The sequence below is a fragment of the Amycolatopsis halotolerans genome, from assembly GCF_042647905.1.
Lineage (GTDB): Bacteria > Actinomycetota > Actinomycetes > Mycobacteriales > Pseudonocardiaceae > Amycolatopsis > Amycolatopsis halotolerans.
In genome coordinates this window covers 1-57,478 of the sequence record NZ_JBHRWI010000003.1, presented here as the reverse complement: position 1 = coordinate 57,478, position 57,478 = coordinate 1, and the positions used below count along the sequence as shown (strand labels likewise).

The 57,478-nt window shown below is 68.9% G+C and carries 52 protein-coding genes (1 of these 52 cut by a window edge); 31 read left to right on the top strand and 21 right to left on the bottom strand.

The window, feature by feature from the left end; genetic code table 11:
* From ACFORO_RS01720 to ACFORO_RS01695, 6 genes are all read left to right on the top strand, one after another.
* A protein-coding gene (locus tag ACFORO_RS01720; RefSeq protein WP_377896481.1) for a DNRLRE domain-containing protein crosses the window boundary here: on the top strand, positions 1–91 show its 3' end. 9,185 nt of this gene lie to the left of the window's left edge; 91 of the gene's 9,276 nt are visible here — the last part of the coding sequence; the start codon falls outside the window, past its left edge; its stop codon occupies positions 89–91.
* Positions 91–465: a hypothetical protein gene (locus tag ACFORO_RS01715; RefSeq protein WP_377868932.1), complete on the top strand. Its 375-nt coding sequence runs from the start codon at positions 91–93 to the stop codon at positions 463–465. The genes ACFORO_RS01720 and ACFORO_RS01715 overlap by 1 nt, the downstream gene beginning before the upstream one ends.
* A 1,440-nt stretch (positions 466–1,905) precedes the next feature.
* Positions 1,906–2,658, top strand: a complete 753-nt coding sequence (locus ACFORO_RS01710; protein ID WP_377868982.1) for an SDR family oxidoreductase — start codon at positions 1,906–1,908, stop codon at positions 2,656–2,658.
* Positions 2,655–3,428, top strand: a complete 774-nt coding sequence (locus ACFORO_RS01705) for an SDR family oxidoreductase (RefSeq protein WP_377868933.1) — start codon at positions 2,655–2,657, stop codon at positions 3,426–3,428. Before ACFORO_RS01710 ends, ACFORO_RS01705 begins: the two co-directional genes overlap by 4 nt.
* 165 nt (positions 3,429–3,593) lie before the next feature.
* On the top strand, positions 3,594–4,802 hold the full coding sequence (locus tag ACFORO_RS01700; protein ID WP_446681584.1) for an MFS transporter: 1,209 nt from the start codon (positions 3,594–3,596) through the stop codon (positions 4,800–4,802).
* A gap of 199 nt (positions 4,803–5,001) precedes the next feature.
* The gene (locus ACFORO_RS01695; RefSeq protein ID WP_377868934.1) at positions 5,002–5,982 is read left to right on the top strand and encodes a chitinase; all 981 of its coding nucleotides are present in this window, start codon (positions 5,002–5,004) and stop codon (positions 5,980–5,982) included.
* A gap of 200 nt (positions 5,983–6,182) precedes the next feature.
* Here the strand turns inward: ACFORO_RS01695 and ACFORO_RS01690 are convergent, their stop codons facing one another.
* The 12 genes from ACFORO_RS01690 to ACFORO_RS01635 form a co-directional block, all read right to left on the bottom strand.
* On the bottom strand, positions 6,183–6,830 hold the full coding sequence (locus tag ACFORO_RS01690; protein WP_377868935.1) for a hypothetical protein: 648 nt from the start codon (positions 6,828–6,830) through the stop codon (positions 6,183–6,185).
* A gap of 213 nt (positions 6,831–7,043) precedes the next feature.
* Positions 7,044–7,589, bottom strand: a complete 546-nt coding sequence (locus ACFORO_RS01685; RefSeq protein WP_377868936.1) for a GrpB family protein — start codon at positions 7,587–7,589, stop codon at positions 7,044–7,046.
* A gap of 36 nt (positions 7,590–7,625) precedes the next feature.
* Positions 7,626–8,720 carry an acyl-CoA dehydrogenase family protein gene (locus ACFORO_RS01680; RefSeq protein WP_377868937.1) on the bottom strand — a complete coding sequence of 365 codons (1,095 nt, stop codon included), beginning with the start codon at positions 8,718–8,720 and terminating at the stop codon, positions 7,626–7,628.
* The gene (locus ACFORO_RS01675; protein WP_377868938.1) at positions 8,717–9,895 is read right to left on the bottom strand and encodes an acyl-CoA dehydrogenase family protein; all 1,179 of its coding nucleotides are present in this window, start codon (positions 9,893–9,895) and stop codon (positions 8,717–8,719) included. Before ACFORO_RS01675 ends, ACFORO_RS01680 begins: the two co-directional genes overlap by 4 nt.
* Positions 9,892–11,115: an acyl-CoA dehydrogenase family protein gene (locus ACFORO_RS01670; RefSeq protein ID WP_377868939.1), complete on the bottom strand. Its 1,224-nt coding sequence runs from the start codon at positions 11,113–11,115 to the stop codon at positions 9,892–9,894. The genes ACFORO_RS01675 and ACFORO_RS01670 overlap by 4 nt, the downstream gene beginning before the upstream one ends.
* Positions 11,115–12,140: a phosphotransferase family protein gene (locus ACFORO_RS01665; protein ID WP_377868940.1), complete on the bottom strand. Its 1,026-nt coding sequence runs from the start codon at positions 12,138–12,140 to the stop codon at positions 11,115–11,117. The genes ACFORO_RS01670 and ACFORO_RS01665 overlap by 1 nt, the downstream gene beginning before the upstream one ends.
* A gap of 127 nt (positions 12,141–12,267) precedes the next feature.
* A complete protein-coding gene (locus tag ACFORO_RS01660; RefSeq protein ID WP_116203019.1) occupies positions 12,268–12,720 on the bottom strand; it encodes a MaoC family dehydratase in 453 nt (150 codons plus the stop codon).
* Between the two features lie 5 nt (positions 12,721–12,725).
* Positions 12,726–13,481, bottom strand: coding sequence for a 3-oxoacyl-ACP reductase FabG (gene fabG, locus ACFORO_RS01655; protein ID WP_377868941.1), 756 nt, complete (start codon positions 13,479–13,481; stop codon positions 12,726–12,728).
* A gap of 164 nt (positions 13,482–13,645) precedes the next feature.
* Complete coding sequence (locus tag ACFORO_RS01650; protein ID WP_377868942.1) at positions 13,646–14,293, bottom strand: DUF998 domain-containing protein; 648 nt, start codon at positions 14,291–14,293, stop codon at positions 13,646–13,648.
* 39 nt (positions 14,294–14,332) lie between these two features.
* Positions 14,333–15,412 carry a J domain-containing protein gene (locus tag ACFORO_RS01645; protein ID WP_377868943.1) on the bottom strand — a complete coding sequence of 360 codons (1,080 nt, stop codon included), beginning with the start codon at positions 15,410–15,412 and terminating at the stop codon, positions 14,333–14,335.
* Positions 15,413–15,514: 102 nt separating this feature from the next.
* A complete protein-coding gene (locus tag ACFORO_RS01640) occupies positions 15,515–16,054 on the bottom strand; it encodes a GNAT family N-acetyltransferase (RefSeq protein ID WP_377868944.1) in 540 nt (179 codons plus the stop codon).
* Complete coding sequence (locus ACFORO_RS01635) at positions 16,054–16,596, bottom strand: GNAT family N-acetyltransferase (protein ID WP_377868945.1); 543 nt, start codon at positions 16,594–16,596, stop codon at positions 16,054–16,056. The genes ACFORO_RS01640 and ACFORO_RS01635 overlap by 1 nt, the downstream gene beginning before the upstream one ends.
* A gap of 310 nt (positions 16,597–16,906) precedes the next feature.
* Here ACFORO_RS01635 and ACFORO_RS01630 point away from each other — a divergent pair, with 310 nt between their 5' ends.
* From ACFORO_RS01630 to ACFORO_RS01605, 6 genes are all read left to right on the top strand, one after another.
* The gene (locus ACFORO_RS01630) at positions 16,907–18,343 is read left to right on the top strand and encodes an APC family permease (RefSeq protein ID WP_377868946.1); all 1,437 of its coding nucleotides are present in this window, start codon (positions 16,907–16,909) and stop codon (positions 18,341–18,343) included.
* Complete coding sequence (locus ACFORO_RS01625) at positions 18,340–21,204, top strand: glycosyl hydrolase 2 galactose-binding domain-containing protein (protein ID WP_377868947.1); 2,865 nt, start codon at positions 18,340–18,342, stop codon at positions 21,202–21,204. The genes ACFORO_RS01630 and ACFORO_RS01625 overlap by 4 nt, the downstream gene beginning before the upstream one ends.
* Positions 21,201–22,091, top strand: coding sequence for an ROK family protein (locus ACFORO_RS01620; RefSeq protein ID WP_377868948.1), 891 nt, complete (start codon positions 21,201–21,203; stop codon positions 22,089–22,091). Before ACFORO_RS01625 ends, ACFORO_RS01620 begins: the two co-directional genes overlap by 4 nt.
* A gap of 361 nt (positions 22,092–22,452) precedes the next feature.
* Positions 22,453–23,022 (top strand): NADPH-dependent FMN reductase, encoded by a 570-nt coding sequence (locus tag ACFORO_RS01615; RefSeq protein WP_354748970.1) that lies wholly within the window; start codon positions 22,453–22,455, stop codon positions 23,020–23,022.
* 23 nt (positions 23,023–23,045) lie between these two features.
* Entirely contained in the window at positions 23,046–24,029 is a 984-nt protein-coding gene (locus ACFORO_RS01610; RefSeq protein WP_377868949.1) for an ATP-binding cassette domain-containing protein, read from the top strand.
* On the top strand, positions 24,026–24,871 hold the full coding sequence (locus tag ACFORO_RS01605) for an ABC transporter permease (protein ID WP_354748966.1): 846 nt from the start codon (positions 24,026–24,028) through the stop codon (positions 24,869–24,871). The genes ACFORO_RS01610 and ACFORO_RS01605 overlap by 4 nt, the downstream gene beginning before the upstream one ends.
* 134 nt (positions 24,872–25,005) lie before the next feature.
* Here ACFORO_RS01605 and ACFORO_RS01600 read toward each other — a convergent pair whose 3' ends face one another.
* Positions 25,006–27,726, bottom strand: coding sequence for a P-loop NTPase fold protein (locus ACFORO_RS01600; protein ID WP_377868951.1), 2,721 nt, complete (start codon positions 27,724–27,726; stop codon positions 25,006–25,008).
* A gap of 241 nt (positions 27,727–27,967) precedes the next feature.
* Complete coding sequence (locus tag ACFORO_RS01595) at positions 27,968–31,054, bottom strand: ATP-binding protein (protein ID WP_377868952.1); 3,087 nt, start codon at positions 31,052–31,054, stop codon at positions 27,968–27,970.
* 251 nt (positions 31,055–31,305) lie between these two features.
* On the opposite strand from ACFORO_RS01595, the gene ACFORO_RS01590 reads away from it, so the two are divergent.
* Positions 31,306–32,583 (top strand): cytochrome P450, encoded by a 1,278-nt coding sequence (locus tag ACFORO_RS01590; protein ID WP_354748961.1) that lies wholly within the window; start codon positions 31,306–31,308, stop codon positions 32,581–32,583.
* Positions 32,584–33,247: 664 nt separating this feature from the next.
* On the opposite strand, the gene ACFORO_RS01585 is transcribed toward ACFORO_RS01590, so the two are convergent.
* Complete coding sequence (locus tag ACFORO_RS01585; RefSeq protein ID WP_370938527.1) at positions 33,248–33,874, bottom strand: alpha-ketoglutarate-dependent dioxygenase AlkB; 627 nt, start codon at positions 33,872–33,874, stop codon at positions 33,248–33,250.
* Positions 33,875–33,915: 41 nt separating this feature from the next.
* Positions 33,916–34,494 carry a helix-turn-helix domain-containing protein gene (locus tag ACFORO_RS01580; RefSeq protein ID WP_377868953.1) on the bottom strand — a complete coding sequence of 193 codons (579 nt, stop codon included), beginning with the start codon at positions 34,492–34,494 and terminating at the stop codon, positions 33,916–33,918.
* Between the two features lie 188 nt (positions 34,495–34,682).
* Here ACFORO_RS01580 and ACFORO_RS01575 point away from each other — a divergent pair, with 188 nt between their 5' ends.
* Together ACFORO_RS01575 and ACFORO_RS01570 are read left to right on the top strand one after the other, a co-directional pair.
* Positions 34,683–35,237: a hypothetical protein gene (locus tag ACFORO_RS01575; protein WP_446681585.1), complete on the top strand. Its 555-nt coding sequence runs from the start codon at positions 34,683–34,685 to the stop codon at positions 35,235–35,237.
* 110 nt (positions 35,238–35,347) lie between these two features.
* A complete protein-coding gene (locus ACFORO_RS01570) occupies positions 35,348–36,121 on the top strand; it encodes a class I SAM-dependent methyltransferase (protein ID WP_377868955.1) in 774 nt (257 codons plus the stop codon).
* Here the strand turns inward: ACFORO_RS01570 and ACFORO_RS01565 are convergent.
* Positions 36,114–37,043, bottom strand: a complete 930-nt coding sequence (locus ACFORO_RS01565) for an RluA family pseudouridine synthase (RefSeq protein WP_377868956.1) — start codon at positions 37,041–37,043, stop codon at positions 36,114–36,116. The genes ACFORO_RS01570 and ACFORO_RS01565 overlap by 8 nt on opposite strands.
* Before the next feature lie 12 nt (positions 37,044–37,055).
* Positions 37,056–37,451: a DUF5313 domain-containing protein gene (locus ACFORO_RS01560; protein WP_377868957.1), complete on the bottom strand. Its 396-nt coding sequence runs from the start codon at positions 37,449–37,451 to the stop codon at positions 37,056–37,058.
* A gap of 104 nt (positions 37,452–37,555) precedes the next feature.
* On the opposite strand from ACFORO_RS01560, the gene ACFORO_RS01555 reads away from it, so the two are divergent.
* A complete protein-coding gene (locus ACFORO_RS01555; RefSeq protein WP_354748947.1) occupies positions 37,556–37,999 on the top strand; it encodes a MarR family winged helix-turn-helix transcriptional regulator in 444 nt (147 codons plus the stop codon).
* Positions 38,000–38,063: 64 nt separating this feature from the next.
* A complete protein-coding gene (locus ACFORO_RS01550; protein WP_377868958.1) occupies positions 38,064–38,948 on the top strand; it encodes a TIGR03854 family LLM class F420-dependent oxidoreductase in 885 nt (294 codons plus the stop codon).
* On the opposite strand, the gene ACFORO_RS01545 is transcribed toward ACFORO_RS01550, so the two are convergent.
* Positions 38,945–40,471, bottom strand: coding sequence for an MDR family MFS transporter (locus ACFORO_RS01545; RefSeq protein ID WP_377868959.1), 1,527 nt, complete (start codon positions 40,469–40,471; stop codon positions 38,945–38,947). The genes ACFORO_RS01550 and ACFORO_RS01545 overlap by 4 nt on opposite strands.
* A gap of 87 nt (positions 40,472–40,558) precedes the next feature.
* On the opposite strand from ACFORO_RS01545, the gene ACFORO_RS01540 reads away from it, so the two are divergent.
* The 3 genes from ACFORO_RS01540 to ligD all read left to right on the top strand — a co-directional run bounded on the left by ACFORO_RS01540 (position 40,559) and on the right by ligD (position 43,916).
* Positions 40,559–41,713, top strand: coding sequence for a DUF1015 family protein (locus ACFORO_RS01540; protein WP_377868960.1), 1,155 nt, complete (start codon positions 40,559–40,561; stop codon positions 41,711–41,713).
* 113 nt (positions 41,714–41,826) lie between these two features.
* On the top strand, positions 41,827–42,903 hold the full coding sequence (locus ACFORO_RS01535) for an ATP-dependent DNA ligase (RefSeq protein WP_377868961.1): 1,077 nt from the start codon (positions 41,827–41,829) through the stop codon (positions 42,901–42,903).
* Positions 42,900–43,916: a non-homologous end-joining DNA ligase gene (gene ligD, locus ACFORO_RS01530; protein ID WP_377868962.1), complete on the top strand. Its 1,017-nt coding sequence runs from the start codon at positions 42,900–42,902 to the stop codon at positions 43,914–43,916. The genes ACFORO_RS01535 and ligD overlap by 4 nt, the downstream gene beginning before the upstream one ends.
* 356 nt (positions 43,917–44,272) lie before the next feature.
* On the opposite strand, the gene ACFORO_RS01520 is transcribed toward ligD, so the two are convergent.
* Positions 44,273–45,313 carry a CobW family GTP-binding protein gene (locus ACFORO_RS01520; protein ID WP_377868963.1) on the bottom strand — a complete coding sequence of 347 codons (1,041 nt, stop codon included), beginning with the start codon at positions 45,311–45,313 and terminating at the stop codon, positions 44,273–44,275.
* A 117-nt stretch (positions 45,314–45,430) separates the two neighbouring features.
* Between ACFORO_RS01520 and ACFORO_RS01515 the strand changes: the two genes are divergently transcribed.
* Positions 45,431–46,411: a nucleoside-diphosphate kinase gene (locus ACFORO_RS01515; protein ID WP_377868964.1), complete on the top strand. Its 981-nt coding sequence runs from the start codon at positions 45,431–45,433 to the stop codon at positions 46,409–46,411.
* 9 nt (positions 46,412–46,420) lie between these two features.
* Here ACFORO_RS01515 and ACFORO_RS01510 read toward each other — a convergent pair whose 3' ends face one another.
* Entirely contained in the window at positions 46,421–47,374 is a 954-nt protein-coding gene (locus tag ACFORO_RS01510) for a nucleoside-diphosphate kinase (protein ID WP_377868965.1), read from the bottom strand.
* A gap of 997 nt (positions 47,375–48,371) precedes the next feature.
* Between ACFORO_RS01510 and ACFORO_RS01505 the strand changes: the two genes are divergently transcribed.
* From ACFORO_RS01505 to ACFORO_RS01460, 10 genes are all read left to right on the top strand, one after another.
* The gene (locus tag ACFORO_RS01505; RefSeq protein WP_377868966.1) at positions 48,372–49,163 is read left to right on the top strand and encodes a YqcI/YcgG family protein; all 792 of its coding nucleotides are present in this window, start codon (positions 48,372–48,374) and stop codon (positions 49,161–49,163) included.
* A 13-nt stretch (positions 49,164–49,176) separates the two neighbouring features.
* On the top strand, positions 49,177–49,995 hold the full coding sequence (locus ACFORO_RS01500) for an arginase family protein (protein WP_377868967.1): 819 nt from the start codon (positions 49,177–49,179) through the stop codon (positions 49,993–49,995).
* 34 nt (positions 49,996–50,029) lie between these two features.
* On the top strand, positions 50,030–50,890 hold the full coding sequence (dapF, locus tag ACFORO_RS01495) for a diaminopimelate epimerase (protein ID WP_377868968.1): 861 nt from the start codon (positions 50,030–50,032) through the stop codon (positions 50,888–50,890).
* A complete protein-coding gene (gene cysK / locus ACFORO_RS01490; protein WP_377868969.1) occupies positions 50,865–51,827 on the top strand; it encodes a cysteine synthase A in 963 nt (320 codons plus the stop codon). The genes dapF and cysK overlap by 26 nt, the downstream gene beginning before the upstream one ends.
* A 33-nt stretch (positions 51,828–51,860) precedes the next feature.
* On the top strand, positions 51,861–52,964 hold the full coding sequence (gene metX / locus ACFORO_RS01485) for a homoserine O-acetyltransferase MetX (RefSeq protein ID WP_377868970.1): 1,104 nt from the start codon (positions 51,861–51,863) through the stop codon (positions 52,962–52,964).
* Positions 52,965–52,995: 31 nt separating this feature from the next.
* Positions 52,996–53,733 (top strand): SDR family oxidoreductase, encoded by a 738-nt coding sequence (locus tag ACFORO_RS01480; RefSeq protein WP_377868971.1) that lies wholly within the window; start codon positions 52,996–52,998, stop codon positions 53,731–53,733.
* Positions 53,734–53,750: 17 nt separating this feature from the next.
* Positions 53,751–54,632 (top strand): ATP-grasp domain-containing protein, encoded by an 882-nt coding sequence (locus tag ACFORO_RS01475; protein ID WP_377868972.1) that lies wholly within the window; start codon positions 53,751–53,753, stop codon positions 54,630–54,632.
* Between the two features lie 189 nt (positions 54,633–54,821).
* Positions 54,822–55,670, top strand: coding sequence for an aminodeoxychorismate lyase (locus ACFORO_RS01470; RefSeq protein ID WP_377868983.1), 849 nt, complete (start codon positions 54,822–54,824; stop codon positions 55,668–55,670).
* 233 nt (positions 55,671–55,903) lie between these two features.
* Entirely contained in the window at positions 55,904–56,029 is a 126-nt protein-coding gene (locus ACFORO_RS01465; RefSeq protein WP_377868973.1) for a hypothetical protein, read from the top strand.
* Positions 56,026–57,225: a CynX/NimT family MFS transporter gene (locus tag ACFORO_RS01460; RefSeq protein WP_377868974.1), complete on the top strand. Its 1,200-nt coding sequence runs from the start codon at positions 56,026–56,028 to the stop codon at positions 57,223–57,225. Before ACFORO_RS01465 ends, ACFORO_RS01460 begins: the two co-directional genes overlap by 4 nt.
* The last annotated feature ends 253 nt before the right edge of the window (positions 57,226–57,478 follow it).

Sequence of the window (57,478 nt, the reverse complement as noted above, 5' to 3'; positions counted from 1 at the left end):
CATCCCGTGGGGAGACTACATGAGAAGAATGAGATCCCTTAACGACGGCTTGCGGTGGGGAAGGCCGGGATTTGCGGGTCCGTTCTCGTGATGGACGCGACGTCTGTGCGCGAAGCGCTTTCGGTTTGCGGCGCGATTGCTTGGTCGCGGATTTCCGTCGGCGTTGACCCGGTAGACGGGTTGGTTCGGATACCCTTTGTGGTCTGGCGTTACGATGATCCGCCTAGTGGTCTGAGCGATCGATTCAATGTGATTGTGGAAGAGTTTCCCGGGGCATTTGATTGGCGCTTCGAGAGTTTGAGCAGAAATTGGACCCTTACTTCGAGCTTGGGGCGACGAAGCGTGCTCCCTGCCGCTCATCACAATGCCGAGGAAATGAATCGAATCAAGAGAACATCCCAGCAATCCTGTATCGATGCGACCAGGGAGTTGGAGATTATTATGGATAAGTTTGCTGACCGCTGATAAGGGCGGGCGGCAGTGCGAAAATCGTCGAACGACGAGTATGGCGGAGTGATAGGCTGGCACCGACGCTGACTTCGCGCTGAATGTCGCCAACCGGGCCCGTGGCACCGGTGCCAGCCAGCTCGATGCCGCCAAGGCAGCGGCCAGTACGCCGCCGAACGGGCTCGCGAGCGAATAGGCGGGCCGTGCCACCACATCCGCATTGCCCACTTGCCTAAGGGGCCGCGCGCATTGAGCTGGGCTACAAGCGCCGCGAGAATTCGCTCGATTTCAGAAGGCATTGAGGGAATGCGAGACAGGGCCTCGCGTTCCACCTTGCGGGGCACTGTGCAGCAAGGTTGTGGTCTAGCGCTGTATACATGCCAGCTGTTTTCCTGGTCCGTCTCGAGCAACACCGGAGACAGCAGCATGAATGACTACTCGAAGTGTGCTGTGTAGCGACTGAACCGCACGCAACGACCCATGCCGCATGCGGGATGTGTTCGAACGGCTGGAGCTAGCCTGTGCGAAAGACGAAAGCGCCGCTCAGTGCATGGCGGTGACCGGCCAGGCCGTCCGCGTGGATCACGAAGGCTGGGCGTTCACGGCGACTGCACGAAGAAGCCCTTGAGCGACAAGCAGGCCTGCCTCAAGCAGACGGTCACCTGCCAGGCCACGGACATCTGAATCGGATTCCTGATAGCGCTGCGCCACAAGACGTTCGGCCCCACCGGGCCGCCGCCGCACCTGAGCCCGCTCATCGGGCACACGGTGTTCGACGTTCTCGCCGACCCGGTCCCGTGACACATTGTCACCGTGGCCGTTCCCGGCAGCCGGGCCAAACCATCGGAGATGAAGTAGCGCTGGGTTCCCGCCCGCCGCCTCGCGGGCCAGTGATGTCGGACGTCGCTGTCGCTGGTCTGTTCGAGGGGTGCTCGTCTGTTTCTCGTCATCTACCGGTCCGCGTGCGGTTTCGGTTCCGGTTCGGCGGAAGGAACTGCGGTGGGCGCGTTGACTGGTGCGGGATTCGGTGAGGCGATGGCTGCTCGACGGGGTGCGGCGCGTGTGTCTGGCCAGGTGCCGGGAGTCGTGCGGTTCGCGTTTTACGGGCGGATGTCGACTTCCGAGTCCCAGGATCCGCGGACGTCGCGTGCGTGGCAGTGCGCGGTGGCGGACGAGCTGGTCGTCGTCGGCGTGGCGGGCCAGCGCGGTCAGGCAGGTGTCCTCGTCGAGCTGGGCGGCGGCGTAGTTGCGGTGCTCGATTGGGGAGACGGCCCGGTCGAGTCTGCCGGGCCGTCCTGGCGAGGTTTGGCGGATACGCACGGTCGGCCCGCCGTTGACTCGCTGTGTTGTGACCGTCGATGTCGCCTCCCGAGGTTGCATCCGAGGGCTGCGCCGTTATCCTGCGACTAAGCGGCCGCTTAGCGGTGGCTGTCCAGCGGCGGACAAGGAGACGGTGTGGTGGAGTCGTTCAAGGATCGCGTTGCCCTGGTCACCGGGGCCAGCCGGGGGATCGGGCTGGCCATCGCGAAGGGGCTTGTCGAGCGCGGGGCCAAGGTGGTCATCACGGCGCGCAAGCCGGAGCCGCTCGCCGAGGCCGTCGAGTTGCTCGGCGGGCCGGACGTCGCGGTCGCGGTGCCCGGCAAGGCCGACGACGCCGCGCACCAGCAGGAGGCGGTCGCCGCCGCGGTCGAGAGGTTCGGCAGTCTCGACATGCTGGTCAACAACACCGGCATCAACCCGGTTTATGGCCCGATGGTGGACATCGACCCGGCCGCGGCGGCCAAGATCTTCGCGGTGAACGTGGTCGCGCCGCTGTCGTGGATCCGCGTCGCGCGGGACGCGTGGATGGGCGAGCACGGCGGGTCGGTGGTCAACGTCGCCTCGATCGCGGGCATCCGCACCTCGCCGGGCATCGGCATGTACGGCGTCAGCAAGGCCGCGCTGATCCGGCTCACTCAGGAGCTCGGCGGCGAACTCGGCCCGAAGATCCGGGTGAACGCGGTGGCTCCGGCGGTGGTCAAGACGCAGTTCGCGACCGCGCTTTACGAGGGGCGCGAGGAAGAGGTCGCGGCGTCGTATCCGCTGAAGCGGCTCGGCGTGCCGGAGGACATCGCGGGTGCGGTGGCGTTCCTGCTGTCCAGCGAAGCGGGCTGGATGACCGGGCAGACGGTCGTTCTCGACGGTGGCGTGACGCTCGGCGGCGGCCTGTGAGCGCCGGGGTCGTCATCACCGGCGGTGGTGGCGGGATCGGAGCGGCGCTGGCACGTCGGTTCGCCGCGGACGGTGCCCGCATTGTCGTCGCGGACCTCGACGGCGACCGCGCGGCCGAGGTCGCGGCGGAGGTCGGCGGCACGGCGTTCGCCGGGGACGTGGCAAGCGAATCCGGCGTGGCGGACCTGATCACGGCCGCCCGCGAAACGCTGGGCGAGATCGACGTTTTCTGTGCCAACGCCGGGGTAGCGCCGTTCGGCGACGCCAACGCGGACGAGGATGCGTGGTCGCTGGCGTGGGACGTCAACGTGATGGCGCACGTCCGCGCGGCCCGGTTGCTGCTGCCGGCGTGGCTGGAGCGCGGCGAGGGCCGGTTCGTCGCGACGGTGTCCGCGGCGGGCGTGCTCACCAGCCTCGGCTCGGCGCCGTATTCGGTGACCAAGCACGGTGCGCTGGCGTTCGCGGAATGGCTGTCGGCCACGTACCGGCACCGCGGGATCAGCGTGCAGGCGATCTGCCCGCAGGGCGTGCGCACCGCGATGCTGGAGGAGACCGGCGAACGCGGCAAACTGCTGATGGGCGCGTCCGCGATCGACCCGCCGCAGGTGGCCGACGCGCTGTTCGCCGCCATCGCCGAGAACCGGTTCCTGGTGCTGCCGCACGCCGAGGTCGCCGAGTTCTATGCCTTGCGCGCCACCCAAACCGACCGCTGGCTCGGCGGGATGAACAAGCTGCAGCGGAAAATGGAGGAACTGCCCGGCGACGCGTGACCCCGATATTCTCCTCGCGGCGGCACGGAGCCGCAGGGGAGAACAGGGAGCCGGAATGACCGCACCCGCGCGGGCCGACGTGTCGCGCATCGCCACCGCCAGTTTCATCGGCACCGCCACCCGAGTTCTACGATTTCTACATTTACGAAAACCGCGGCGGCGCTGGTGTTCGGGAAGGTGTTCTTCCCGACGTTCTCCTCGACCGCCGGGGTGCTGGCCTCGCTCGGCACCTTCGCGGTCGGGTTCGTCGCGCGCCCGGTCGGCGCGGTCCTTTTCGGACACTGGGGCGACCGGATCGGCCGCAAGTCCATGCTGGTCACGTCCCTGCTGGTGATGGGACTGTCCACAGTGGCCGTCGGACTGGTCCCGGGATACGGCACCCTCGGCCTCTGGTCGCCGATCCTGCTGGTGGTACTGCGTTTCGTGCAAGGCATCGGCCTCGGCGGCGAATGGGGCGGCGCGGTGCTGATGTCGACCGAGTACGCGCCGCCGGGCAAACGCGGGCTGTACTCCGCGTTCCCGCAGCTCGGCCCGGCCATCGGATTCGTGCTGGGCAACCTGCTGTTCCTGGTGCTGGACGCGGTGCTCCCTCCCGCTGAGTTCTTGTCCTGGGGCTGGCGGCTGCCGTTCTTGTTCTCCGCGGTGTTGCTGGCAGTCGGCTTCTACATCCGGATCAAGATCGCCGAGACGCCGGTTTTCCAAGCTGCTTTGGACAAGGCCGAACAGGCGAAAGTCCCGTTGTTCGAACTGCTTCGGAAACAGCCGCGAGTTCTGGTGCTGTCGACGCTGTCGTTCGTGCTCGCGCACGCGCTTTTCTATACGGTGACGACTTTCTGCCTTTCACTGGCGACGACGACTCTCGGCATCCCGCGCAAGACTGTCCTGATCGGCCTGCTCATCGCGGCCACGGTGATGGGCGTGGCGACGCTGGTGTTCGCGATGAAGTCCGACCAGTGGGGCCGCCGACGGCTGAGCGCGGCGGCCGCGGTTTCCGTTGTGGCGTGGGCGTTTCCGCTGTTCGCTCTGCTGCAGACGGGAAACCCGGTGTTGCTGACGCTCGGCTTTGTCGGCGGCTTGGCGTGTTTCGCGATGCTGTACGGGCCGATGGGCGCGTTCCTGCCGGAGCTGTTCCGGGTGCGGTACCGGTATTCCGGTGCGTCCATCGCGTACAGCGTGGCGGGGGTGATCGGCGGCGGGGTGGTGCCGTTGATCTCGACGAACCTGTGGGCGTCGACCGGTTCGACGGTGCCGGTTTCGCTGGTGCTGGTGGCGCTCGGGGTGCTGAGCTTCGCGTGCGTGCTGAGCCTGCCGGAAACCCGGGACCACGACTTCTCCGACGGGCTCGGCGAGGGGACCGCCGCCGGCCGGTCCTGACTTTCGGACCCACCCGGGCGGGGGATAAACCCGGCGCGACGCACCGTTTCCCGCTCGGTGCGCCGTTCGGGCTGCGGCTCTTGACACGCCGATTTGGTCTAGTCCAGTGTGTGACGGCACCCTTCCGGGTGCACTCCTCCCGGGTTGATCCCGCCGCCTCAAACCGGAGGTGTTCCGTGGCGCCCGTGGGAGGAACACGATGAAATCAGTGCGTCGGCTGGCCGCGCTCGCGGCGGCGGCAGGGGCGGCTCTCGCGACCGCGGCCGGGGTGGCCACGGCCGCACCCGCGTCCGCCCCGCAGCTCGCGGCGGCTCCGGACCCGGTTCTCGCTTCGCCGTACCTGTACCAGTGGGCGGGGCAGACCAGCGCGTCGGCGGCGATGTCCGCGACCGGGATCAAGACGTTCACGCTCGCGTTCATGCTGTCGGACGGCTCGTGCAACCCGAAGTGGGACGGCGACCGCTCGCTGACCGGCTCGGACAAAACCCTGATCAAGAGCATCCGCGACGCGGGCGGCGACGTCATCCCGTCCTTCGGCGGCTGGTCCGGCACGAAACTGGGCGCGAAATGCTCGTCGGCCAGCGCGCTCGCGGGGGCGTACCAGAAGGTGATCGACGCGTACGGGCTCAAGGCGATCGACCTCGACATCGAGAACACCGACGAGTTCGAGAACGCGACGGTGCAGGATCGGATCCTGAACGCGGTCAAGATCACGAAGCAGAAGAACCCGGGCGTGCGCGTCGTGATCACCATCGGGACCGAGACGTCCGGCCCGAACGACTGGGGCAAGCGGCTGATCAAGCAGGCGAAGGCGATCGGCGCGCCGGTGGACGTGTGGTCGGTGATGCCGTTCGACTTCTCCAGCGGCGGCGACATGGCGGGCAAGACGAAGTCCGCGGTGGACGGTCTCGCGGGACAGCTGAAGTCGACGTTCGGCTGGGACAGCGCCACGGCGTACCGGCACGCGGGCCTGTCGTCGATGAACGGCAAGACGGACAACGCCGGCGAGGTCGTCTCGGTGGCCGACTTCACCGCGATCCGCGACTACGCGACCAGCCACCACTTGGGCCGGTTCACCTTCTGGGCGACCAACCGGGACTGCTCGGGCGGCGGGGAGTGCAGCGGAATCTCGCAGCCGAAGTACGCGTTCACGAAGATCGTGGCCGGATACCACGGCTGACCGGGTCCGGCCTGAGCCCGGGCTGCACTTGGCTTGGCCGGTGTGAGCCTGGGTTCGAGTCCGAGCTTGGCGACGAGGCCGCCGTTCCGAGGGGCGCGGCCTCGTCGCCAGCTGCTGTGCGTCCGGTGCCGCGGCAGGGGAAAGCTGGCAGCGGCGGGTTCCGGCACGGTCGCTTCGTGACCGGGCGGAGCCGGTCTTGGTCAGGCAGGGTGGCGGGTGGGCGGCGTTCCGCGCGGTCGCCTAGCCCGGTTGCCCGCGACGGCTGCCTGCTTCCGCCGAGCGGCCACAGCTTCATGACGGCGCGCGTGGACTTGATCGCGGTTGTCTTCGACATGCGCGGCGCGGTCGATCGCGTGCCGCAGTCCCTGGGCGGCGGTCCAGGCCCGCCAATTGGCCTGCGTCGGCGGGGTTTCGGGATGGTCGAGGACGTTGAGCATCCAGGCCGCCCGCACGCGGGTTTCCGCTGACTCGCTCAGCGCGGCCTCGGCCAGAGCGGACCGCAGCCAAGGGCAGTCCAAGCGAAGTGCGAGCCGCGAGTAGTAACGGTCATATGCCTCCTGGCGGCGGTGGACCGCACCGGCGACCAGGTCGGCGAGTTCGTCCTCGAACGGGGCGAGCGACGGTGCGTCGCACAGGCCCCGCAGCAAGAATTTTTTGATGTTCCATACGGAATTGCGCGGCAGCCCCGGCGGCAAGAACACCGCTTTGGCGTGGTGGTTCTCCCACCGCGGCCAGGCGATCTGCTCTCTGCTGACCCGGCACGCATCGCGGCGAAGGGCGATCAGGTGCACCACCCGCCGGATCTCGGCGGCACTGGGCGCACGGCCGGTCCGGCGACGGTTTCGCACTGGCTCAGCATGGCACGCCGAGAGCGGCGCCGGACCGATGCGGACGTTCCCGTCGGCTGCCTGCTCGTCGGGGCGGAGTCGTGGGAGCGTCTCCGGAAGTCACGGTCTGGAGCGCTCAGGTTCGCCGGTTAGGTGTTCACGGGCTGAGACTGCGGCCACCAACATCAATTCCGGCGTCCGGCACTTGCGCCCTGGAAGCCCTGCCAGCTGTTCTCACTTAGCACTCAGCACCCGCCGCACGAAGTCCGTCTTCCGAGCCGTGTACTCCTCCCGATCAGGCACCTCCTCAGCCAGCCGCCGCTTCACCGAGGCGTACTCCGCCGCCAACCCAGGATCCGCCCGCAGCGCGTCCCGGAACTCCAGCTGCGCCTGCCACCTCGGATGTCCCTCCGGCAGCAGATGCAGATGCGCCACCCGATGCCGCCCCTCCGCATCGGGCAGCACGAAAAACCGTCGCCAAGGCGCCGCGACATCCAGTTCCGGCGGCACGAAACACCACCCGTCAGCGGAAAGCACCGGCACCACTGCCGAGACCGTCTCCGGTGACAGATCCCGCATCGAGGCCATCACATCGAGCACCGGTTTGGCCGCCAAACCGGGCACCGCCGTAGAGCCGACGTGCTCTGCCTTCCCCAGCGCGAGCCACGGCGCGAGCAGTCGCGCGAGCTCCGCGCACAATGCGGAGCCCCGCGACGCCCACGTCGGATCCGGGGGATGGATTTCCGGCCGCTCATAGGCCCAATCCGGGGTCTCGGACATACCGGCCACCGTGACCCCGGCCACCGACAAAAAACGTCAGGCAGGCAGATCCACCAGATCAGCCAGCCGAGCCCGATGCCGCCCCGGCGTGCCGAAAGCGATCTGATCGCTCTTGGCCCGTTTGAGATAAAGATGCGCCGGATGTTCCCACGTCATCCCGATCCCGCCGTGCAGCTGGACAGCCTCCTCGGCCGCGTGCACCGCGATCGGCGACACCCGCGCCTGCGCGACCGCCACCGCGATCGGCACGTCGTTCCCGGTCGCCAGCGCATCCGCCGCGTACCGAGCTGTCGCGCGTGCGTTCACCAGTTCCGTGTACAGGTTCGCCAACCGGTGCTTCAGCGACTGAAAACCCCCGACCGGGCGGCCGAACTGGTACCGCCCCTTCAGGTAAGTCACAGTCTCGGTCAACGCCCACTCAGCGATACCGGTCTGCTCCGAAGCCAGCAACCCAGCCGCGGTGGTCAACGCGGTCTCCAAAGCTTCCGCAGCAGCCGAGCCAGTGCAAATCACCTGTGCCGCAGCGGAATCCAGCGTCACGTCAGCAACCCGGCGCGTCAGGTCCAGCGACACAGCCTCAGTCACGGTCGCCGCCGAAGCGTCCACTGCGTAAAGCCCAGGGCCATCAGGACCGACAGCCGGAACCACCAGCAGATCCGCGACCGACGCATCGGCCACTGTGGACACTCGCCCGGTCAAGGTTCCGTCGAGAAAGGAAACCGTGGCGGGGAAAGCGGAACCCGGAGCAGCCGACAACGGCACCGCCAGCGCGCCGATCACCGAGCCGGAAGCGAGCTGGGGGAGCAGCTCCGAGCCCGCGGCCAGCAACGCGGCAGTCGCGAGCACGGCACTGCCCAGGTAAGGCACTGGCGCGACGCTCCGGCCCAGTTCCTCCATGACGACCGCGACCTCGCGCGTCGAAGCCCCGTGTCCGCCAAGGGATTCCGGCACCATGAGCCCGGCGGTCCCTAGGTCGGCGGCCAAGGTCTTCCACAGGGCGAGGTCGTACGGCGCGTCCGTCTCGACCCGCGCGAGCAGGGCGGCGGGCCCGGCGCGGTCGGTGAGCAGCGCCCTCACCGAGGACCGCAGGTCCTCTTCCACCTCCGAGTACAGCAGGTCCGGCGTGCTCATCGCGGCAGGTCCTTCCAGGCGACGTCCTTGTCCACCCGCGGCTCGGACGGCAGCCCCAGCACGCGTTCGGAGATGATGTTCCGCAGCACCTCCGAGGTACCGCCTTCGATCGAGTTCCCCTTGGCGCGCAAGTACCGGTACCCGGCGTCGCGGCCGAAGAAGTCGACCTGTTCCGGACGGCGCATCGTCCAGTCTTCGTAGCGCAGGCCCTCTTCGCCGAGCAGCTCCAGCTCCAGGCCGGACAGTTCCTGGTTCAGCTCGGCGAACGCCACCTTCATCGCCGAACCCTCCGGACCGGGCGCGCCGACGGCGAGCTGCTGCCGCTGCCGTTCTCCGGCCAGCCGCAGCGATTCGGCTTCGACCCAGTGCTGCACGAGCCGGTCGCGCAGTTCCGGCGTCCGCAGTTCGGGACGGTCCCGCCAGGTCTTCGCGACGAGCCCGATCATGCCGCCCTCGCGCGGCATCGCGGTGCCGCCGATCGCGACGCGCTCGTTCATCAGCGTCGTCTGCGCGACCTTCCAGCCCTCGCCGACCTCGCCGATCCGCTGCGCGTCCGGAATCCGCACCTCGGTCAGGAAGACCTCGTTGAACTCCGCCTCGCCGGTGATCTGCCGCAGCGGCCGGACCTCGACGCCGGGCGCGGTCATGTCGCACAGGAAGTACGTCATGCCCTGGTGCTTCGGCACGTCCGGGTCGGTGCGGGTGACGAGGATGGCCCACTGCGCGAGATGCGCGCTGGACGTCCACACCTTCTGCCCGGTCACGACCCAGTCGTCGCCGTCGCGGACCGCGCGCGTGGCCAGCGCGGCGAGGTCGGAGCCGGCGCCCGGTTCGCTGAACAGCTGGCACCACACCTCCTCGCCGGTCCACAGCGGACGGAGGTAGCGCTTCTTCTGCTCCTCGGTGCCGAACGCGAGGATCGTCGGCGCGGCCATGCCGAGCCCGATCAGGATCCGGCGCGGGTTGTTGTCCGGTGCGCCAGCGGCGGCGAAAGCGGCTTCGACCTCGCCCTGCAGCGCACGCGGAGCGCCCTGTCCGCCGAGGCCTTCGGGGAAGTGCACCCAGGCGAGCCCGGCGTCGAAGCGAGCCCGCAGGAAGTCCAAAGCGGACAGTTCAGCAGGGTCGTGCGCGGCGAGGAAAGCGGCGACCTGCGCCCGCAGTTCCTCGGCGGTCACTTGCCCGCCTCCGTCCGGTACTTCTTCAGCTCACGCCGCGCCAGCGAACGCTTGTGCACCTCGTCCGGACCGTCGGCGAGCCGCAGCGTGCGCACCCCGGCCCAGATCTCCGCCAGCGGGAAGTCCTGCGAAACGCCGCCCGCGCCGTGCGCCTGGATCGCCTTGTCCAGGATCCATTCGACGGCCAGCGGAGTGGAGATCTTGATCGCCTGGATCTCCGTGTGCGCGCCCTGGTTGCCGACGGTGTCCATCAGCCAGGCGGTCTTCAGCACCAGCAACCGCTGCTGCTCGATCCGCACGCGCGCCTCGGCGATCCAGTCCTGCACCACGCCCGAATCGGCGATCGGACGGCCGAAAGTCTCGCGCGACAGCGTGCGGCGGCACATCGCTTCCAGCGCCCGCTCCGCCATGCCGATCGCGCGCATGCAGTGGTGGATGCGGCCGGGGCCGAGGCGGGCCTGCGCGACGGCGAACCCGGAACCCTCGTCGGCGATCAGGTTCTCCGCGGGCACCCGCACGTCCTCGAACAGCACCTCGGCGTGCCCGCCGTGGTCGCCGTCGGTGTAGCCGAACACCTGCATGCCGCGCACGACGGTCAGGCCCGGAGTGTCGCGCGGGACCAGGATCATGCTCTGCTGCTTGTGCGCGGGCGCGTCCGGATCGGTCTTGCCCATGACGATGAAGATCTTGCAGTTCGGGTTCATCGCGCCGGTGATGTACCACTTGCGCCCGTTGATCACGTACTCGTCGCCCTCGCGGCGGATGCTCGTCGCGATGTTGCGCGCGTCCGACGACGCCACGTCGGGTTCGGTCATCGCGAACGCGGAGCGGATCTCCCCGGCCAGCAACGGTTCCAGCCACTGCTTCTTCTGCTGGTCGCTGCCGAACATGGTCAGCACTTCCATGTTCCCGGTGTCCGGCGCGGCGCAGTTCACCGCGGCGGGCGCGAGGTGCGGGCTGCGGCCGGTGATCTCGGCGAGCGGCGCGTACTGGAGGTTGGTCAGCCCCGCACCGTGATCTCCAGGAAGGAAGAAGTTCCACAGCCCGCGCTTGCGTGCTTCGGCCTTCAGCTCGTCGACGACCGGCGGCGGCGACCACGGGTCGGTGCGCGCGGCCAGCTGCTCGTGGAAGACAGCTTCGGCGGGGTAGACGTGCGAATCCATGAATTCGAGCAGCTGCCCGCGCAGTTCCTCGGTACGGGCGTCGAACGCGAAGTCCATCAGTTCTCCTTGGTGAGCGTCTTGCTGCCCTGCTCGATGAGGGGTGCGACGGCTGCGCCGATCTGGTCGAAGCCCTCGCCGACGGTTTTGCCTTGCTGGAAACGGAAGTAGATGCCCTCGAGGATCACCGCGAGCTTGAAGTACGCGAAGCTCACGTACCAGTTCAGCGCCGACAGATCTCGGCCGGAACGCTGCGCGTAGCGGGCGATCGTCTCGTCGGTGTCCGGGTAGCCCGGCGCGCTGCTGGCGTTGGACACCATCGGCAGCGAGAGCTGGTCCCGCTGCGCGTAGGTGATCATCAGGCCGAGGTCGGTGAGCGGGTCGCCGAGCGTGGACATCTCCCAGTCCAGCACCGCGGTGATCCGGTCCTCGCCGTCGACGAGCACGTTGTCCAGCCGGTAGTCGCCGTGCACGATGGCGGGCGGTCCGGACGCCGGGATCGCCGCGGCGAGCTGGTCGTGCAGCCGGTCCGCGCCGGGCAGGTCGCGGCTGCGCGAACCGTCGAGCTGCTTCTTCCACCGGCGCAGCTGGCGTTCCAGAAAGCCTTCCGGACGGCCGAAATCGCCGAGCCCGACCGCTTCCGGATCGACCGCGTGCAGGTCGACGAGCGTGTCCACCAGCGAATCGGCGATCGCCCTCGTCCGCTGCGGGCCGAGCTGCTCCAGCTCGTCGGCGGTCCGGTACGGCGTGCCCTCGACGAACTCCATCACGTAGAACTGCGCGCCGAGCACGTCCGCGTCCTCGCACAGCAGAACGGTTTCCGGCACCGGCACCGGAGTCCCGGCGAGCCCGCTCATCACGCGGAACTCGCGCCGCATGTCGTGCGCGGTCGGCAGCACGTGCCCGAGCGGCGGACGGCGCACGACGAAGCGCCGAGTGCCGTCGGTGACGAGATAGGTGAGGTTGGACCGCCCGCCCTGCACCACGTCCGCGGTGAGGGCGCCGGAGACGAGCCCGGGCCGCTCGCGGTCGAGATGGGCGCGCAGCCTCGCCAGATCGAGGCCGGGCGGGTCGGTTTCGGTCATCGGAAGGACTCCAGTTCGTGCGAGGTCGGCGATCGCCCCAATGCCACATTGGGTGCGTGGGACGCACCGAATGCCGCATTGGGTGCGTCAGATGCACCCAATGCCACATTGGGGCGCGGGCGGGCGGTCAAAGGATGAGCCGGGAAACCATCTCGGCGACGCAGGCGGGTTTGTCCTCGCCCTCGATCTCGACGGTCCAGCGCACGACGGCCTGCTTGCCGCCGGGCACGTCGGTCAGCTCGACCAGGTCGGCGGTCCCGCGCACCCGCGAGCCCACCTTCACCGGCTGCGGGAACCGCACCTTGTTGAGCCCGTAGTTGATGCCCATCTTCAGGCCGTCGACGCGGTAGATCTCCGGCAGGAACGCCGGGATCAGCGACAGCGTGAGGAACCCGTGCGCGATCGTCGTGCCGAACGGGCCCGCTGCGGCCTTTTCGGCGTCGAGATGGATCCACTGGTGGTCGCCCGTGGCGTCGGCGAACAGCTGCACCTGCTCCTGGCTGACGGTGTGCCATTCGCTCGTGCCCAAGGGCTTGCCGACTGCTTCGGCGAGTTCGGCGACGTCGGAGAACACGCGCATCGCGATCAGTCCTTCGGTCCGCCGGCGACGTAGATGACCTGGCCGGACACGAATCCCGCGCCCTCGCTGACCAGGAACGACGCGACGTTCGCGATGTCCTCGGGCGTGCCGACGCGCTGCACCGGGATCTGCGACGCGGCCGCGGCCTTGAAGTCCTCGAAGCTCATGCCGACGCGCTCGGCGGTCGCCGCGGTCATGTCGGTGGCGATGAACCCGGGCGCGATCGCGTTGGCGGTGACGCCGAACTTGCCCAGTTCGATCGCCAGCGTCTTGGTGAAGCCCTGCATGCCCGCCTTGGCCGCGGCGTAGTTGACCTGCCCGCGGTTGCCCAGCGCGGAGGTGCTGGACAGGTTGACGATCCGGCCCCACTTCTCCTGCGTCTGGTACTTCTGCACCTCGCGGGTCATCAGGAACGAACCGCGCAGGTGCACGTTCAGCACCGAGTCCCAGTCCTGTTCGGTCATCTTGAACAGCAGGTTGTCGCGGGTGATGCCGGCGTTGTTGATCAGCACGGTCGGCGCGCCGAGTTCCTCGGCCACGCGGGTCACCACGGCCTCGACCTGCCCGGCGTCGCTGACGTCCAGCGCGACGCCGACCGCCCGGCCGCCGTCGGCGACGATCGCCTCCGCCCCTTGCTTGACCCCGGCCTCGTCGAGGTCCAGCAGGCCGACGGCGAACCCGTCGGAAGCGAGGCGGCGGGCTACGGCGGCGCCGATGCCACGGCCGGCTCCGGTCACGATGGCCACACGGGAAGCGGTCACGGGGATCTCCTCATCGTCGGGGAAAGCCTGCTCGGCGCGTCCGGACAGGCTGGGGCACGCTCGGACTGCCTGCGCAGGATGCCACGGCGCGGCACCTGTCGCTGGCGGCTAAGCGTACGCTTATTACGCGGCGATCGCGAGCCCCTCGTCCGATCGGGGAGGAGTCAGCGGCGGCTTCGCGGCGGGGCGGCGAGCGCGGCCAGCGCGACGAGTTCAGTGAGGGCCATCCCGCGTTCGACGAGGCCCAGCGGGATCAGCAGCCACCAGCGTTGGTCAGTCAGCGCGGCGACCGCGACCGCGCCGAGGATCACCGCGAACCATGCCAGCGAGGCCACGGCGAGCGCGCGGGCGAGGAACCGGCGGCGCGGCGACTCCGGGAAGACCGTGCGCGCCGAGACGAGTACTGCGAGCGGAAGGCAGACGAAGGCGACGACGCTGGCGATCCGGTGCAGTGTGCCGCCTGCTCCGGAGGCTGCCGCGTTGGCCCAGTCGGTCTTCGGGAACGCGACGATCACCAGCAACCCGGCTGTCCAGAACGCTCCGAACACCGCGGCGAGGACCGGCAGGCGGCCTTGCAGACGCAGCACGGCGAACGCGACCGCCGAACCGGCCGCGACCAGCACGACAGCCAGGTCGAACACCCATTTGTGGTCCGACAGCCCGTATTCGCTGATGGTCCGCCAGGTCGCGCTGATCTCGTCGGTCGGCGGCACTACCTGCAACAACAGCATCAGCACGGCGCCGAGCGCGAGCGCGCCGATCCCGACCAGCGCGAGCAGGGCGGGACGGCGGTCGGCGGACACTGTTGTCATGTCCTCAGAGTGGCACGCGCCGGATATGTCCCCGGTGAGTCAGGCCGCCCGGCCGGACCCGGTGACCTGCGCGCGGACCGTGCGCAGCGCGTTGTGGTCCACAGTGGACGGTTCGGCGGACAGCCAGCCGCCGATCTCGTGCAGGAACTGCTCGGGCGTCATCGGCGGACCGGGTTCGCCGTCCGGTTCGGCGGTGGTGACCTCGCCGTCGCGGCTCGGGTAGACGATCATCGCGCCGCGCAGCGCGACGCCGGGCAACAGTTCGCGGTAGCGGTCGAGGCTTTCTTCCAGCTGGGTGCCGCCGCCCCGGAACGGGCGCCCGTTGCGCAGCAGCCGTCCGTCCTCGGCGGTTTCGTAGTGCCCGGGCAGCCACAGCTTCGACTCGACCAGCACCAGGCGTTTCCCGCACAGCACCGCGTGGTCGACGTCGGCGAACACCGAACCGGGCCACGCGAGACCGTGGAAGACGCGCGCGCCGGGCAGCCGGGTCAGATACCGCTCCAGCAGGTCGGCGGTGAGCCGTTCGGCCAGCTCGTCGGCTTCGGCGCCCGGGGAGCCGAAAACCGCACTGCCGCCGAATTCCTCGGCGAACTCGTGCCGGGCGCGACGCGCGGACAGATAGCCGCGAGCGAGCCGGTGCACGAGCAGCGCGGTGCCCGCGGTCAGCGCGAGCCAGACAATCAGCACCGGCGGAGTGAAGTCGATCCCGGCGAGCAGCGGCAACAGCACCAGCACCGTGCCGGCGACCGCCGCGACGACCGGCGTGTGCCCTGGCCCGCGCCGCCGCCCGTGCCGCATCCGCGGGTCGGCCGCGGCGAACGACCACCACTCCAGGCTTTCCGGGTCGATGTCCGGCGCTTCCGGGCGGTAGCCGGGCTGCTCGCCGAATCGCCGCCGGGGCCGGGGTTTGGGCACCGACGCGGCCGGGACGCCAGCGTCGTAACGAGCGCGTTCGTTGGGGTCGGCGAGGGTGTCGTAGGCCTCGCGCAAGAGCTGGAAGGTGCCGACCGTGCCGCCCGCGTCCGGGTGCAGCGTCTTGGCCAGCCGACGGTAGGCGGCCTTGATCTCCGTGGGGGACGCGGTTTTCCCCACGCCGAGTACCGCGTAGTAGTCGGGCACGGTTCGGGTTCCACCTCCGGACGGCTGCCCGCGCAACGATATGGGGTCGCCGGGGCGGGGTGCCAGCCGCCTCCGCGGCGCGCCGGAGTGAACGTGTTTCCGCTAGTTCCGGGCTAGCCACTCCTCGCGGCGAAGGGCGTACTCGACGGCGTGGCGGTCGTCGCCCGGCGCGAAGTAGTCGGGGTCGTCGGAGACGAAGTCGCGGATGTGCCGGAGCCCGATGGCGGCCATCGTCGCTTGGGAGGCTTTGTTGCCCACGGCCGTCCCGGCGAAGATGCGGTCGAGGCCGACGTCGCGGAATCCGTAACGGAGCAGTTCGAGCGAGCCTTCCTTGGCGAGACCTTTGCGCCAATGCCTGCGGAGCAGCCGGTATCCCAACTCGGCCTCTTTCGGCGCGTCGGCGGGGCGCAGGGCCCAGTAGCCGGCGAAATCGGCATCGAGGAAACCGGCCCAGCAACCCAGGCCCGGCGTGGTGTCCGCGAGCAGTTTCCGAAGCGCTTCAGCCGACTGCTCCCGGGTCCGCACGCCGCCGAGGTAACGCATCACCTCCGGGCCGGCGGAGAGTTCGATCTCGTGCTCGAGATGTCCGGCGGACAACGGGACCAGCCGGAGGCGCTCGGTGCGCAGTATCGGCGGGGACATCAGGCGAAGTTCCGGGCCAGCCAGTCTTCGCGGCCGACGGCGTACTCGACCGCGTGCAGGTCGGCGCCCGGTGCGAAGTGCTCGGGGTCGGCGACGAAGTCCCGCACGTGCCGGAGCCCGATCGAGGCCATCGTCGCCTGAGAGGCTTTGTTGCCCGCTGCGGTCCTGGCGTAGACGCGGTCGAGTCCTAGGTCGCGGAAACCGTGCCGGAGCATCTCGCCAGCACCCTCCTTGCCGAGTCCTTTGCGCCAAAACCCGGGAAGCATCCGGTATCCCAGCTCCGCCTCGTTCGGGGATTCGCCGGGGCGCAGGGACCAGAAACCGGCGAAAGCGCCGTCGACAAAACCGGCCCAGCAACCGAGGCCGCGACCGGCGTACGCGAGGGTTCGCCGAAGCTCGTCCGCTGACTGCTCCCGGGTCTGCACACCGGTCAGGTAGCGCATCACCTCCGGGTCGGCGGAGAGTTCGACCAGGTGCTCGAGATGTCCGGCGGACAACGGGGCCAGCCGGATGCGCTCGGTCTGCAAGATCGGTTGGGACATCAGGCGAACGCTCCCGGCCAAATGGACGACGAGAAGCAGTCTGGCAGCCGGGAGGGCCGCCCGTCAGCCGGTTTTCCGCCCGTCCGCGCAGGTTGCCGCGCCGCGCCGGGGTGCGGTGACTCCCGGTCAGCGGCGCCATCCGGCCGGAACGCCCGTTCCCGCCGTTGCGCGATCCTCGCGGCGGGCCCGCGCCCCACCGTCCCCTTCTCCCACTCCCGCACCGGTTTCGGCAACTTTCCGGACGCAGCCCTTCCGCACCCCGTTCATCTTATGTTAAGAAGCTTTACTAACTATTGGATGGAGGCACGACGTGAGCTCACCCACCCGCCCGGGGGACTCCGCGACCCTTCCGGGGAACGGTCTCGAACGCCGGATCGGGCCGCTGCAGGCGACCGCGATCAACATGACGCAGATGTGCGGGATCGGCCCGTTCGTCACCATCCCCGCGATGGTCGCGACCATGGGCGGCCCGCAGGCGATGTTCGGCTGGATCATCGGCGCGATCATCGCGCTCGCCGACGGGCTGGTGTGGGCCGAGCTGGGCGCGGCGCTGCCCGGGGCCGGCGGCACCTACATCTACCTGCGCGAAGCGTTCCAGTACCGCTCCGGGCGGCTGATGCCGTTCCTCTTCGCCTGGAGCGCGGTGCTGTTCATCCCGCTCATCATGTCCACCGGCATCATCGGGCTGGTCCAGTACCTGGGCTATCTGGTGCCGGGCGTGACCGACGCGGGCGGCGTCACCCCGCTGGGCAAGGTCATCGGCATCGGTCTCGTCGTGCTGATCGTGCTCGCGCTGTTCCGCCGGATCGGCCAGATCAGCAAGCTCACGACGGCGCTGTTCCTGATCATGCTGTTCGCCGTTCTCGCGGTGATCATCGCGGCCTTCACGCACTTCGACGCGCACCAGGCGTTCGACTTCACCCCGGGGGCGTTCGGCTCGGGCGGCGCGTTCTGGTCCGGTCTGGGCGCGGGCCTGGTCATCGCCGTTTACGACTACCTCGGCTACAACACGAGCGCGTACCTCGGCGGCGAGGTCCGGAACCCGGGCCGCACGCTCCCGCGCTCGATCATCTTCTCCATTCTCGGCATCATGACGCTCTACTTCCTGCTGCAGGTCGGCGTTCTCGGCTCGCAGCCGTTGGAGTCGATCAAGAACGCGACGTCGGTGGCGTCGTCGGTGCTGGAGCAGGCGTGGGGTTCGGTGACCGCCAAGATCATCACCGTCTTCATCGTGATCGCCGCGGTCGGTTCGGTGTTCGCCGGTCTGCTCGGCGGGTCGCGGGTGCCGTTCGAAGCCGCGCGCGACAAGGTGTTCCTGCCGGTGTTCGGCAAACTGCACCCGAAGCTGAACCTCCCGACCGCGGGCGTGCTCGCGATGGGCGCGATCACCGCGATCGGCTCGCTGTTCACCTTGACTGACGTGATCAACGCGGCGGTCACCGTGCTGGTGATCATCCAGTCGCTCGCGCAGGTCGCGGCGATCGTCGTGCTGCGCCGCCGGCAGCCGCACCTCAAGCGGCCGTACCGGCAGGTGCTGTACCCGGTGCCGACGATCATCGCGTGCATCGGCTGGGTCTACGTGTACATATCGGCGAGCTGGCTTTCGATCTGGCTGTCGATCGGCTGGATCGTTCTCGGGGTCATCGCCTTCCTGGTCTATGCATCGAAGGAAAAGGTGTGGCCGTTCGGTCCCAAGGAAATCCGCGAGGCGTTCGCGGCCCAGCCGATCTCGGGGGTGGAGTCGTGAAGAAACCGCTGATCGCGGGGATCGCCGCGCTGGTCCTCCTCCCCGGCATAGTCACGGCCACTGCTTCGGCGCAGCAACCGGAAGCGGCGGCATCCCGTCCGCAGGGCCCGTCGACGATCGGGCTCGGCGGCTGGCAGGTGCTGACGACCGCGCAGGTCAAGGACGACGGCACGGCGGTGTCGAAGCCCGGCTACCCGACGCACGGCTGGCTCAAGGTGAAGCCGGACGACGCGGGCGCGCCGGGCACCGAGATCAACGCGCTGGTGCAAAACGGCAAGTGCCCCAATGTTTTCTACTCCGACAACATGCGCACATGCTTCGGCTACCAGTCGAAGCGCGGGCCGGTCACCACGAAGCAGTTCAAGGACCCGTGGTGGTTCCGCACCGATTTCGACCCCGGTTTCCGGCCGGGCAAGAACGCGAAGCTGACCGTCCCGGGCGTCGTCGGCGAGGGCGACGTGTGGGTGAACGGCACGCTCGTCGCGGGCAAGGACGTGGTGAGCGGCGCGTACGCGGGCCACACCTTCGACGTCACGAAGTTCCTGCGGCCGGGCAAGAACACGCTCGCGGTCAAGATGTACCCGAACGACCCGAATTCGATGTACACGCTCGACCAGGCAGACTGGGCGCAGATCGTGCCGGACAACAACACCGGCCTGCAGTACCCGCCCACGCTGCAGCTGTCGGACGCGCTGAGCGGCGACAACGCGCACGTCGTGCAGGACAACGCGGCGGATCTGTCGACGTCCTCGCTGACCGCGAAGGTCGACGTCACCAATGACGCGGGCTCGCCGCAGACCGGCGAGGTCGCCGCGACGGTGACGCCGCCGGGCCGCGGCGCGCCGATCGTGGTGAAGCAGAACGTCACGATTCCCGCGCACGCCAAGCAAACCGTGACGTTCACGCCGGCGAAGTTCCCGCAGTTGAAGATCGTCAAGCCGCAAGTGTGGTGGCCGTACTCAATGGGTGCACAGCCGTTGTACACCTTGGGTACGACAGTTTCGCAGGGCGGCGTGGTGTCGACTTCGTCGTCGGACACGTTCGGCATCCGGACCGTGACGTCGAAGCTGATCGGCAAGTCCCCGGCACTGCCGGACGGCGCGCGGAAGTTCGCGGTCAACGGCCGCGACTTCGTGTTCCGCGGCGGCGGTTTCGCGCCGGACCTGTTCCTGCGTTACGACAAGGCCGACATCGCGCACCAGCTAGCGCTGATCAAGAACCTGGGGCTGTCCGGCGTCCGGCTCGAGGGCCACGACATGCCCGCGGACTTCTACGAGCAGGCCGACCGCGCCGGACTGCTGGTGCTCGGCGGATTCCTCTGCTGCGACGCCTGGCAGCCGGAGCATCCGGAGAAACTGACCGACCGCGACTACCGGATCATGCACGATTCCGCGTACTCGATCGCGCAGCGCGAACGCAGCCACCCCAGCGTGATCACCTACGGCTGGAGCGACAACGAGCCGATCCCGCGGCAGGAGACCGAGACGCTGAGCGCGTTCAAGGCAGCCGACTGGGACGTGCCGGTGATCGCGTCGGCGGAGTACAAGAGCACCAAGACGCTCGGCCCGTCAGGGGAGAAGGAAGGCCCCTACGACTGGGTCCCGCCGACCTATTGGTACGACTCGTCGACCTTCGACAAGACCGACCCGAGCCGCACGAACGCAGGCGGGGCCTGGGGTTTCGCGAGCGAGCAGAGCGCCGGGCACACCGTGCCGACGCTGGACTCGATCCGGCGGTTCCTGTCGCCGGAGGAGCAGGCGAAGCTGTGGCAGGACCCGGCGTACAACCAGTACCACGCGAACTACGAGTCCGGGCACGGCGGCTACAAGTTCGGCACGCTGTACACCTTGGACGAGTCGATCGCCCGCCGGTACGGGAAATGGGATTCGCTGGAGTCCTATGTGGAGTCCGCACAGATCGCGAACTACGAGAACACCCGTTCCCAGTTCGAGGCGTTCCTCGCGCACGCCAACGACAAGAAGAACCCGTCGACCGGCGTCGTGTACTGGCAGCTGAACAAGGGCTGGCCGACGCTGCTGTGGTCGCTGTACAACAACGACGGCGACCAGCCGGGCGCATACTTCGGCGCGCAGAAGGCGAATAAGCCGCTGCACGCGCTGTACACCTACGACACCGGCACTGTCGCGCTGTCCAACCTGGGCGCGCGGCAGAACGGGATTTCCGTGCAGGCCAAGGTGTACGACACCGCGGGCAAGGTACTCGACGACCAGACCGCTCCGGCGGTTTCGCTGGACAGCCAGGGCGTCGCGACCGGCTTGCTGAAGCCGAAGGTCCCGGCTGAGACGAAGGCGCCGGCGAAGGCGCAGGTGTACTTCGTGGAGTTGCAGGTGCGGCAGGCCGGGAAGGTTGTGGACCGGAACGTCTACTGGATGTCGACGCAGAAGGACGTCGTGGACTGGGCGAAGACGCTGCAGAACCCGCAGGCGACGATGAGCCAGTACGGCGATCTGACCGCACTTCGCGACCTGCCGAAGTCGCAGGTGAACGTGACTGCGTCGACGCGCCCCTCGCGTGGCCCGGACGGCACGGACACCGCGACGACGGTCACCGTCACCAATACGTCGAAGGCCTCCGCGGTCAGTTTCTTCCTGCGCGCGGACCTGCGCCGCTCTACCGACGGTTCTCAGCTGCCAGCTGCGACCTGGGACGACAACGACATCACGTTGTGGCCGGGCCAGTCGCAGACGCTGACCGTCCGCTACCGGGCCGCCGACCTCCACGGCGCCGGCCCGACCGTCAGCGTCGACGGGTTCAACACCGGCCGGGTCGTGGTGCCGGCCGGTCCGCACCGGGACAGCCAGGGCGCTGTCCCGCCGGTCATCGAGGGGACCCGCGAGTGACATCGGAAGACCTGATCCTGGGCATCGACTTCGGCGGCACGAAAGTGGCGCTGGGTCTGTCCGACCGGACCGGCACGCTGCGGGCGACCCGCCGCCTGGACACCGACGCCGAAGCGGGCGCCGAACAGGTGGTCGCCCGGGCGCTGGCCGCCGCTGTCGAGCTGGCTTCCGGTGCTCAGCCCGCCGCGATCGGCGTAGTGAGCCCGGGAATCGTGCTGCCGGACCGGATCCTGCTGGCCCCGAACGTGCCCGGCTGGGAAGAACTCCACCTGGCCGAACTGGTGTCAGCAGCCTTCCCCGCTGTTCCGGTCGCGGTTGGCACCGACGCGAAAGCCGCCGCCCTGGCCGAATGGACCTGGGGCACCCTGGCCGGCGCCGACCCCGCGGTATTCCTGTCGCTAGGCACCGGCATCGCCGCCGCAGTCCTGGTCGGCGGCCGCCTGCTGACCGGCGCCAACGGGGCGGCCGGGGAGATCGGGTACAACCTGCGCACCCCGCAAGACACTGACGGTTTCGCCGGCGGAGCGGCGCCGCTGGAGGAAGCCGTCGGAGGCCGGTGGCTGGGCACGCGGGCAACCGCGCTGCTCGGCCGCCCGGTCACGGCGGGGGAGTTGTTCGCGCTGGCGCGGGAAAACACCGAGGCCAAGGAGCTGGTCACTTCGGCTTTGGACGAGCTTTCGATGCACGTGGCGAACCTGGCGATCGCCTTCGATCCCTCGCGGATCGCCGTTGGTGGTGGGTTGGTTCGGTCGGCTGATGTGCTTTTGCCTGCCCTGAGGGAACGTTTGGCGGCTGCGGTGCCGTTCCCGCCGGAGTTAGTGCCTGCGCGGTTCGACCAGGACGCTGCGTTGCTGGGCGCGGTGGCGCTGGCGCTGCGCGCAGAGTGAGACTCCGTGACCGGCGGGGTTGTTGGGACGCTTCGCCGGTCACGGGTACCAAGTTTTGACGGGACCGCGGGTCCCGATCAGGCCGTCCGTGAGGGCCGCCCTGAGGGAATCTGATTCCGTCAGGGTTCCCCTCACGGACCTGAGTCCGGCAGGCTGCGGGTGCGCGTCTCCCTCCGCCGCCCTTCCTGCGCCATCTTTCCTGGCTCGCCCAGGCCTCTGACTTGCCAGATCTCTTCTCGCACCTCTCTCATCCGTCTCCCTCCGCACCCGCGGCCCCTTCCCCTCCGTCTCCCTGGCCAGCAAAAACACCCCGCTAGATCCAACCTGGCACCCTCGCGCACCGATCTGGCGCCCAAGAAGTGTGGACGAGGAGCTGCGGGTAGCCGTGCTCGTCGCCAGCACCCGGGAGGGCCGGGTCGGCGGCGAGATCGGCCGATGGTTCGTCGAGCGGGCCGCCGGGCACGGCGGGGTGGTGCTCGACGTGCTCGACCTCGCGACGTTCGCGATCCCGGCCCGGCTGCCGGCCGAGCCGACAGCTGTCATGGCCGGGTTCGCGAAACGGATCGCGGTGGCCGAGGCGTATGTCGTGGTCACGCCCGAGTACAACCGCAGCTTCCCGGCGTCGCTGAAGCAGGCGATCGACTGCGCGTACGAGGAATGGCGGGCCAAACCGGTCGGCTTCGTCTCCTACGGCTACCGCGCGGCCGGGCGCTACGCGGTGGAGCACCTTCGGGACGTCTTCACCGAACTGCACACGGCGACGGTGCGGGATTCGGTGTGCCTCGACTTGCTCGAGCACGAATGCGGCGACCCCGGCGCGGGTCCGCACGGGGAATCCGCAGGTCACGCGGTCTCTGCTCTACTGGACGAACTGATCTGGTGGGGACTGGCACTGCGCGAGGGCCGGCGCGCGCGGCCGTATCGCGGATGAGGAACTGAGGGGAAAGGACAGACATGAGCAACGCAGCCGGGGAACCGGCGATCGAGACTTCCGGGCTCGTCAAAGTGTTCGGCGAGACCCGGGCGGTGGACGGGGTCGACCTCGTGGTGCCCGCCGGGACCGTGTACGGCGTCCTCGGGCCCAACGGCGCGGGCAAAACCACCACCGTCCGCATGCTCGCCACGTTGTCCCGCCCGGACGGCGGCGAAGCGCGGGTGTTCGGCCACGACGTGGTGCGCGAAGCGGACGCCGTGCGCAGCCGGGTGAGCCTCACCGGCCAGTACGCGTCGGTCGACGAAGACCTGACCGGGCAAGAGAATCTGGTGCTGCTGGGCAGGCTTCTGGGGCACCGCAGCGCTGCCGCGCGCGATCGGGCGGCTCAGCTGCTCGCGGCGTTCGGGCTCACCGAAGCCGCGCGCCGCCAAGTCAAGAACTACTCCGGCGGCATGCGCAGGCGGCTCGACATCGCCGCGAGCATCCTCAACACGCCGGACCTGCTGTTCCTCGACGAGCCGACCACCGGCCTCGACCCGCGCAGCCGCAACCAGGTGTGGGACATCGTCCGCGCGATCGTCGCGCAGGGCACCACCGTCCTGCTCACCACGCAGTACCTCGACGAGGCCGACCAGCTGGCGTCGCGGATCGCGGTGATCGACCACGGCCGCGTCATCGCCGAGGGCACCAAGGGCGAGCTGAAGGCCTCGGTCGGGGTCGGCGCCGTCCACTTGCGACTGCGGGACGCCGACCAGCGCGCGGCCGCCGCCGAAGTGCTGGAACGCGCGCTTTCCGCCACCGTGCAACTGGATCACGACCCGGTCGCGATCACCGCCCGGCTGTCGTCGGACGCGCACGGGGCCGCCGCCGACCGTGCGTCGCGGGCTCTCGCGGAACTCGCGAAGGCCGGCGTCATCGTCGACACGTTCTCGCTCGGCCAGCCCAGCCTCGACGAGGTTTTCCTGGCCCTCACCGACCGCACAGCCACCGAGGAGGCGGCGTGACCACCGTCAAGGAACCCGATCTCGACCTCGCGGCCCCGAAGCCGGACGAGCTGGCCGCGGTCCTGCTCGCCACCGAACGGCCGCCGCGGCCGAGCGCGCTGTCCGCGTCGTTCTCCTTCGGCTGGCGGGCCGTGCTGAAGATCAAGCACGTGCCGGAGCAGCTGTTCGACGTCACCGCGTTCCCGATCATGATGACGTTGATGTTCACCTATCTGTTCGGCGGCGCGCTGGCCGGTTCGCCGACGCAGTACCTGCAGTTCTTCCTGCCGGGCATCCTCGCGTCGAGCGTCGTGATGATCACGATGTACACCGGCGTCGCGGTGAACACGGACATCGAGAAGGGCGTGTTCGACCGCTTCCGCACGCTCCCGATCTGGCGGCCCGCCCCGATGGTCGGCTACCTGCTCGGCGACGTGCTGCGGTACCTGATCGCGTCCGTGGTGATCATGGTCGTCGGCCTGATCCTGGGCTTCCGGCCGGACGGCGGGATCGGCGGAGTGGCCGTGGGAGTCCTGCTGCTGCTCGTGTTCTCGTTCGGGCTGTCGTGGGTGTGGACGATGTTCGGGCTGCTGCTGAGGTCCGAGAAATCGGTGATGGGCGTCAGCATGATGGTGATCATGCCGCTGACGTTCCTCAGCAACATCTACGTCGACCCGTCCACCATGCCCGGCTGGCTCCAGGCCGGCGTCTCGGCCAACCCGATCAGCCACCTGGTCACCGCGGTGCGCTCGACGATGTCCGGAGCCTGGGACGGCAGCGCCATCATGTGGACGCTGATCGCGGCGGCCGCGCTGACCGCGGTGTTCGGGACGCTGACCATGCGGCTGTACAACCGGAAATGACCTGGGCTCAGCGGGGAGGCACTCCGGTGTGCAGCGGGAGGCCGCGCACCGGAGGGCCTCGCTGGCCAAGTCGTGGCAGCGCCGCTCGTCGCGCCCGGCTTCGGGGCTGCCGACCTCGTCCCGGCGCCGTGGCTTCAGGTCGTGGGGGAGAGGACGTAGGAGAACCGGCGGACCGCCGGAACCCATTGCTGGAACCGGGAAAGAGTGTCGATGCGCAGCGCGGTCGACACGTGGGCGAGGCCGCGGTGCAGTTGCCGCCAGTCCCGCAGTTCCTTGTCGCAGAGCGTCCCGGCGACCGGGTTCTGCCAGACCTCGCCGTGCCGCCGCGGTGCGCAGTCGGCCACGAACCCGGCCCAGGTGTCGTCCGGCGAACGGTGGACGAGGCCGCCGGTGATCGACCGGTCCGGGTCCGGCGCGGTGTCCAATGCCTTTTCGAGCACGAGCCGCGGCGCGGTGAGCAGACCGAGCAGCGCCACCACCGCCTGGTAGTCGCCGGGTTCGAGGTTGTCGCCGAGAAAACGCGACGCCGCGGAAAGGTCCCGGGTCGCACGAAGCATCCGGTACAGGTTGAACAGCCGCTTCGCCTCGCGCGGGGTGCTGATCAGCACGTCCAGTTCGGACAGCAGGTCGATCTCCGCGGGCGTGAGCGGACGCGGCGGATCCGCGGCCCGCTCCGGACGGCTCTGACTGTCTACTTCGGACCCTTTCTCGATCTCGGGGGCGAAGTCCGGAAGCGTCCGGTCCGGGGACGGAATCCGCTGGGTTCGCGGCCGTTCCTCGCCCGCGGGCTCCAGCAGGCGGTCGTCGGTCAGCGACCGCAGCAGGCTGCGCAAGCTCCCCTCGGACATAGCGGGCAGCACGAACGGCAGGTTGATGATCTTCCCGAGATAGTCCTCCGGGGAAGCGAGCCTGCCGTCGTCGAGGGAATCGTCGAGCATCCCGTCGTAGTGGCTCCGCAACGACCGGGTCAGCCAGCGCGGGTCGACGCCGACCACCACCACGAACAGTTCCAGGGCGAGCAGCAGGTGCACCGCCTCCAGCACCTCGACCACCTGGCGCGAGCTGCACCGGTCGAGGTCGTCGATGTACAGCACGATCCGGTCGATCGGCGTGCCGCCCGAGCCGGGATTCGCCCGCCAGTCGGCCATGAGGTCGACCAGCTGCTCGAAATCCTTGCGGATGGTCGAGATCAGCCCGAGGTCGCGCCGGTAGGAATCGCCGTGCGCGCGATCGGCGAGGAACGCGTAAAGATTGCGGCCCGGAGTCAGCGCGGTCAGCTCCCGGCCGAGTTCGCCGACCCTCGCCACCACCTCTTCCAGCTGAGCCTCGGCGACCCGCTGATCAGTCTCCGCCCGGCGGATCTCCTCGAGCATCCGGACGACCTCAGGCGCGACTCTCCTCGTGCCCCGGTCGACGCCGCGGCGAAGGTCTTCGCTGAGCTCGCGCAACTCCCGGATTCCCGACCGGGCCCGGCTCAGCAGCACGACCCCGGCGCCCGCCACCGCGGCGAACCCGGCACCGACCCCGGCCAGCCACTCCCGCGCGACCGGAGTGGCCGCAGCGACGAGGAACCCGATGAACAGAATGACCGCGGACGCCATCAAGGCTGCCTTGCCCCAGCGCCCCTTCGGCGATCTGCGCAACGCCTCGGCTTCGGACAATGTGCCGCGCAACTGCTCGACCAGCAGCGCACCCTGCTCGGCCTCGTCCTGGATCCCGAGACGGCGCCATACTTCCCGGCTGCCGGTCAACGACCGGATCAACACCTTCGCGATGTCTTTCCGGCTCAGCGCGGCCTTGTCGACGTCCGCCTGAAGTTTCGCGGCGGTCGCCTGCGCCTGGCGCTTGGCGTCCTCGAGTTCGGTGACCTGATCGAGCCGTTTGGCGAGTTCCTCGCGCAACTGCTCGCGGCGCTGCCGCGCATTCGGGCCAGGACCGGCGAGCTGGCGGAAGATCTCGTCGCCGAGACTGGCCCACAGATTGCGGTCCGCGTAATGCCAGGCGTTGAACCCGATCTGGACGATCTCGCCGCAGTAAGCCGGATTGCCCGAGCCCGCGAGCCGGTCCACCTCGTCCCGCATCAGCCCCATGAAGTAGCTCTTGCCGGACCCCCATTCGCCGAACACCCCGACCGACAGCGGCGGCAGAGTGCTCCGGTCGGCGATCACCGTCGCCAGCATCGACACGTAGGGCGCGACCCCGAGCCGATCGCGGTCGAGCGGGATGCCGAGCGTCGGATCGACCAGATCGTTCGAAATGCCGCCGGCCAATTCGACGGCGGAAAATCTCATGACCGCCGTCATTTTCCAAGCCTCGAGGATCGCGTCTTCCGCCTCGTTGGAGTTGCACAGGAAAGCAAGGCTGCGCAGCCCGCTGGTTTCCCCGAGAGCCTTGACCGCCGCCCGGATCGTCACCTCGGCTACCTCGTCCTCGTTGAATCCGAGATCGCCGGTGCCCAGCAGAGGCAACCCGAACGCGTCCGAGTTCGCGCTTGCCGCGAGACGGATGCCGGCCTCAGTGGCCGTGGCGATGGCAGACAAGGTCGGCGGACCTGAACCGCCGCCTTCATGGGGCGTCATGAGCACGGCGAACCGCAGCGAGTGCCGGCCGGTTTCGCGGATTTCCAGTACGAACGGCCGTTCCGGGACGATCGCGTCGTAGTCGATCGAGTCCCAGCCCTCGTACAGAAACTGCTCGCGGACGGCGCGACCGAGGCTGCCGAGCATGCCGCCGACGGAGACCGCGATGGCGTCGATCCCGGACTCCCATGGACGGTGCGTGCGCAGGAGATAGCACGAGGTCTCGCCCACCGTGCCGAGATCAAGGACATCGCTGCCTTCTGGTATGCCTGCCATATCAGCCTGCGGCCTCCACGACCTCGACGTCGACGCGGACGGCCAGCCTAGCCAGACTGTGGCTTCGGCGCTCGGATAGCGGGGGTTCCGGGACGCGCAGCGGCACCCGTCAGCCCGCAGCTCGTCCTGCCAGGCGGCTTCGAGTCTCGCTGGACGGGCGCGACTCGTTCTTGCCGGTGGCCGGGTTTCGCTGGGCTCGTTTGCCCGGTCGGCTGGGTCGCCCGGGCACCCGGGCCGGTGGTTACAAGCGCCAGGTCATGGGCTTCTCCGGTTGGTAGCTGCAGGACGAGCCCGTCGTGATGGTGTCGCGGAGGTGGGCGGCCAGTTCCGGGTGGAGGTCGCCCAGTTTGCGGAGGGTGTCGCGGATTCGGGCGGTCACGGCTTTGCGTGCGCGTTCCGTGTCGTCGCCCAGACGGCGGGTTCGGCCGGACAGGCCGGTGGACGTTCGGAGTTCGTCGAGCAGGGCTGCGCGTTCGGTGTCTAATGCGGCGGCTTTGGCGTCGTCGCCGCGGAGGGTGGCGGTGTCGATCGCCTCGTCCAACTGATCGAGGCGGCGGCGGTAGGCGGCTTTCGCGGTGTCGTCCAGGATAGGGTCGCCGCTGAAAGTTCGGGCGGCTTCCGGTTCGGGGCCGCCCTCGGGGGAGAGCAATTGTGCGGCGGGGGTTTCGGTTCCTGGTCTGCTCAGCAGGAAATTCAGGTCTCGCAGGCCTTTCGCGTCCGGCATCCGTACTTCCCGGTTGGCGAAGCGCAGGGTCCACACCGCGTCGGTGCGGTGGAATTCGTTGGCGGGAAAAGACGGTGCTGGGCGGGGGCGGGTGGTGAGGTGCTGCATGCCCAGTTCGGCTGCTTCGGCGGTGACGGCATCGGCCAGGGTGGTTGCGCGGTCGGTCTCGCCCAGGTCTAGCAACGTGTTCGCGAGGTGGTTGCGGGCTTCGATTGCCCACGGGCGGGCGCGCAGGCGGTCTGCGGAGCGGGCGGCGGAGGTGAAGCGGGCGGCGGCTGTTTCGGCGTCGCCCAGGGTTTTGTGCAGCAGGCCTAGCCACAGGTCTACTGGGCCGCTCAGCTCGCAGCCGTATAGGGAGACCAGCCATTCTCCGGAGTGCGGGGAGAGTTCGCGCAGCAATCGTTCTGCTGCGGCGCGGTCTTTCAGCACTGCGGCCGCTTGGGCTTGGCAGCGCAGCCACAACGGAGTGAAGGCACGGGCGTACGGGCCGTCTGCGGCTGCTTCGGACAGTTCGTGCCGGGTGGTCGCGGCGTCGCCTGCGAGTGCGGCGGTCAAGGTGCGCAGCAGGGCGGGGTGGGGGAGACCGGCGTCGGCCATTTTTGAGGGGAGCTCGGCGGCTTCGGCGAAGCGGCCTTGTACGAGTAGTGCGCTCCAGCGCAATTGGTCGGGCAGGTAGCCGTAATCGTTGCTGCCGAACATTTCCGGGGCGGCCAGCGCTTCGGCGAGCGCCGCGTCGGCTTCGGCGAAGCGGCCGCGGAAAGTGCAGATGATGCTGCGGTCGATCGCTTCCGCCACCTTCGCGGCTGGCACGCCTTCGTCGGCGATTGCTTGGAATACCTGGAACTGGTCCAGGTAGCGCGGATCTCCCTGTTCGAGCATCGCGACCCATTTGAGCGAGGCGGCGAAGAATTCGTTCTCGCGGTCGTTGGTGCGTCTCGCGATGGCGGTTAGTTCATCGGTGAGCCGCTCGCGTTCGGCGCCGCTGCCCAGGCCCCAGATCGCGTCGTGTCGTGCCCACAAGGTGAACGCCAGCGCGTCGTCGTCCTCGTCGTCTCGGGCGAGGATCGCGGCGCGGGCGGTGAGTTCCAACCGGATGCGGTCCAGCGAGAGGGGTTCGGCCGCGTTGCCGCCGCACAGTTTTTCGTGTGCTTCGCGGAGAAGCTGAGCGGTGAACTCGCGTCGCGCGCCGCTGGTGCCGAATTTCGACAGGGTGAGGGCGGCACGGGCTAGGAGGTTCGCGTTGTCCAGTTGGCGGGCCAGTGCGGTGGCTTCCTCACAGAGGAGCCAGGCTTCGTCTTTCTCCTCTAGGCGCCACAGCGCGGTGCCTAGTTCCAGCGCGACGACTGCTTGGCTGCGTTCGTCCGCTGCGCGTTCGCGGGCTCGGCGCAGGTGTGCGATGGATTCCTCGAACGCCATCCGGGCACCGGCATCCTTGGCCGCGGCGAGTAGCAGGCGGACGACGTGTCTTGGTTCGAGGTCGGTATTGGCGAGATAGGCGTGCCGGGCTCGTTCGGCGACTCCGGTCAGGCTCGGGGTGTGTTCGCTGGCGCGTACGACCGCTGCGTGCTGGCGTTGTGCTTCGGCGGGGGTCAGTTCGGCATATCTCGATTCGCGCACCAGGTCGTGCGCGAAGGCGAAGCGGCCTTCGCCGAGTGCGAGGACGAGCCGGGCGGCTACGGCGCGTGTGAGCAGGTGGTCGACCTGTGCGACGGGTGCGCCGGCGGTGGCGGCGAGCAATTGGAGGGAGAACTCGCGGCCGAGCACCGCGGCATTGGTGAGCAGATCGGCAACAGGGCGGGGGAGCAGGGACAGCCGCCGCTGGAGTGCGTCGGCGACTCCGGGCGCGACCGCGGACACTGTGCTCCCGCTGCGCCACAGCCGCGCGGTCTGCTCCACGAAGAACGGGTTGCCGCCGGTGCGCCGGTGCACGTCGGCCGCCAGTTCGGCATCTGGATCAGCGCCCGCGGTGCGGCTCATCAGCTCGGCGACGCCGGTTTCGTCCAGGCCGGTGAGCGTGATCGTGGTTGCCTTCGCGAGCAGCGGCAGCATCAGCTGGTGCAGCGGATGGCTGGGCGCGTCCACTTCGACGTCGCGGTACGTGCCGATGAGCAGCAGCCGCTCGAACCACGTGTGCCTGGCCGCGAACTCGAGCAGCCGCAGCGACGCCGGATCGGCCCAATGCAGATCGTCGAGGATGACGACCACCGGGCGTTCCTGAGCCACCGTGACCAGCGCCCGGGTGACGGCGTCGGGCAGCTGGAACCCGTCGTCGGCTGGTGATTCGGGGGTTTCGCCGAGCAGCGCGGACAGCATCGGCGAGCTGGCGACGGCCCATTCGTGCGCCGCGGCTTCCCGGCGCAGCGAGCGCATGACCTGGACCCACGGCCAATAGCCCGGCGCGGCTCCGGACTCCCAGCAGGTGCCGCCGAGGACGAGCGCGCCTGCCTCGCGCGCGTCGTCGGCCAATGCGCTGACCAGCGTGGTCTTGCCGATTCCGGCCTCGCCGGTGACCAGGGTCAGGCCGCCGTGACTGGCCGTGGCGCGCGAGAGCTGCGCGCGCAGTGTCGAGGCGGGGTGGGCCCGCCCGATCAGCGCCGCAGTCATGTCCGGTTCCTCCCTTTTTCTGCGAGCCTCTCACGGACTCGCGGTGCCGTCTCGTGCTTTCACCGGCTGCGACCGGCTGGTCACGCAGGTCGATGCCGATGCGGCCATTCTGTCCGGGGGGTCTGACAATTTCCGGAGCCCCGTCACCTGGCCGGGTGACGGGAGTCCACTGTGGACCGGCGCTGGTCACAGGGTGACGGGCGTCTCCGCCGAGGACCGGCGCGAGGGGTGGTTGCGGTACTGTCGCCGGCATGGGGAGTCTCCGTTCGCGCGTCCTCGCTTGGGCCGGCCGCCGGTACATCGCCCGCCAGCAGAAGCGCGGTTTCGATCTCGAGAAGATGGCACTGCTGCCGGATTCGGCGCTGGAGCCGTTGCGCCGCCAGGGCCTCGACCCGGTGCCGGACCTCGGCAGGCTGCGCGGCGAGGCGCCGATCAGCAAGCTGGACCTGCCGTTCGGGATGAACGCCTGGCTGGTGACCGGGTACGAGGAGGCCAAGGCCGTCCTCGGGAAGGGCTCGGAGTTCAGCAACGACTTCACCAATCTTGTCGGCAACGCGGGCGTCACCGAGGACCAGAACCCGGGCGGGCTCGGATTCGCCGACCCGCCGGTGCACACGCGGCTGCGGAAGCTGCTGACGCCGGAGTTCACGATGCGCCGGCTGTCCCGGCTCACGCCGCGGATCGACGAGATCGTGGCGGGCCAGCTGGACGCGATGGCCGCCGCCGACGGGCCGGTCGACCTGTGGGAGCAGTTCGCGCTGCCGATCCCGTCGCTCACGATCTGCGAGCTGCTCGGCGTGCCCTATGAGGACCGGGCGGACTTCCAGCGGCTGAGCACCGCGCGGTTCGACCTGTTCAGCGGCGCGGGCGCGTCGCTGGGCGCGATCTCGGAGTCGCTGGGGTACCTGCTCGAGATCGTGCGCAAGCAGCGCGAACAGCCCGGCGACGGCCTGCTCGGCATGCTGATCAAGGAACACGGCGACGAGATCGACGACCGCGAACTCGCCGGTCTCGCGGACGGCATCCTCACCGGCGGCCTCGAGACCACCGCGAGCATGCTGGCACTGGGCGCGCTGGTGGTGCTGCGCGACCCGGCCGCGTTCGACGCGGTCCGCGGCGACGACGACTCGGTGCACCGGTTCGTCGAGGAGTTGCTGCGCTACCTGACGGTGGTGCAGATGGCGTTCCCGCGGTTCGCGAAGCAGGACCTGGACGTCGCCGGGGTGCACATCAGCGAGGGCGACATCGTGCTGGTGTCGCTGTCGGTCGCCGACCGCGACCCGGTGCTCGGCAAGGGCGACATGGACCGCTTCGACCCGACCCGCGAGCCGTCCTCGCACTTGGCGTTCGGCTACGGGATCCACCGGTGCATCGGCGCGGAACTGGGCCGCATGGAGCTGCGGGCGGCCTACCCGGCGCTGGTCCGGCGGTTCCCGAACCTGAGGCTGGCGGTGCAGCCGGAGGAGTTGGCGTTCCGGAAGGTGTCGATCGTGTACGGGCTCGACTCGCTGCCAGTGCTGGTGGACTGACGCTGCATCCCCGGGCGGCCCAGGGCGGCAATGCCAGAAACTTAAGATTGTGATGTGGACGCGCTGTTGGCGTGTTTCCGCGGCTCAGCTGGCTCGATCCGGTTGAGCGCACGTCTCTGCGGGCCGGGCGTCCGTGAGGGGAACCCTGAGGGACTCTGAGTCCCTCAGGGTTCCCCTCACGGACTTCGAGATTGGCCCAGGGCGGTCGCGCGGGGTCGGCCGGTGACTGGTTGGTCGGCGCGCAGGATTGAGCACGGCTGTGGCTGGGTTGACGGCTTCGCCCGCCGACCGCCTGAGGCGACGGGAATGCCCCAGCGGACGGCTTGGGCAGTGGCAACACCGACGACACGATCACCTGGACGGCGCGCTCGTGGCGTGCACGGTGGGCGTGGTCTGGCCGGTGGTGTCGCGCTCGTGGCGTGCACGGTGGGCGCAGTCGGGCCAGCGGTGTCGCACTGGTGGTGTGCGTTGTGGGCGTGGTCGGACCGGCGATGCCTCGCGCGTGGTGGGTGCGGTGGTGGTGCCGCGCTCGGAATCTGTCGCCGCAGTCCTAAGGCGCCTTCCTCGAGGCCCTCTCACCGCGCTTTCCTCGCAGCCTTCTCACGGCGCGTCCTCGCAGCCACCGCAGCCTTCCCGCGGTGCCTCCTTCGCCGCACCTCTCACCTCATCGCACTCCTCTCGGCCGGAACTGCACGCTGATCCGCGGCCCCACCGCGCGGGCCGTCTTCGGGATCGCGTGTTCCCATGTGCGCTGGCAGGACCCGCCCATCACGATCAAGTCACCGTGTCCCAACGGGTACCGCACCGAGTCCCCGCCGCCTCTCGGGCGCAGCGCCAGGTGCCGGGCCGCGCCGACGGACAGGATCGCCACCATGGTGTCCTCGGTCCGGCCGCGGCCGAGGTCGTCGCCGTGCCAGGCGACGCTGTCCTGGCCGTCTCGGTAGTAGCAGAGCCCGGCCGTGCGGAACGGTTCGCCCAGTTCAGCCGCGTAATGCGCGGACAGCGCCTCCCGCGCCTCGGTCAGGACGGGATGCGGCAGCGGCGCGTGTTCCCGGTAGAAGCACAGCAGCCGGGGGACGGCGACGACCCGGTCATACATCTGCCGACGCTCCGCGTACCACGGGACCTCGGCCGCGAGATGCTCGTACAGCTCGTCCGAGCCGTCGAGCCATCCCGGCAGCACGTCGATCCACGCGCCTTGCCCCAGTTCGGTGCGCTGCACGCCGGACAGCGGGCCCAGGGTGGCCGGCCCGCTCGCACCGAACAGCGAGCCCTGAAATGCCTGACTCATGCCCCCAAACTACACGACAATCGAACACCTGTTCGGATGAGCTACTCGGCGGGCTTGGGATGCGCGGTGACGACGAGCCGGTGCAGGCGCGCGTCGGGGGCGGATTCGTTGTGGTAGCGGGACACGAGGTCGGTCACGAGAGTGGTCAGTTCGTCGGTGAACGCCGAGCGGTCGCGAGCGGAGGCGAACGCGATTTCCGTGTCCAGGGTCAGTGTCGAGAGCGGTTTGCCCGCGCGGGCCGCGCGCCGGGCCAGGCCGGCGACCTCGCGCAGCGTCCGGCCCGCCACGGCGAGCAGGTAGCTCACCGAGAGGCGGTCCGGCTTGACGCGGGCGGCGCCGGCCGCGCCGAGTGCGGCGGGGGAGACCAGGTAGGCGCCGGCGGTGGCGGCGAAAAGCCGTTCGGTGAGGCCGCCCCACTGCCGGGTTCCGGCGGGTTCGACGAGGCCGTGCGATGCGAGCGCGCGCAGGTGGTAGTTGACCTTTTGCCTGGTCAGGCCCACTTTGGCGGCCAGCGCCGCGGCGGACGCCGGTTCGGTCAGCGCGGCCAGCAGGCGGGCGCGCACCGGGTCCAGCGCGGCCGCCGCGACGGCGGGGTCCTCGATCACTTCGACGTCCTGCATCCCCTGAGCCAAGCAGTGACAAACAAAGTCGTCAAGGGACGCGCCCTTGTCCGCGACCGGCCGGAGACCTACAGTGATCACCCAGTGGTCTGGACCTATACCGCTACCGCCGCCCTGAGTTCGACGGAGGTTGGCACGTGCGCACGAGAACCCGGATCGGCGGAGCACTGGCGGCGGCGGTGTGCGGGATGGCGATTCTCGCCCCGGTCGCGGACGCCCAGGTCGGCGGCGGCACCTGGAAACCCTGGTCGCCGGGGTACAAGGAACAGCAGAAGGGCTGCGGCCAGGTCAGCGGGCTCACCTTCAAGCTGACCTGCTCCGACGGCAGCGGCGAGCAGCGGGCCGAGCGCCGCTACGACACCTACACCGGCGGCACGCACCAGTTCGAGGGCTCCTTCAAGATCACCAGCATGGGCGGTTCGCGGATCAGCCTGAAACAGACGTTCCGCGACGGCTCCAATGCCGGACCGTATTTCCTCCTGGCGGTGGAGAAGGGCGGAAGGCTCTACACCGTGGAGAACGGCCAGACAGTGGCGACCGGTGCGACTGTCGGGACTTCGGTGCGAGTCAACACGATCAACGAGGTCGGCAGCTCCCACAAGGTATACATCAACGGTTCGCTGAAGCAGACGGACGACAGCCCATCGGGTAGTTATTACGACAAGTTCGGGTCGTACCGGACGGCCAGCGGCACCGGGCCGATTACCGTGCAGTGGAGCGGAATCAAGTTCTGGACCAGGTGATTCGCTTGCTCGCCGGACGGGTGCCATCCGCCGCCTGGCATCCGTCCGGCGAGCGGCCCCGGCCGAATTTCCGTTGCCGCGGCAGGGGAAATTCGGCCACTGTGGCGGGCATGACTTTGGTCGAGCATTACGACACTGAAACCACTGAGAACACGCGGCTTCTCCGGTCGCCGCACGGCAGGCTGGAATTCCGGCGCACGCAGGAGTTGGTGCGCAGAGCGATATCGGGGCCCGGCAAGAGAGTGCTCGACGTCGGCGGGGCGACCGGGGTGCACGCCCGATGGCTTGCCGCGGACGGACATTCGGTGCACGTAGTCGATCCGGTGGCCGGTCATGTCGCGGAGGCGGCGCACCTCGAAGGCGTCACCGCGGAAGTCGGGGATGCCCGAGCTTTGACCTGGCCGGACAGCAGTGCGGATGTCGTGCTGCTGATGGGCCCGCTCTATCACCTGACCGAATCCGGCGACCGCGCACAGGCGATCGCGGAAGCCCGGCGCGTGCTTCGGCCGGGAGGATTGCTATTCGCCGCCGCGATCGGCCGTTATCTCTCGGCCATGGAGACCGGAACAAACGGCCAGCTCGCCGACCATATAACACCGTCGGTGGAAGCTGTCCTCAATACTGGACGCTATGACGGCCACGTCGGTTTCGTCCCCGCGCATTTCCACACCGCGGACGAGCTTCGCGGCGAGCTGGAAACCGCTGGGCTGTCGGAGATTTCGGTGTACGGAGTGGAAGGCCCGGCCTGGCCAGCGCTGGACGTGGCCGGTATCGACGAGTTCGACGCACGCGTGGACGCGGCCCTTCGATGCGCCCGCTTGGTCGAACAGGATCCGCTCCTGATCAACGCCAGCGCGCATTTCCTCGCCGTGGCTGTCAACTAGCCCATTCGTCCGGCGAATCCCACGCGGTGAGCGTCCGGCGACTGGTGAACCGGCGAGGTTCGCCGCACAGCGGATCGTCGAATTCCAGCACTTTGGCCAGCAGCTGCAACGGTTTCGTGAAGTCGTCCAGCGGTTTCTCGTGCAGCTCCGGATAAAAGTCGTCGCCAAGGATAGGAGTTCCCAAAGAGCACATGTGGACCCGCAACTGGTGCGTGCGTCCAGTGGCAGGGGTGAGGCGGTAGCGGCCCAGCCCGTCCCGGTGCTCCAGAAGCTCCACTGTGGACTCCGAGTTCGGCGGCCCGGGAATCTCCTGCGCGGCCAGCACGCCGCGCTCCTTGATAATCCTGCTGCGCACGGTCCGGGGCAGCTCCAGGGAGGGATCGTACGGCGCGATCGCCTCGTATTCCTTGTGCACCAACCGATCGCGGAACATCGTCTGATACGCGCCCCGAGCGGACGGTGTGATCACGAACATCACCAGCCCCGCCGTCACGCGGTCGAGCCGGTGCGCGGGGGACAGCGCGGGCAGATCCAGCGAGCGACGCAGCCGCACCAAAGCGGTTTCCAGCACGTGCCGTCCACGCGGGATCGTCGCCAGGAAGTGGGGTTTGTCGACCACCAGCAGGTGCTCGTCGCGATGCAGGACGGTGACGTCGAAGGGCACCGGGACCTCGTCCGGCAGATCGCGGTGGAACCAGATGAACGACCCGGGGACGTACGCCGTGTCGATCCCCAGTGGACCGTCCTCGCCGTGGATCCGCTGCTCGCGCAGCATTTCCTCGATCCGTGCGGGAGCAACCCGGGGGAGGCGTTCGACCAGGTGCTCCAGCAGCGTCGTCCACGGGCCCTCGTCGGGCAGCCGCAGCCGGGCTGGGTCTAGGCCGTGCCGGGGCGGGATCGGGGCCGGGCGCTTGCGTCTCATCGGCTCCCGAGTCTAGTCGGCGGGGTGCTGCCGGTAGGCCGCGATGTAGCGGGCGGTCGCCTCGGCGTTGGCCTCGGCGGCCTTCTCGCGCCGGATCCGCTTGCCCGTTCCGGGCGGGAAACCGTTGCGGGCCAACCGGTGGTCGATGCTTTCCTCCATGTACGCGCACGAGTAGAAGTACGACACCAGCGCGGCCATCAGCACGATCGCCAGCCGCAGCCCGAGCGGGGCCGGCAGCAGCAGCCAGACCAGGCACAGCGGCGCGATGCCCACCGACGCGCGCAGGACGTGCCGCGCCTTCCAGTGCTTGGACGTCGCGTCGTGCAGCAGCCAGTCCTGGTAGCGCTCGGGCAGTCGTCCGCTGACGGCGTACCAGAACCAGCGGAGAACGCCGGGCCGTTCGGTCATCGTGCCTCCTCGGGGTCTGCGGCCAGAGTACACTAATGATTAGTACGCTAACTATTAGTGTGGTGCAGCCCGCGCTAGGGTGGGCTCGAGCACGAGGAGGACGAGTGGCCGAGATCGACCTTGGCGAGGACCCGCTGAAGCTCGACCGGCAGGTGTGCTTCGCGCTGTCGGTCGCCTCGCGCAGCGTGATCGCGATTTACCGGCCGCTGCTGGAGCCGCACGGGCTGACGCATCCGCAGTACCTGGTGATGCTGGCGCTGTGGGAGCAGTCGCCGCGGTCGGTCAAGGACCTCAGCACGGCGTTGCGGCACGAGCCCGCGACACTGTCGCCGCTGCTCAAACGGCTGGAAGCGGTCGGGTACGTGACGCGCGGCCGCAGCCGGGCCGACGAGCGCCAGTTGACCGTCGAGCTCACCGGGAAGGGGCGGAATCTGCGCGCCGAGGCGGAGAAAATCCCGTATCGCGTCGTGGAGCGGCTCGGCATGGAGGTTTCCGAACTGGAGGCGCTGCACGCCGCGCTGGGCCGGGTGATCGAAGCGACCGCATAGCGGGAAGAACCCGCGCCCGGATCCGGTTCTGCTCAAGGGAACGCGTCGACTGAACGGAGCGAACGTGGACAAGATCCGGGTGGGGGTGGCTCCGGGGCTCGGGACCGGGCCGGAAGAATTCTCCGGTTTGGCGGAGCTGACGGAGGCGGCGGGCGTCGACTCGCTGTGGCTGTCGGAAGTGGTCTATTCGCCGGACGTCGACCCGTTGATCGGCATGACGCACGCGCTGGCCCGCACCGAGCGGCTCAAACTCGGCACCGGTGTGGCGATTCTGCCCGGACGGAACCCGGTGCTGGTCGCGAAACAGCTGGTCACGCTCGCTGGATTAGCTCCGAAACGCGTGCTCCCGGTGTTCGGCCTGATGCCCGCGCAGCCAGGGGAACGCGCCCTGTTCCCGGTGCCGCAGCGGCGACGCGCGGCGGTGTTCGACGAGTCGCTCGCGTTGCTGCGCCTGGTGCTGGAACAGGACAACGTGTCCTTCGACGGCGAGTTTTTCCAGGTCGACGGCGTGACGATCGGGCCGCGTCCGGCGAAGCGGCTCGACGTCTGGGTCGGCGGGGCTGCCCCGGCGGCATTGCGTCGCGCGGGCCGGTTGTCCGACGGATGGCTCGGCAGTTTCCACACGCCGGACCAGTCCCGCGCGGCAAGGCTGGCGATTCAGGAAGCCGCCGCCGAAGCCGACCGGGAGATCGAATCGGACCACTTCGGCTTGAGCATGGTCCTGGCGCCGCACGGGATTCCGGAAGGGCTGCGGACGGTGGCGCAGCGGCGTAATCCAGGCCGTCCGGCCACCGAACTCGTGCCCACCAGCTGGGCCGGGGCGCGCCGGATGATCGAGCAGCACGTCGAGGCCGGACTCACGAAATTCGTGGTCCGGCCCGGATACTCCGGTGATTACCGGCAGTTCCTCGACGATTTCGTGCGCGAACTCGTGCCGTTGCAGAACTAGAACGTCAGCTGTTCGGTCTTGCGGGGCATGAGCAGCAGCGCGACGACGCTGAGCACCGACACGGCCACGATCGCGAGGAACACGTTGTGCGTGGCTCCGGCCAGCGATTCGCGGACGTACGCCGTGGCTGGTGAGTTATCGTGCGCGCCGCTGAGAATGCGGCTGGTGGCGTCGACGCTCGCCGGAAGGTGCCCGGCGACCTCCGCGGGCGGGTTCGAGAACCGGCCGGCGAGCGTGGCGTTGGCGATCGCGCCGAAGATTGCCGTGCCGACCGCGCTGCCCAGCGAACGGCTGAACATGTTGGTCGCGGTCACCACACCGCGGCGCTCCCAGCCGACGGTCGACTGCACGGCCACCACCGTCGGGCTCGACGAAAGCCCGAGCCCGATACCGACCACGAACACGGCCGCCGCGGCCATCCAAACCACCGAGTCGAGGCCGAGGAACGTCGCCATGACCGCCCCGACGAGCAGGAATCCGCTGCCGATCAGCGCGGTGTCACGGAATCCGATCCGCAGGTAGACCTTCCCGGACAGCGACGCGGCAATCGGCCAGCCGATCGTGAGCGCGGCCAGCGCGAAGCCCGCGGTGAGCGCGTCCGTGCCGAGCACGCCTTCCGCATAGGTGGGCAAGAACGAGCTGAAGCCCAGCAGCACCGCGCCGGTCACGAGGGCGACGAGGTTTCCGCCGATCAGCGTGCGCCGGGTGAACACCCACAGCGGCAGCACGGGTTCCTCCGCACGCCGTTCGACCAGCACGAACGTGACCAGCATCAGGACGGCGACGGCGAAGATCGCCAGGCTCGGCGCGGACGTCCAGCTCCACGCGACCCCGCCTTCCAGCAGGGCCAGGATCAGCAGCGCGCAGCCGAGCGTCAGCAGGGTCGCGCCGGCGTAGTCGACCTTGTGCCGCGTGCGTTTCACCTGCTCGGTGAACTTGCGGTAGAGCATCCACGCGGCGAGCGCGCCGAGCGGCAGGTTGACGAAGAAGATCCACCGCCAGCTGAGGTATTCCGCGAACACGCCGCCGAGCGTCGGCCCGATCACCGAGGCGACCGCCCACACTCCGGCGAGGTAGCCCTGCACCCGGGCGCGCTCCTCGACTGTGTACAGGTCGCCGACCATCGTCATGCTGATCGGCTGGACCGCGCCCGCGCCGATGCCCTGCACCGCGCGCGCGGCGATGAGCACCGGCATGCTCCACGCGAACCCGCACAGCACCGAGCCGAGCAGGAACGCGGCGATGCCGAAGAACATCACCGGGCGGCGGCCGAGGACGTCGGCGAACTTGCCGTACAGCGGCACGGTGACCGCCTGGGTCAGCAGGTAGATCGAGAACAGCCACGGGAACTGGGAAAACCCGCCCAGGTCGCGGACCACCGAGGGGACCGCGGTGGCGATGATGGTGCTGTCGAGGGCCACGAGGCCGGTGCTCAGCATGACGGCGGCGAGGACGGGTCCGCGCTCGGAACGAAGGCCTACGGCGGCGCGTTTCGCCGCGGGCGGACTGCTCGTGGTTCCCATGCCGGGAATAAACTCCTTCGCACCGGCAAGCATTCCCCAGCCGTTTGATCGGTGCCCGAGCGTCCGTCTGACCGCCATCATGGGGGGATGGACAGATGGGTGCGATCGATCGGCAGCGGCTGGGTCGTGCGGGGCGAGGTGCCCGGGCCGGACGTCGACGAGTTCGCCGAACCGGCGGCCGTCACGAGGGCACTTGCGGCGGTGGAGGGGGACACGTTGCTGGCCGCGCAGCATCCGGCGCGGACCCCGGCGGCGCTGGCGGCCGGGCTGGACGTCGAGGCCGCGCTGCCGCAGGCGCGCGAGACCCTCGATCGGCTGCTGGCCGGGCACTACCGCCCGGAAACCGGGTTCGTCGCGGCTTACCGGATCGGGGAGACCATCGCGGGCGTGCTGTGCCAGGTCGACGTCCGGGAACTGGCGCCGGGCGGGGCTCGCGTGCGGCACACCGAGGAGGTCTATCCGGAGGTGGTCGCCGAGCGCGCGGCCGTCCTGGACGGCCTCGGCTGCGCGACGAGCGCCGCGCTCCTCGTGCCGGTCGGCGACGGCGCGGACCTGACCGCGGCGGTCAAGGAAGCATCGAGCTCAGCGGATCCTGATGTGTCCACTGTGGACCGGGCAGGCCTGCCGCACGAGCTGTGGGTGGTGGGCCGCGGCGACATGCAGGAACGGCTGCTGGAGGCCGCGTCGGCGAGCGATCTGCTGGTGGCGGACGGAAACCACCGGGTCGCGGCCGCCGCCGGAAGCGGTCAGCTGCTGGCGCTGATCACGGCGGGCTCGCAGCTGGAGATCCGGGCGATCAACCGCGTGCTGCTCGGGACCGGGCACACCGCCGAGGCCCTGTGCACGGCTTGGCAGGCGGCTGGGCTCGACGTGACCTGGTCGAACGACGCGACCCCGCCCTCCTGCCCCGGCACCGCGGTCGTGCTGGCCGGCTCGCGAGTGCTGCGGGTGCGGCTGCCCGGGTCGGATCCGCTGGTGATCGACCACGAGGTAGCGGAACAGCTGCTCCTGGGCTCGGCGCTCGGCCTCGACCCGGACGGCCCGCACGTCCGCCCGCTCCTGCCGGGCAGCCCGGTCCCGCCGGACGCGGACGCCGTGGTCCAACTGGCCCCGGTGCCGTTCGAGACGGTGCAGGCAGTGCACGCGGCGGGACGGCGGATGCCGCGGAAAGCCACGTACTTCACGCCCAAGCCGAGGGGCGGGCTGGTGCTGGCGCGCTGGTACCGCGCCGATCGTTACTAATCCGACCACAGCCACGCGCAGCAACGGTTGCGTGCCGAGCGGGGGGCGGCCTGCTTTTGGCCGGATTAGTAAAAAGGTGCAGGTCAGCGTCTGTTCCGCTTAGGATCGCGCAGGTGGAGCTACCCCTGATGCCGCCGGTGCGGCCGATGCTCGCCAAAGCCGTGCACGAGGTGCCGCGCGACGGCGGGTTCTGGTACGAGCCGAAGTGGGACGGCTTCCGCTGCGTGGTGTTCCGCGACGGCGACGAGGTCGAACTCGGCTCGCGCAACGACCGTCCCCTCACCCGGTACTTCCCGGAGCTGGTCGACCTGCTGCGCGACGCACTGCCGGACAAATGCGTCGTCGACGGCGAGATCGTGCTGGTCACGCCGCGCGGTCTGGACTTCGGCGCGTTGCAGCTGCGGCTGCACCCGGCGGCCAGCCGGGTCCGGAAGCTCGCCGAGGAGACTCCCGCCAGCTTCGTCGCGTTCGACCTGCTCGCACTAGGGGAGCAGAACCTGACTGAGAAACCGTTCGCCGACCGGCGTCGCACGTTGGAGGGGATCTTCGCTCCGTCGAGCGGCTTGCAGCGGGTGCACTTGACCCCGCTCACCACCGACCCGGACACCGCGCAGGACTGGTTCACCCGGTTCGAGGGCGCGGGCTTCGACGGGGTCATGGCGAAACCCGCCGATCTGCCGTACGAGCAGGACAAGCGCGTGATGCTGAAGGTGAAGCACGAACGCACCGCGGACTGCGTCGTCGCCGGTTTCCGCTGGCACAAGGACGGCAAGGGCGTCGGCTCGCTGCTGCTCGGCCTGTACGACGACGAGGGTTCACTGCACCACGTAGGCGTCGCGAGCAGCTTCACCGCGGCGCGGCGCCGGGAGCTGGTCGAGGAGCTGGCTCCGTGGCGGGAGAACGCGCTCGAAGGCCATCCGTGGCGCAGCTGGGCGGAATGGCAAGCCGACGAGGTTCGCCGTCCGGGCGCGAACAGCCGATGGGCCCCCGACAAAGACCTGTCCTGGGAACCGCTGCGCCCGGAACAAGTCGCCGAAGTCCGCTACGAACACCTGCAAGGCGGCCGCTTCCGCCACGGCGGACGGCTAGTCCGCTTCCGTCCCGACCGGACTCCGGATTCGTGCACCTACGCACAACTCGACGAAGCCCCGCCAGCCGAGTTGGCGGATCTGTTCGGGGAGGCCCGATGAGCGGGGCAACACTGGAAATAGACGGTGTAGAACTGACAATCTCCAGCCCTGACAAGGTCTATTTCCCGGAACGAGGCGAAACCAAGCTAGCTCTCGTACGTTATTACCAGGCCGTCGCGGGCCCGTTGCTGGACCGGCTGGGCGGACGGCCGCTCCTTTTGGAACGCTATCCAGACGGGGCGGGCGGAAAATCCTGGTTCCAGAAACGCACGCCGAAGAACGCTCCTTCCTGGCTGACCACAGCCGTCGTCTCCACCCCGAACGGCACCACCAGCGACGCCCTGGTCGCCGCGAACCTGGCCCACGTCCTATGGGCGGTAAACCAAGGCTGCCTGGGCTTCCACGTATGGCCGAACCGCGCGGCGGCGCTGGATATCGCGGACGAACTGCGCATCGACCTGGACCCGTCACCCGGCATCGGCTTCCCGCAACTGCGCGAGGCAGCGATACTGGTGCGCGAATTCCTGGCCGAGCTGGGTATCGAGGTCTACGTAAAGACCTCCGGCTCGCGAGGCCTGCACCTGTATTCCATGCTGGAACCGCGATGGGACGGCTACGAGGTGCGGGCAGCCGCAGTAGCCTTGGCCCGAGCTTTGGAACGCCGTCACCCAACCCTCATCACCGCACAATGGTGGAAAGAAGAACGCGGCTCACGAGTATTCGTGGACTTCAACCAGAACGCGCCGCACAAAACGGTTTTCGGCGCTTGGTGCGTGCGGCCTAGGCTAGGCGGGCAAGTGTCGACGCCGATCACCTGGGACGAACTGGCAACGGTGGAGCCAGACACCCTGACGCTCTCGACCGTCCCGGCACTGGTCGCGGAACGAGGCGACCCATGGGCAGGCGCGAACGACCGGCCGCAATCGATCGAGGCGTTGCTGGAGATGTCTCGGGAAGATATGGCTGGCGGGCTGATGGATGCGCCTTGGCCACCGGTGTACCCGAAGATGCCGAACGAACCGCCTCGGGTCGCACCCAGCCGAGCCAAAAAGGCGACCGCCGCCGACGAGTAACGAGCGGAACCTCACCCCAACGAAAGATCAAACGCCAACTGCTCCTCCTCCGAAGCACCCACGGAACCCCCGGACAAGCTGGCCACACACCCAGGACAAGGCGTCACATGTCCAGTCCCGGGCTCAGTCAAATCCACCGGCGTCCAAGTCCGGGAGTCCCGCTCCCCGCACGCGGACCTCCGATACCGAAGATCGTCCGCGCGAGTCATCAGATGCGCGACCGGATCCTCCTCCGGCAACGCGCCGACCAAATACCACCGGGCCGCAATCGTCTTCGCCATAGGAACTCGTCCTCCAAAGAGGCTGCTTCGAGCTACCCGGCCATACTGCGACCCCCACCCCCGTAACCGGCGCGTTTAGCCATCTTCGGCGTGGCGCGACGACTCCTCGTCCGGCTCGTCCAAATACCGGAGAAACCGCAAAAGCCCCCGCTCATCAGCGCCAGCGTCCTTATCCACGCAAGCGCGAAGCTCCCGCTCAACGCGAGCCGAATCGATCCCGGCCCCGATCAACACCAGCTCGGTCCGACGTCCCCCACCAGGCCAAGACGACCGCTCGACCTGCACAAACGCCCCCACCGTATGCAGCCCGAACCGAGATCGACCCCCCTCTGCGCCAAGATCAACCTGCCCCTTGACCCGATACAACCCAGCAGGCCGACTCTCCAAAAAGGCCATGAACCGCCGAGGCGAAAGCGGTTGATCGGACGTGAACGCGACACTCTCATAACGCGCGTGCAAATGCTCGGAATGATCATGCTCGCGAAGATCGTCAAACGACAACTGCCCGTAACTATCCCGAGGTCGAGGGTCGAAAAACAACGCCGGATCAACCCGCCCGCGCTCAGTCAGCACCATCGGCACCCCCGGCGCGTACTCCTCGACCACACCCCGCACCTTGGCCACCGCATCCGCGTCAGCCCGATCGACCTTGTTGAGAACCACCAGGTCGGCAACCCGCAGGTGCTCGGCAAGCTCCGGATGCCGCTCCCGCGTCGCCTCGAACTCCACCGCGTCGACAACCTCGACCAGTCCGCCGTACCGAATATCCGGATTCTCGCTGGCGATCATCAACCGCAACAGATCACGCGGCTCGGCGATCCCGCTGGCCTCCACGACGATCACGTCGATACCGGCCTCAGGCCGCGACAGCTTGCCAAGCATGGCGTCCAGCCCGCTGGCGTCCACCGCACAGCACAGGCAGCCGTTGCCGAGCGACACCATCGTGTCGACCTGCCCGGCAACGGCGAGCGCGTCGATGTTCACCTGGCCGAAGTCGTTGACCACGACGCCGACCCTGGCGCCCTGGCGATTGGCGAGCAGGTGATTGAGCATTGTGGTCTTTCCCGCACCGAGAAAACCCGCGACGAGAACTACCGGAACCCGCTGCCTGGCCACGCTTCAACCCCTTCTGTCGTCCGGGCCGTCGACGATACCTGGCGCTGCCGCGACGACCGGCATTACCGCCTCCGCAAAGGGGACTGGCTGAGTGCGCCGTTGTGGCACGATGAACGGATGATCTGGACGCCGGGCAGGGAGGACCGGGTCGACGGCATGCCGACGGCCGAAGAGTGGCGGCAGTTGTCGGTCGTGCCGGAGAAACGGGAGGTCTACGGCTGCGACCTGTACTTCCGCGAGTGCTGGGCGGACGTGCTCTCGGTCTTCGGCGGCGACGCGACCGGCGTGCTCGACGGGCTGGCGATGCTCGTGGTCAAACCGGACGCGGTGGTCGGCCGCAGGCTCGGCCCCGTCATGGAGTACCTGGCGGACAACGGTTTCGTGCCGGTCGCCACCACGCGCTTGCGCTACACCCGGCATTCGATGCGCGAGGTGTGGCGCTACGACTGGCACATCTACACCGTCGACCGGCTGCAGTTATGCACTTTCTACTATCTCACCAACGATGTGCTGCTGTTCCTGGCGCGCGACGTCCGCCCGGCCGCGGGATTGCCCGCGACGGTCCGGCTCTGCGAGCTGAAGGGCGTAGGCGATCCGGCCCAGCGCAAACCGCACCATCTGCGCACGAAGCTGAACCCGCCCAACCGGATCCTGAACTTCGTGCACGTCGGCGACGAACCGGCGGACATCGTGCGCGAGCTGGCGATCTTCCTCGACCGCCCGGAGCGGCTCCGGTTTCTCGAGGAGCTGCGGGCGCATCTCGCCGAGGACCGCACAGCGCAGGCACGGGCCGAGATCGCCGCCATCGAAGCGGATTGCCCGGCGCACGACCTGGATATCGACGCGACGCTGGACCGGCTGGCCTTGATGACGCGCGAGTCCGCGGTCGCCCGGTTGCGCGAACTCGTGGCGGGCGGGGAGCGGATCACCTGGGACGAGCTGGCCGAGCTGGTGCCGTTCGAGAAGGCCGACCGCTGGGACGTGATCGTGACGGCGTCGTTCGTGGTGCACAACGAGCGCCCGGTGCCGCATGCCTTGCTGCCGCCGGTTTCGCCGGAAGCGTGGACGGCACAATCGGCGCGGCATCCGGTCGGCTGACCAGTTCGTCTACAAAGGACGCCGCACCCGGGGCTTGTCCCAGAGCACGGGAGGCGGGTTGGAGATCAGCTTCGGCTCGCCGGGCTCGTCGCATTGGATCAGGCTGGCCCCGACCGCGGCGAGGTCCCAGCGATCGACCTCGGCCCCGCTTTCGGCGACGGCCTCGGCGACCTCGACCCAGGGCACGGATTCCCCGAACCGCAGGCGTTCCAGCAGCTGGAGCGCCTGGCCGCCGTGCTCGGACCGGTTGAGCGCGTCCGCCACAGCCTCGGCGGCCGCGTCGGCGTCGAAAGTCTGCGGGACGACGGTGGCTTCGGCGGCGAGTGCTTCTTCGAGCAGCGGCAGACCGCTCGGTTCGTCGGAGGCCAGTCCGGTCAGTGCCTCCCGTCGCTGCGCCGGGTCGAGCAGCAGGCCGAGTTCGCGGATCAGGTCGGCGGGCTCGTCGGCGACGTGGACGTAGCTGAAGTTGCGGTTGTGCTGGCGCAGCAGGGCGCGCAGCGTGCCGGGCTTCTGCTGTGCCAGGTCGGCTGAGCCTTTCAGCGAGGCCAGCCGCGTTGTCGCGGGCGTCGGCCTAGGCTGTTCGTCTCGCGCGAGCAGCAGCAGGCCGGAGCCGACGTAGATGAGGTCGTTCAGCGCGAGCCGGTCCACCGTGGCCGACGTCAGCTGGTACCGCCACATTTCCCGCCACAGCAGGCCGCTGAACGCCGGGCGCTGCACGGTCTGGACGGCGAAGCCCTGACCGTGCAGCCAGTCGAGCACCGGGCGCACCTTGCCCGCGGCGATGCCGTCCGGTTTGACCATCAGCAGCGCGTGCCGGCGCAGGACTTCCGGGGCCCGGTCGCCGAGAAACCGGGCGACGTCGCGGATGCCTTCCCGGAAATAGGTTTCGCGGCGGTAAGCGGTGCGCTTCGCGGGCATTCGCGTGAGCGCGGCCCAGTCCGTGTCGTCGATCTTTGCCCCCATGGTCGATCCTCTGCCGCGATGATATCCCGGAGACGCTCCGCGAGAGGAAGCCGGCGACGGGGGCGCTGCGCGCCGGGCGAGGCGTGTGAAGCACCGATGAGCAGTCTGCCAAGAAATGCCGAACACCTTCTGCGGACCGCTGTCAGGCGCAGCGGATGTCGACGAAAGTCGCTTCGTCCTGAATATGCGAGGTTTCGCCGCCTGGTGGGCGGGATGGCGGATTCCGCGGCGGCCGATCAGGCTACGGCGAAGGCGGGATCGGCGGCTGACTAGCGGAACCGGATCAGGTCCTCGTCCTGCGAAACGTCGAATCGGCGCGGAACGCGCGAGTACCGAAAGTCTACTGTGGACGGACACGTTTTGTCCATGCTGCCAGGCGATTTCAGTGGTCCGTACCGGTTAACGCTGTCGATCCCGCACCCTCCCGGCCCGGGGTTGCGCCGGATGCCGGAAGCGAATTGCTCGGTTCCGGGCATTGCGTCGACAGATTCTCCGACATTCCTTTTGTTCGCGTAGAATGTTGTTCACCCGGATGGTCGCTGCGCCGGTTTGCCCGGGTCCATAGAGTCTGAGAGGCAGCGGCGGTCCGGTGGGGGAATAACCGTCAGCGGCTCCGAATCGCGGCTCGCACACGGCCGTGCCGGGTGTGGACGGGCGCGGGTGAGCCCCGGACGCGTCGCGGGCGGCACCGGACCGGTCGGCTGCGCGAACACCCTGTATCCGCACGGTGCCCAGCACGCCGCGCACCCCAGCACTCCCGAGTATCCCCAGCACCGCGCGGCCGAACACCACCGCGACCACCCGCGCCACCGTCCGCGCCGGCGGCGCTTCGCGTTCCCGGACGATCGACGCCGCACCGGGGCGGCCGTCGACCAGCCGGAATCCGTTCCGCGGGTCCGCCGGAGAAATCCCGCACGACCGGCTCCCGCGACTGAGGCCCGGCCGGACGGCGGAAAGGACCACGTATCCCGAGGAAGAACATTCCCGGAGGGCCGGAATGCACAATTTGCTCGAGTCCCGCAGCACGACCTTGATCACCCAGCAGGAGGCCGAAACATTCGGAAAGGACTGGCGCGCCGCGGCGTTCCGCGACGTCGAGTCCAGGCTCACCGACCGCGGTTTCCCTTGTGTCTTCTCGAGAAACGCATTCCGGAAGAAACTGCTCCTGTTCGCCTTCGCCGAGGACGCCGGGCCGGACGGCATCGCGAGACTCGGCGTCGCGCTCGCTGATTACGTCGAACTTTCCCGGAACTGGAACGGTCACCTCGACACCGCGTACCCCTTGCTGATCGTGTTCTCGCCCTCGGCCGTCTCGGCCCGGTCCGTCGCCGGGTACCAGGCGTTCGGCTGGGAGGTGATCCAAAAGCTGCACCACGTCGACCCGGCGCCGTGGCCGGACAACGTCGGCACCGACCCCGGCGAAAGCTCGTGGTCCATGTGTTTCAACGGAATGCCGCTGTTCGTCAACATGAGCAATCCCGCGCACGAGGTCCGGCGCAGCCGCAACCTCGGCGCGCATTTCGTGCTGGTGGTCAACCCGCGCGAGCGGTTCGACGCGGTCGCGGGCGACACCCCGAGCGGTCGCAAGGTCCGCAGCAACATCCGGGCGAGGATCGACCGCTACGACGGCGCCCCGCGGGCCCGCCAGCTCGGCTCCTACGGCGTGGCCGGGCTCGAATGGTGGCAGTACGGCCTTCCCGAGGACGACGTCGAGCGGACCGATGTTTGCCCGTTTTCCTTCCGGGTGAACGAAACCGCGCAGCCGGACGGGGCCGCGGCCCCTACCTGATCGGAGACAGGCGATGATGGAAGTGATCGTTTCCCAAGGCCGCATCGGAGATCGCGGCGCGGGAATGATCGAAGGCGCGGCGCGCACGGCGCGTGCGCTGGAAGAACGATACGGCGTCGCGACTCGTTTCGTCGGCACCCCCGCCGGCCCGGAGGACGACGACTGGACGGTCAGCCTCCTGGCCGCGGAAGAGACGCTTTCCGGCCTGGCGCAAGCGGTTTCGGCGAGCGTCGCGGCCGGACGGCGCACGGTGCTCGTGGCCAACACCTGTTCGGCCAGCCTGGCGACGCTGCCGGCCGCGGTCCGGGCGTACCCGGACTGCGCGGTGCTGTGGATCGACGCGCACGGCGACTTCAACACCCCGGACACCACGGAATCGGGCTACCTCGGCGGGATGGCGCTGTCGGGCGCGTGCGGCCTGTGGGAAAGCGGGCACGGCGCGGGCGTCGACCCCAGCCGGGTCGTCCTCGTCGGCGCGCGCGACATCGATCCGTCCGAACGCGACCTGCTGGACAAGGCGGGCGTCCGGATCCTCGCCCCGGCGGACGTCACCGGGCAACGGGTCGCGGCGGCCGTCGGCGGCGCGCGGGTATGGGTGCACATCGACTGGGACGTGCTCGAACCGGGCACGGTGCCCGCCGATTACCACGTGCCGGACGGTCTGCTTCCCGGCGGGATCCGCGAGATCCTGGAGTCGATTCCGGCCGCCGACGTCCTCGGTCTCGAACTGGCCGAGTTCGCCGCGACCGGCGACGAAAGCACCGACGCGCGCGCGGCCGAGTCCATTATGGACATGGTCGCCCCGGTGTTCGCGACCGCGGCGGTGCGATGAACCGGCGCACGACGGCCGTCGTCAGGCGGCGCGGGTGAGTCCTTCGCTTCCGTTCGCCAAAATGCACGGGTGCGGCAACGATTTCGTCGTACTCGACCTGAGGGACGCGCCCGCGCCTTCGCCGGAACTGTGCCGGGCGCTCGCCGACCGGCACACCGGCGTGGGCTGCGACCTGATCCTCGGGATCCGGCCGCCGCGCAGTGCTTCCGCGGCCGCCTCGTTCGAGATCTGGACCGGGGCGGGCGAAAGCTCGCTGCAGTGCGGCAACGGCGCCCGCTGCGTCGCCTCCTGGCTCGTCCGGGCCGGGCTGGCGCGCCCGCCGTCGTTCGAGATCGACAGTCCCAGCGGGACACATCAGGTGGAAGTGCTGGGAGACAACGCGTTCAGCATCGGGCTGACCGTGCCGCGGTTCGCTCCCGAGCAGATCCCGCTGTCCGGCTTCGCGAGCCGGGACGGCCGGTACGAGGCGGCGCTGGCGGACGGGACTCCCGTCCGCTTCGCCGCGGCCTCCACCGGCAATCCGCACGTGGTGCTCGAAGTCGACGACATCGGCAGCGCCCCGGTGGCGCGGCTCGGCCCGGCCGTGCGAGCGCTGCCCGGGCTGCCGCCGACGGTCAACGTCGGCTTCGCCGAGGTCGTGGCACGCGACCGGATCCGGTTGCGGGTCCACGAATTCGGCGCGGGCGAGACGCTCGCCTGCGGCAGCGGGGCCTGCGCGGCCGCCGCGGTCCTGATCCGGGCCGGGCGGCTCGACCGGAACGTGACGGTCGAGGTGCCCGGCGGGGAACTCCGGATCGGCTGGCCCGCCGAAGAGGAGCCGATCGTCCTGGCCGGCCCGGCCACGACTGTGTACGAAGGAGAATTCCGTCATGCCGCTGTACTCCAGCATTCTTGACGCGATCGGCCGCACGCCGATCGTGCGGCTGAACCGGATGGCGCCCGGGCACGTCTCGGTGTACGTCAAGGTCGAGTCGTTCAACCCGGGCGGCTCGGTGAAGGACCGGCTGGCGCTGGCCATCGTCCTCGACGCCGAGGCGAGGGGAGAGCTCAAGCCCGGCGACACGATCGTGGAGTGCACGTCCGGCAACGTCGGCATCGCGCTGGCGATGGTGGCGGCCGCGCGCGGGTACCAGTTCGTCGCGGTCCTCGGCGACACGTACTCGGTGGAGCGGCGCAAGCTGATCCGCGCGTACGGCGGCAAGGTGGTGCTGTTCCCCGGTCACCTCGGCAGCCTCGGCGGCAACCGGATCGCCGACGACCTGGCCGAGAAGCACGGCTGGTTCCGCGCCCGCCAGTTCGAGAACCCGGCCAATCCCGCGTATCACCGGGAGACCACGGCCTCGGAGATCCTCTCCGACTTCGCGGGGAAACGGCTGGACACCTTCGTCACCGGATTCGGCACCAGCGGCACGATCACCGGCGTCGGGCAGATGCTCAAACTGGCCCGGCCCGACGTGCGGACCGTCGTGCTGGAGCCGGAAAAGGCGGCCGTGCTGGCCGGGCAGTCGTGGAATCTGCACCAGTTGCAGGGGCTGGCTCCGAACTTCGTCCCCGGGGTGATGGACCGCACCGTGATCGACGAACTGGTGACGATCGACGACGAGCTGGCCAGGGACACCGCGCGCCGCCTGGCCGCCGAGGAGGGGATCTTCGCCGGAATGTCCGCGGGCGCGACCCTCGCCGCCGCGTTGCGCGAAGCGGAGAGCTCGCCCGAGGGCGCGGTGCTGCTCGCGATGCTGCCCGACACCGGCGAACGGTATCTGTCCAGTTTCTGGTTCGAAGGAATCAGCGACGGTTCGGACGACGAATGGCTGGCCTCGCTCGGCGAGTGACGCGCACTCTCGCCCGACCACCTGGGAAACGTGATGCACGAATTCATTCCTCCGGCCACGCGGTTCGCCCCGCTGCCGGAGAGATTCGCCATGAAACGCGGCGGCGTGCTGCACGGCGCGCGCGTCGCCTACGAGACCTTCGGACAGCCCTCCGCGGCAGGGGACAACGTCGTCCTGCTGCTCACCGGGCTTTCACCGGACGCGCACGCCGCGTCGAGCCCCGACGACCCCGCCCCCGGCTGGTGGGAGTCGATGCTGGGGCCGGGCAAGCCGATCGACACCGACCAGTGGCACGTGATCTGCGTGAACTCGCTCGGCGGCTGTCAAGGATCGACCGGGCCCGCCTCGCGTGACCCGGCGACCGGGCAGCCATACCGCCTCGGCTTTCCCGAACTGTCCATTGAGGACATCGCGGACGCCGCGGCGAACACGGTGCGGCACCTCGGGTTCGATCGGCTGGCGTGCGTCGTCGGCGCGTCGATGGGCGGGATGAGCGCGCTCGCGTTGCTGGCCCGGCATCCGGACCTGGCGCGCAGCCACATCAGCATCTCCGCGGCCGCGTATTCCCTGCCGTACTCGATCGCGATCCGTTCCCTGCAACGGGAAGCGATCCGCTCCGATCCACTGTGGAACGACGGACAGTACCTTCCGGAGCGCTATCCGGAACGCGGCATGCTGACCGCGCGCAAAATCGGCATGACCACGTACCGGTCGGCGCGGGAATGGGAGCGCCGGTTCGGCCGCGAGAGATCCGGGATCGGGGACGCCGCGTTCGGCCTCGAGTTCGCCGTCGAGTTCTATTTGGACCATCACGCGCGCCGGTTCGTGCGCCGGTTCGATCCCAACAGCTACCTGTACCTCAGCCGCAGCATGGACTGGTTCGACCTCGGCGAGCTGTGCGGCGGCAGCACCGCGGAGGCGCTGGCGCGGCTGCGGGTCGACCAGGCGCTCGTGATCGGCACGGAGACGGACATCCTGTTCCCGCTGCACCAGCAGCGGGAGATCGCCGACGGACTGCGGGCAGGCGGCGCGGACGTCGAGTTCCTCGCGCTGGAATCCGATCTCGGCCACGACGCGTTCCTGGCGGACCTCGACAGTTTCGGGCCGCCGGCAGCGAAATTCCTGTCCGCCCTGTGACCGCCGGAGAAGACAAGAGAGCGAGACCGATTTGGACGACACCATTGCCCTGGTCACCGGGGCCAACCGCGGCATCGGGTTCGAGATCGTGCGGCAGCTCGCCGAACGCGGCGTCCGCGTGGTGCTCAGCGGGCGTAACGAGGCCGCCGTCGAGACCGCTGCGACGGGCTTGCGCGACGCGGGTCTTGCCGTCGAAGGACTTCAGCTCGACGTGACCGATCCGAAGAGCATCGAGGCCGCCGCGGCGGAGCTCGAAACCCGGTACGGACGGCTCGACATCCTGGTCAACAACGCGGCCGTGCGGATCGAGAAGTACGGCAAGCAGCCGTCGGAGCAGACGCTCGCCGAATGGCGGGAAACCTTCGACACCAACCTGTTCGGCACGGTCGAGACGACGCTGGCGATGCTGCCGCTGATCCGCAAGTCGGCCGCCGGGCGGATCGTGAACGTGTCGAGCCTGCTCGGTTCGCTCACCCGGCACAGCGATCCCGAGTCCTACACCCACAGCGACACCTTCAAGGCGCTTCCGGCCTACAGCGCCACGAAGGGCGCGGTGAACTCGTGGACCGTGCACCTGGCGTACGAACTGCGCGACACGCCGATCAAGGTCAACTCGGCGCATCCCGGCTACACCAAGACCGGGATGAACGACGGAGCCGGAGACCTCGAACCCGCGGACGGCGCCGTGACCAGCGTCGAACTCGCGCTTCTTGACGAGGACGGCCCGAGCGGCAGCTACCTCCACGCCGGGAAGGTCCTGCCGTGGTGACCCGCACCGTTGCTCTCGTGACCGACCGCGTCAGCCTGCCCATCGACTACGACATGCCGCTGCTGCGCGAGGCCTGCGCGAAAGTCGGTCTGGAGACCGAGGTCTGCCAGTGGGAGGACGCCGAGGTCGACTGGGCGCGGTTCGACGCGGTCGTGCTGCGCTCGCCGTGGAACTACGTGGACCAGCTGCCGGAGTTCCTGGCGTGGTGCGAACGGGTCGAGAAGGCGACGCTCCTGCTCAACCCGCTCGCGGTCGCCCGGTGGGCGCTGGACAAGTCCTACCTGGCGGACCTGGCCGCGCTCGGCGTCCCGGTCGTCCCGAGCCGGTTCGCTTCCCCCGGGGACGACCCGGACCTCGTGGTGCGGGAAGTGCTGGAGAAGCATCCCGAAGCCACGGAAATCGTCGTCAAGCCGGGGATCGGCGCGTATTCGCGCAACGTCCGCCGATTCACCCGGCCGGCGACACGTGAAGCCGCCGCGCATCTGTCGAAGCTGTTCGACGAAGGCGGGCACGCGCTCGTCCAGCCGTATTTCGCGTCGGTCGACCGGGACGGCGAAACAAACCTGATCTATTTCGACCGGGAGTACAGCCACGCGATCCGCAAGGCCGCGATGCTGATGCCGGACGGCACCGTGCACGTCCCGACGCTCGATTTCCGCAAACCGCGCGTGGCCGACCAGGACGAACGCGCGGTCGCCTCCGCCGCCCTCGACGCCGCCGCGAGCCATCTCGGACTGGACCGGCCGCTGCTGTACGGCCGCGTCGACCTGGTCCGCGACGACCGGGGACAGCCTCGGGTGCTGGAACTGGACATCTGCGAACCGTCGCTCAACCTGCCCTTCGGCGACGGCAGCGCGCTGCGGTTCGCCACCGTTCTAGCCAACCGCGTCGGCTCCTGACCACCCCAGCCACAACGCGGGATCGCGTCGGCGTCTGACGGAGCTGCGTGCACGGCCCCCCGGGCCGGGTACGCAGCTCCGTCAGACGCCGACTTAAAGGCGATCCCGCCCGCGACGACGAAGTCGGCGCCATCAAACACAGATCCCGCCCGCGCCGACGGAGTCGGCGCCAAAGACAAGGATCAAGACATGCGTGTTCTTGGCTACCTGGACGGTTCCGTAGCCGACCCGGACGACCCGGCGATCAAGGTCGCCGACCTCGGCCTGCTCCGCGGCGACGGGGTGTTCGAGACGGTCCTGATCGAAAACGGCGAGCCGCGGGAACTGGACCTGCACCTGGACCGCCTCGCCCGGTCGGCCCGGATGACGGAGCTGCCCGAACCGGACGACGCGCAGTGGGAACGGGCCATCCGCGCGGTGATCGACCACTGGCCCGACGACAGCGAAATCGCGATGAAACTCATCTACACCAGGGGATTGGACGCCGAGCCCGACTCCCCGCCGACGGCTTTCGCGCTCGGGCTCGAGATCAGCCCGAGGATGATGCGCGAGCGCACCGAGGGCATCGCCGCGATCACCCTGGAACGCGGCGTCGAACCGGGCCTCGCCGAACGCGCGCCGTGGCTCCTGCTGGGCGCGAAGACGCTGTCGTACGCGGTGAACATGGCCGCTCTGCGCGAGGCTGATCGCCGTGGCGCGTCGGACGTCATCTTCACCGCGACCGACGGTTCGGTGCTGGAAGGCCCGACGGTCTCGGTGGTGCTGGTACGCGGCCGGACGCTGTACACGCCGCCGCCGATCATCGGCATCCTGCCCGGGACGACGCAGGCCGCGGTGTACCGGGGAGCGGAGAGGGCTGGTTTCACCGCGAAGATCGAGACGCTGACCGTGGACGATCTGCTCTCGGGAGACGGGGTTTTCGTCGCGTCGTCGGTGCGCAAGCTGACCCGGGTGCATACCTTGGACGGGAAAGCGCTGACCGACTCGACCGAATTGCACCGCGAATTGAGTGCGGCTTATGAGTCGGTGTACCGGTGAGGATCTTGCTTGCTCGGCGCGGGGACGGGCAAGATCGGGAGTTACGAGTTCGCTTGCTGGGCATTTCTGGCGGGCGATGGGCGGGGATATTCCGGCGAGCTCGGACGTCGCTTCGGTGTGGTTCTGGCGTTGGTCGCGTCCGGGGGTGGCTCGGGGAGGGGTTCGATGAGCGACGACTCGGTTCTGCTGGCCGGTTCCGGTTCGCCAGGGATTCCCCGGGCGGACACCGCGTCATGACTGCTCGCCTTGCTTCCTCGGTCCTCGATCCGGGCACCCCGCTGCGTGCCGAGCCGATCCTGGCCGTCGGTCCGCCCGTCCCTTATCTGCCGGAACTTCTCGTCGCGGAGGCCGCCGCATGACCGCCCGTCCCGCCTCCGCACCTCCCGAGCGCAGGAACCCGTTGCGACCCGCGCTCATTCTCGTCGGCGTTCTGCTGATCGCGACCAACTTGCGTGCCGCGATCACCAGCCTTGGCCCGATCCTGAGCCTCGTTCAGTCTGATCAGGGGCTTTCGTCGGTAGCCGCGTCTGTGCTGGTCAGTGTGCCGCTCATCGCGTTCGCCGGGTGCTCGCCGATCGCACCCAAGGTCGCCGCGAAGCTGGGGCTTGAGCGGGCGCTCGGTGCGGCGGTGTTGCTGCTCGCGGTCGGGATTCTCTTGCGTTCCACGCCGCCGCAGGTGTTGTTGTGGGCTGGGACGGTGTTGCTCGGGGTTGCGATCGCGATCCTGAACGTCTTGCTGCCCGCTCTGGTCAAACGTGATTTTCCCACTCGGATCGGGCCGATTACCGGGACGTACACGGCGGTCCAGTCCGGCGTCGCCGCGGTTGCCGCCGGGGTGGCGGTTCCGCTGGCTGGGCAGGAGGCTGGCGGGTGGCGGTTGTCGCTGGGGATCTGGGCTGGGCTCGCGCTGGTGGCGCTTGGGTTTTTTCTGCCGCAGTTACGTCGTTCCGCGGCTGTTCCGGCGCTCGCGCGGGCGACTGGCGCGGCGCGGCCTTGGACTAGTGCGTTGGCTTGGCAGGTCACGCTATTTATGGGGCTGCAGTCGCTGGCCTTCTATGTGTTGGTGACCTGGTTGTCCTCCATTGAGCATGCTGCGGGTATCAGTTCGGTGACTGCCGGGTTTCATCAGTTGCTGTTCAATCTTTCCGGGCTGGTCGGGAGTCTGGTTTGTTCTGCGCTTATTCATCGGTTGCCTGATCAGCGGGTCGTCGCTGTTGTTGGCTCGTTGCTGTTGACGACTGCGTTGACCGGGTTGCTGGTCGCGCCTGGGGTTGCGGTGGTGTGGGCTGTTCTCGCTGGGTTTGCCGGCGGGATTACGCTGGCGCTGGCGTTGTCGCTGTTTGGGTTGCGTACTAAGGACTATTCTGACGCTGGGGCGTTGTCCGGGATGGCTCAGTCGGCGGGCTATACGCTTGCCGCGGTTGGGCCTATTGCTATTGGCGCGATTCACGACGTTGCTTCTTCTTGGACGCCTGCGCTGGGGGTGTTGATCGGGTTGGCGTTGGTTCAGACTGTGTTTGGGGGGCTGGCTTCTCGGCCTCGGACTGTGGGGTGAGTTTTTCGTCAGCTGTGGTTGCGTGGGGCACCCCGAAGGTTGATTGTGCTGACGGTCTGGGGGTGCTTGTCAAGGCGGGAAAGATGCCTTGACAAGCACCCCCAGACCGCAGAGAAGGCTTCGTATCGGGGTGCGGGGGAGGGGCTGGGTGCCTCGATCGTTGGGTGCAGCGGCTGCGGTTTCGGGTTGGGGCTAGCGCCCCAATGAGGTTTTCTCAGTAGCGTCCGTGGTGTTCGTGGTGGGTGAGGACGAG

Bases quoted from the DNA above. Each gene is read 5' to 3' on its own strand.
- metX (WP_377868970.1), top strand. From the start codon at position 51,861: ATGCACGAATTCATTCCTCCGGCCACGCGGTTCGCCCCGCTGCCGGAG.
- ACFORO_RS01545 (WP_377868959.1), bottom strand. From the start codon at position 40,471: ATGGGAACCACGAGCAGTCCGCCCGCGGCGAAACGCGCCGCCGTAGGC.
- ACFORO_RS01575 (WP_446681585.1), top strand. From the start codon at position 34,683: ATGGCGATTCTCGCCCCGGTCGCGGACGCCCAGGTCGGCGGCGGCACC.
- ACFORO_RS01680 (WP_377868937.1), bottom strand. From the start codon at position 8,720: ATGAGCACGCCGGACCTGCTGTACTCGGAGGTGGAAGAGGACCTGCGG.
- ACFORO_RS01590 (WP_354748961.1), top strand. From the start codon at position 31,306: ATGGGGAGTCTCCGTTCGCGCGTCCTCGCTTGGGCCGGCCGCCGGTAC.
- ACFORO_RS01635 (WP_377868945.1), bottom strand. From the start codon at position 16,596: ATGTCCCAACCGATCTTGCAGACCGAGCGCATCCGGCTGGCCCCGTTG.
- ACFORO_RS01515 (WP_377868964.1), top strand. From the start codon at position 45,431: ATGATCTGGACGCCGGGCAGGGAGGACCGGGTCGACGGCATGCCGACG.
- ACFORO_RS01580 (WP_377868953.1), bottom strand. From the start codon at position 34,494: ATGCAGGACGTCGAAGTGATCGAGGACCCCGCCGTCGCGGCGGCCGCG.
- ACFORO_RS01570 (WP_377868955.1), top strand. From the start codon at position 35,348: ATGACTTTGGTCGAGCATTACGACACTGAAACCACTGAGAACACGCGG.
- ACFORO_RS01470 (WP_377868983.1), top strand. From the start codon at position 54,822: ATGCGTGTTCTTGGCTACCTGGACGGTTCCGTAGCCGACCCGGACGAC.
- ACFORO_RS01670 (WP_377868939.1), bottom strand. From the start codon at position 11,115: ATGGACTTCGCGTTCGACGCCCGTACCGAGGAACTGCGCGGGCAGCTG.
- ACFORO_RS01600 (WP_377868951.1), bottom strand. From the start codon at position 27,726: ATGGCAGGCATACCAGAAGGCAGCGATGTCCTTGATCTCGGCACGGTG.
- ACFORO_RS01595 (WP_377868952.1), bottom strand. From the start codon at position 31,054: ATGACTGCGGCGCTGATCGGGCGGGCCCACCCCGCCTCGACACTGCGC.
- ACFORO_RS01465 (WP_377868973.1), top strand. From the start codon at position 55,904: ATGACTGCTCGCCTTGCTTCCTCGGTCCTCGATCCGGGCACCCCGCTG.
- ACFORO_RS01585 (WP_370938527.1), bottom strand. From the start codon at position 33,874: ATGAGTCAGGCATTTCAGGGCTCGCTGTTCGGTGCGAGCGGGCCGGCC.
- ACFORO_RS01695 (WP_377868934.1), top strand. From the start codon at position 5,002: ATGAAATCAGTGCGTCGGCTGGCCGCGCTCGCGGCGGCGGCAGGGGCG.
- ACFORO_RS01460 (WP_377868974.1), top strand. From the start codon at position 56,026: ATGACCGCCCGTCCCGCCTCCGCACCTCCCGAGCGCAGGAACCCGTTG.
- ACFORO_RS01610 (WP_377868949.1), top strand. From the start codon at position 23,046: ATGAGCAACGCAGCCGGGGAACCGGCGATCGAGACTTCCGGGCTCGTC.
- ACFORO_RS01665 (WP_377868940.1), bottom strand. From the start codon at position 12,140: ATGACCGAAACCGACCCGCCCGGCCTCGATCTGGCGAGGCTGCGCGCC.
- ACFORO_RS01565 (WP_377868956.1), bottom strand. From the start codon at position 37,043: ATGAGACGCAAGCGCCCGGCCCCGATCCCGCCCCGGCACGGCCTAGAC.
- ACFORO_RS01540 (WP_377868960.1), top strand. From the start codon at position 40,559: ATGGACAGATGGGTGCGATCGATCGGCAGCGGCTGGGTCGTGCGGGGC.
- ACFORO_RS01510 (WP_377868965.1), bottom strand. From the start codon at position 47,374: ATGGGGGCAAAGATCGACGACACGGACTGGGCCGCGCTCACGCGAATG.
- ACFORO_RS01500 (WP_377868967.1), top strand. From the start codon at position 49,177: ATGATGGAAGTGATCGTTTCCCAAGGCCGCATCGGAGATCGCGGCGCG.
- ACFORO_RS01560 (WP_377868957.1), bottom strand. From the start codon at position 37,451: ATGACCGAACGGCCCGGCGTTCTCCGCTGGTTCTGGTACGCCGTCAGC.
- ACFORO_RS01715 (WP_377868932.1), top strand. From the start codon at position 91: ATGGACGCGACGTCTGTGCGCGAAGCGCTTTCGGTTTGCGGCGCGATT.
- ACFORO_RS01685 (WP_377868936.1), bottom strand. From the start codon at position 7,589: ATGTCCGAGACCCCGGATTGGGCCTATGAGCGGCCGGAAATCCATCCC.
- ACFORO_RS01660 (WP_116203019.1), bottom strand. From the start codon at position 12,720: ATGCGCGTGTTCTCCGACGTCGCCGAACTCGCCGAAGCAGTCGGCAAG.
- ACFORO_RS01505 (WP_377868966.1), top strand. From the start codon at position 48,372: ATGCACAATTTGCTCGAGTCCCGCAGCACGACCTTGATCACCCAGCAG.
- ACFORO_RS01640 (WP_377868944.1), bottom strand. From the start codon at position 16,054: ATGTCCCCGCCGATACTGCGCACCGAGCGCCTCCGGCTGGTCCCGTTG.
- cysK (WP_377868969.1), top strand. From the start codon at position 50,865: ATGCCGCTGTACTCCAGCATTCTTGACGCGATCGGCCGCACGCCGATC.
- ligD (WP_377868962.1), top strand. From the start codon at position 42,900: ATGAGCGGGGCAACACTGGAAATAGACGGTGTAGAACTGACAATCTCC.
- ACFORO_RS01650 (WP_377868942.1), bottom strand. From the start codon at position 14,293: ATGACAACAGTGTCCGCCGACCGCCGTCCCGCCCTGCTCGCGCTGGTC.